Here is a 53,608-nt window from a genome sequence, read left to right as displayed (position 1 = left end):
GGAGAGTGTCTTCGTACATCTCCAAACTGACCTGGACCCCAACGGATGCGGCGTGCTTGCAGAGGTCACGTAGTGCGACGGTCGCTTGTGATCGTGTCTCGACGTCGTCTCTATCGTGCGGTCCGTCAACGGTCCAGAACCACAGATTGCGTCGCTGTCGGGGGAGTAGTGGGCGGTGGAAACCGATGCTGACCAGATCAATGCCTAGGGTGGCGGCGGCATCGATAGTGCGATGCGTGTAGGAGAGATTCTCCGCGCCCGTATCGGGGTCAATTACGCTGTGTCGGATTGACGAGATGGCCACTGGCCGTAAATTCGCCTGAACGAGAGCGTCGGAGAGATCAGTCAATCTGGCCTCGCTCAGGTCTCCCGGCTTCAGCCACGAGTCGGTCAGGTCGATCGCGTCAAATCCCTCGTCTGCGACCTCGCGGAGAGTTTCGAGCCACAGCGCGGGATCTGCATCCTGAACAGCAACTCCGCGCACAGTGTCGCCGAATGGCAGCATCGCTGCGGCGATGTCTGGGATACGTCTTTGCATCATGCTCCGATTTCACGTCCGCCCTACCGGGCTGGAGGGAGTCAAGCACACTGGTTGACCAGTTGACAAGTTAAAGTTTCTGCGTACTCTGGCTGTATCCGGCCACCACGATCGATGTTGACGTCGTGAGCCTTTGCGTCGGAGAAGACGAACAGGAAGAGACACCACATGTCCACGTACTCGATCGCAGTATTGGCCGGCGACGGCATCGGATCCGAGGTCACCGCAGAGGCGCTGCGTGTCGTTGATACCGCAGCATCACTCGTTGGGGGACTCGATATTGAGACTGAAGCGATCGCCGCCAGTGCCGTGCAGTGGCAGCAGACCGGGGTTGCAATCACCGACGACCAGTTCGACCGGTGCGCCGCAGCGTCCGCGATGTACATGGGAGCTATCGGACTCCCGGAGGCTCTGCACGAGGACGGTACCGAAGTTGCCGGCGATGTGATCTTCAAACTGCGGTTCGACCTCGACCTGTACGCCGGCGTGCGACCGGTGAAGTCCTACCCCGGCGTACCCAGCCTCCTGGCTCACGGCGACGACATCGACTACATCGTGGTCCGCGAGAACGTCGAAGGTCTCTACGCCTCGCGAGGCGCCGGGGTTAACGTGCGCGACGAAATTGCGACTGACACCATCGTCATCACTCGAGTCGGCACCGAAAAAGTAGTACGTAAAGCCTTCGCGCTGGCCGCCGAGCGGGCGGGCACGCGAGAATTCTCACGGGTTACCTGCGTCGACAAAGCAAATGTGCTGGCCTCTTACGCGTTCTTCCGGAAAGTGTTTGACGAGATCGGGACCGAGTTTCCCGAGACCGAAAAGGAACGTGTCTACGTGGACGCGATGACGCTCTATCAGGTGCAGCGCCCCCAGAGCTTTGACGTCGTGGTGGCCGAGAACATGTTCGGCGACATCATTTCTGATCTCTCCGCCGGCACCGTCGGCGGACTTGGACTCGCCAGCTCCGGTGACATCGGCGACACACATGGCCTCTTCCAGCCCGCACACGGGTCAGCTCCGACGATCGCGGGGCAGAACATTGCCAACCCGTCCGCTGCGATTCTCTCGGGAAGCCTCATGCTCAGCTGGTTGGGTCAGCAGCACGACGACGACAAAGCCCGTGAAGCTGGTCGGCTCATCGACGTCGCCGTCGCTGACGCGCTCGTCTCCGCCGAAAACCGCACCGTGGATCTTCGCGGCACCGCCTCAACAACCGACGCGGGTGAGGCCGTCATCCGCCGACTCCACGAGTTGTCGGCCCAATGAGCCAGTCGGCCGACGGCCTCCCGAACCCGTCGGCCGCCCACCGGCGCGACGACATCCTCCACCGCCTCAGCTACGCCCGCGCTCAAGAAGCACCTGTGCCGCCGCCGCCGCCGGTCTCGCTGGCCGAGGGCTACCGGATCCAGGACGACTGGGCCGAATCCCGTATTGCGGTCGGCGAAACACTTCTTGGATACAAAATCGGCCTCACCACCATCACCGCACGAACCGGTCTCAACGCGATCGAGCCCGGCCGCGGATACCTCTTCGAGCGCGACGTGCTTCCATCGCCCGCAGTGATCACTGGCGGAGGCTTCCCTCTCCGCTATGAAGTCGAGCTTGCGGTACGCATTGCTGAACCTGTTTCACCTGATGACAGCGTCGAGGAGCTTGCGGGGAAGGTCGAGATCGCTCCCGCACTGGAGGTGATCGCCACACGATGGGATCCCCCAACAAATAACATCGGTCTCTGGGCGGCAGACAACGCTATGGCCCAATCCGCTGTGGTCGGCACCTTTATCCCCGCGTCCCAAGCCCTACGCGAGCAGATACTCGTCGTCGACGACGCAGGCCGAGCCCACTACTTCGCGTCTCGGGACGCCTTCGAATCGCTATCGTGGCTCATCACTCACCTGAACGCATCGGGTCAGCGGCTCACGCCCGGTACCATCGTGTTGACCGGAGCTCTCGTCGGCCCTCACCCAGTTCGCGCGGGCCAGTCAATTGTGGCAACGATAGAAAGCGTCGGAGAGGTTCGGGCCGAGTTCCGCTCGCCGGACTACTAATTCGGTATGAGGAGGGGCACACGGTGAGTGGGGACCTGCAGCCGATCGCACCGATCGAACGCCTATCTGCCACCACCGAAGTTGCGCGACGACTTCTCGATTACATCCGCGAAAATGAACTCGGCTCCGGGAGCAAGCTTCCCTCTGAGCGCATCCTCTCCGATCAACTCCGAGTCACCCGCAGCACCCTCCGAGAGGCCCTCGCAGCCCTCGATCTCCTTGGCGTCATCGTCAGCCGGCAAGGATCGGGAAACTATCTCGCCGACACCCCATCTGAGCTTCTCCCACAGGCCATCGAATGGGGTCTCATGCTCGGGCGGCGACGCACCCTCGATCTCGCCGAAGCCCGCCAACACATCGAAGTCGCCGTCGCTACCCTCGCCGCTCGACGAGCAACTCCAGAACAGCTCACGGCACTCACCGCCCAGCTCGCGGTAATGGACGCGGCCCAAGACCGACCCGACGACCTCATGGAAGCCGACATCGAATTCCATATCCAAATAGCCCGCATCGCCGACAATTCCGTGCTCACCGACATTCTCACCAGCGTCAGATCACTACTCCGCATCTGGATCCGCCGCGGACTCACCGCCGACCAAGACACCGGTCACAACACCATCAGAGAGCACCAGAAAATTCTCGAGGCCATCACAGCCAGAGACGAAGAGCTCGCGCGACAGGTAATGACCGACCATATGCGCAGCGCTTACCTCCGACTTGAAGCATCATTCCAAGAACAACCAGAGAAGTAGCTGCAACCGCCCTCTCAACTATCGAATCACCGCGATAGTGCACGCACCTCCCGAATACCTTCTACTTTCCAAGACACCCGTCTGTTCTAGGTCTAGCGTCATGCGAAGCATCAGTTGATGTCTATGAGCTCCGATCGTTGGGGATACGAGGGAATGCAGAACGGCTTGGTGACGGAGGCGGCGCCGACCTGAACGGCAATTTCACATGCTCGCTGAATGTCGGATCTCGGCGCAATGACGAAATGAGGCGGGTCGAGACGGTGCTCGACACGCCTCATCGCCTCCGACACTTAACCCTAACAACAGGGTTAAGTGTCAGTATGGCTGCCCACCGCCGTCCCCGAGGGACTATGCGAGATCCGATCCGCACAGGGTACGAGATCGAGCGAGCCGCGAAGGAGCGGCTAGATGCACTAGCCGATCATGCTGGCGTTTCATCAGCGCTCTATTTCGAGCGCTTGATCGAGAATGTCGAGCTCAACGACCAAGGCCTGCCTGTTTGGTGGCCCGAAGAACGAGCGCGCGATGGGGAGTTGCCTATCGACTCGGCTTAACGAGAGAGGCCCGCCAGAGGCGGGCCCGAAGCTCTGGCTCCCAACCTCGCTCATTGTTTGGCGACAGTTCGAGGTGAGGAGCAATCCCAGTACAAGAACCCGGTAGAGCCGGGAGGCTCTTCCGCGTCTTCAAGGAGACGTGTCGATCGTACCTCACGTGGGACTTGCTGTCCCGTCTTCGCGCGCTAACACGCCTGTCGGCGTGTCAGATCACTTCGACGACCCGATTTCGGGGCCACAGGCTGCCCCAGGAGCGACGAGTCCGAAGCGGTCGGGCTCATGGAGCCTGGAGGCCCCTCCGGGGGCGTATGCGGCTGTGCCGGCCTGGACGAGCGGCGCCGCATGGTTCGATGCGGTGATGGATGCTCTGCGCACCCCGGAGGGTGAGGAACTGCGCCGACGCGTGTCGATCGCGCCGGACACGCTGCTGCGGATCGCGCACGCGGACATGCTCGCGGCCGACGCCGACACGGGTCGCGGTGTGTCGACGGCGCATGAGACGGTGGCCGAGGTGACGGGGGTGTGTAAGAAGACCGTGCAGCGCGCCCGGGGGCTGCTGGAAGCGCTCGGGTTGGCCGTGACTGTGGTGGAGGGCCGCTACCTGACTGTGGCCGAGCGTGAGGCCGCCCTGGGTGCCCACGGGGGACGTCAGATCAAGGCCGCGTCGGTGCGTGCGCTGACGATGCCGAAACGGTGGGCTGTTGAAAATGTCCATCTACCCCGTAGGGGTGACCTTGGTGTTAAAGCTCTTGATTTAGAAGTTAAACCAACGCGCGCAAGCGCGCGCGAGTCGGCCGCTTCGCGCCCTCCAGCGACGACGAAAGGATCAGCCCGCCGCGATTCCTCGAGGTCGGGCCGGCCGAGACCTCTTGGTGTGCAGCGGTTTGCTGCAGGGTTGGTGGCGCGGATGCGGTGGTTGGCGGATGGGCGGCATATCGGTCAGGTGTGCGCGATGCTCGAGCGCGCAGGGGTCGACCCCGACAGGTGGACAGTCGACGCCTTCATGGACGCTCTCGCCTCGGGTAACAAGCGTGCTGGTTTCACCGTCGCGGAGCCTGGTGGGCAGCGTGATCCGGTGGCGTATTTGGGGTGGCAGATCAAGAATGCGATCGACCCGAACGAGCCGACGCCGGCCGAGGAAGCGCAGCTCCGCGCCATCCAGGCGCGGGCCGAGCTGGAGGCCCGCCGGCGCGAACGCGAGGCCGAAGAAGCTCGGTGGGCGTCGCGCGATCAGGCGGCGATCGACGAGGCGATCGCCGCGATGCACGAGCAGCAGAAAGCGTGGGAACGCGCCCGACGGCACCTGGACGGAGCTGCCGAGTGAGCGCACGAGCTTTCACCCCAGTTGCAAGGTGCTCCGCCGACAGCCTGCGCCGCATGCTGGCGAGCCGACCGGATGGAGTGAGAGGCGGCATGGTGCCTCGACGTCGAGCTGCAGCTGAGGTGCCTGCCTCTCCGGTGTGGCCAGGTGCTCGAGCACGGTGTGGTGAGGGGTTTGCATCCGGCGTCGGGTCGCCTATCGTGCAGGAGACGGCTTCTGAATGCCGAGCCCGCGCCGCATAGCGCCGGCCACACACCCCCAGCAGGTCGGTTCGTAAACCTATTCACCGAGCGCGAATAGTTTGGCGAACGGTTGAGGCCTGTTTTCCCCCACCACCACACCACCCCCGGGCTCCGCCCGCTTCCCAACCTCCCCCAACTCAGCGATGCAGATTTGATGGAGGTTGGGAAGTAAAGGGGTGGTGTGGTGGTGGGGGAAAACAGAAGAGAGAGAAGAAGTAGAAAGTGAAGTGAATAGGTAGGTATGGGGGTGGTGGAGTAGTCAGATTTGTATTGGGGTGAGGGCGAGTGGTGATGACGGATCTGAGTCGATGATGGCTGGTGTCGTCCGAGGATCGGTTGCGGTGTGTGACTTGTGTGGGGGTCATTAGGTCTAGCGGTTTGTCGGGGGTGCAACGTAGGGTCGAATTGAAAGGCTCTAGGGGGTTGTATGCGGTTGACCGAGCGGGACGAGCAGATGTTGGCCTGGCTGGACGTCGTTCGGCTGTGTGACATGGACGCGATCAGGTTCGCGCTCGGAGGGCTCTCCGGGGCGGGTGAGCCGGTGAGTTTGCGGAAGGCTCAGCAATGGGTCGCGCGGCTCGGAGAGGTCGGTCTGGTAGACCGGCAGCGGCTCACGTTCCGGGATGGGTCGATCGTGTGGGCGACGCATCAGGCGACCGGGAAAGCGGCCCCGAATCTGTACAGGCAGACGACGCGGCACGAGATCGTGGTGGCGTCTGCCGCGGCCCGATTCCTGTGTCGCGGCTACAGCTGGGAGCGCGACCGGAAACCTCAGAACAGGAACGACCACCAGGCCGACGGCGTCGCCACCCGGGACGGTGTGCGGGAGCTGGTCGAGGTGGAGCTGACGCCGAAGACGGGCGCACGGTACGGGAAGATCATCGACGATCACGCCCGCCGGCTCGAGCGCGAAGGCTTCGCCCGGGTTATCTACTTCGGCACCCCCGTAGCGCTGCGCGCGGCCGGCGCCGACGAACACACCAGAGCACTCGGATCGCTGCGCACCCGATTCCTGTGGCTGCCCCTCCTGGACGCTCGAGGGCAATGGCCGAAGGACGACGAGGCCGCCTGGCAGACGATCGCGGATCAGGCCGTGGCCGTCGAGCTCGAAGATGCCCGCTCGAGTCGTTGACACCTACGTGTCAACGCAGAAGTGGCGCACCGATGACCCGATGAAGGGGACACGAGGATGAGCAACCCGCAACAGCCCGACCAGCCCCAAAGCGACCCGGGCGGCGACGCTCTCACCGCCGTCGTCGCACTCGCATTCAAGGTGGTGCTGGCGCTTCTGCTGCTGCCGCTGCTGGTGCCGCTGATCGTGGTGGCCGTGTCGGGTGAGATTGTGGCGACCAAGACCCGGTTCTGGATCGTCTCGCCCTGGCGATGGGTACTCAACACCGTCGGCGTGCTCCTGGTCATTGCCCTCCTCACGGTGGAGGTGGTGCTGCTGGCCGGGTGGTTCAGCTCCGGCCAGGCCGAGGCCTTCCGCAACTCCCCCGACTGGGGCGATCAGATTCTCCCGACGTTCCTGCCGTGGGCGATCGCCAACCTCGCCTCCGGCGTATTCCTGATCCCGGTCGCGATGTCGGCACACCGCCGCAGGATCGCCCGCCGGGTGCGTACCCGCCGCATTTCGGACGTGCTGCGGCAGACCCAGATCGAGCAGGCCCGGAAGCGCGCCGCGGACGCGGCCGCGGCGAAGCGCGTTGGTGTGCAGCTCGACGCCGAAACCGGCGCCATCGCCAGCACCTCCGACAAAGCACTCACCGCACCCCTGCCCGGCCCACACGGCCGGCAAGGATTCGGGTTCGTGTCACGGGCGACCGTGAAGAACCTCGCAGAACGCTTCTACGACGTGCGCCGGGTGCGGGACTGGACCGACGAGGAAGGCAAGCTGATGATGCTCCCCGCCGATGCGGCCAGCGTCCGCGCGCTACTGATCGCCGAATCCGGTACGGGCAAGACGGTGCTGTTGTCGGACATGATGCTGTGCGCGCTGATGTACGGGTGGCCAGTGGTGTTCATCGACGCCAAGGGCGACCCCGCCGACGCCGAAAAGCTCCAGACGATCGCCCGATCCTTCGGCCGCACCGCCGAGGTCGGCGGCCCATGGAACCTGTTCACCGGCACCGCCGACCAGGTCACCTCCAAGCTGATGCGGCTCATGCCTCCCCCGGATGGCGCGAACCAGTACTACCTCAACGAGATCCGCGGTGTGCTGCAGGTTGTGCAAGCTGGGTCGCCACTGGCCAGCGTAGACGACCTCCGGGAGCGCCTCACTCGGCCGGAGAACTTCATCGACGACCGCGTCGACCTCGGCATCGTGCTGCACAAGATCGACCGCGACGGCACTACCGCCGGCGAACGCGCCCTCTCCAGCTTGCTCGTGGAGCTTCGCCCGCTGCAGCAGTGGATCGGCCCCGACGGATGGTCCTACGACAACCCCCAGGCCGACATCCGGATCGTGCCCCTCTCCCCCATCAGCGACACCCAGGCGCGCCTGGGTGATCTGCTGCTGCTCGACCTCCGCAACTACCTCGCCACACGCCTCGAGCGCCGCGACAAGACCCCCACCCTCGTCGTCGTCGACGAATTCCCCCAGCTCGTCACCGGCACCACCGACCCCGGCGACACCGCCACGAGCCTGTTCGAAACAGCCCGCAGCGCCGGCATGGGCCTCATCCTCGCCGCCCAGTCCGTCGCCGGCCTCTCCCGCGACGAAATCTCCCGCCGACGCGCCCTCTCCTCCGGCGCCGCTCTGATCTTCGGCCGATCCAAAGACCCCGAAGACGTCGTGCAATACGCCGGCACCATCATGCAGATGGAAGCCTCCGGCGCCGCCACCGGCGAGGAACTGAAATCCGGCCGCGCGCAACACACCTTCCTCGTCCCACCCCAGGACGTCCGAGAGGCCGCCGATGGTGCATTCTGGATCATCCAGGCCGGCGGAATCGCACCCTTCCGAGCGCTCCCCACTCGTCGCATTCGTGAGCGCCACTCGGCGGCTTCAGATGCGCAGACGACCCAGACCCCTGACGAGGCGAATGGGAATGAGTCGACCGAGGTTGCCAGCGGAGTCACCGCACCCGAAGCCATTGAGCAGCCTGATCCTCTGTCACCCGGTAATACATTGCCGGGTCAAGCTGGGGCTCAAGGTGCAACCCCCAGATAGCCGCAAGCGGCCAGTCATTGCCGTCGAAGTGTGCCTTGAGCGCTCGCGAGAGATGGGTCCAGACTCCCTTGAGTGTCGCTCGATCCCAGGTGGTCGCCTCCGCCAACTCGTCGAGGTTGAACCAGACCCCCGGTGTCTTAACTAAAACGTCAATGACGTCCTGAACAATTCGCAGCGTTTTTGACTCTCCGTGGGCGAAACGCTCAAGTGCTTCATCGCTCCAAGTGCTGATCGAGCTCGATACTTCTTCGGAGGTTTGTAGCGTCGAGTCAATTTCTGCGATGAAACGCATCACGGCCACGACGTGCTGCGTGGGAACGGGGACAAGCTGGAATTCAGTACTCACGATATTGCTCGCTTCTTAGTATCAGCTCCACCACTCTGGCGGTAAATAAGACACTAGAGCATTTACAGCACTGTCACAAGTTCTCTAGTGCACCTCTGTGTGTTGCAGAGCGCAGTAAATTTATCCGGAGTGTGCGTTTCACCTTTCGGCCCTAGGCGCTAGGTGTGAAGGCTGTGCAATTCCCGCGCGCTGCTACATTCACGGTCATGGGGAATCGTCTTTACTTCGCTGCGGCTCTTGTCGGCCTCCTTGCGCTCTCGGGTTGTGCCGGCCAACCTGCTGCTACAGCCGAAAGCCTTGCTACCGCCGAGGCGACCACCTCGGCTCCTTCCGACGTTTCGTGGACGTACTGGGGTGTCCAAGGTGTCTCGCTTGACTGGAGCCCAATCCAGGAGGCCCGCGGTTATCAATACCAGTACGCTCCGGCAGGGTCCGACGAGTGGGTCGACGCAAACACAGACTCGTGGTCGCTCGATTACGCAGACCGTCTAGGCGGCTCTGACGTCCTCTGGGGGCCGGACAGCGCTCCGGCAATGGACGTGCACTTTCGCGCGATCCTCTCCGACGGGCAGGTGAGTGACTGGGCGTTGATCCCAGCTATCCCTTCCGCATCGAGCATCACCCCAAGCTGCCTTTCAGCATTTCAAGAATCGTCCGAGGAGTCGACTGCAGGCGGTTGGTCGGAAACGGCACTTGCATCTACGACGACCCGATGCGGAGATCGCGCCGAATGGCTCACAGCTGCAGCGATGCTGCCAAATGTACTCGGGATGACCGAGGCTACAACGGCCGACGTGCAGCAGTTTCTCGGCATCCTTTGCCGCTCATACCCTCAGGGCCTTTGCTTGAGTTAGACGATCCTCCAGGCAAACCCTGCCCCGAGGTCACTGAGCGGCGAAAAAGGCGGGATCGCCGAAGTCCACGGAGAGTGCCCACACGCCCTGTTCAGCGTTGGTAGATGGGATGAGAACAGCGATGTTCCCTGTGGTGGATGTGCCGGCGTAGATTTCGTTTTGGCCGAATAACGCGTTTGGGGTCACCACCGAAACATCAAATTCGTCATAAGTTCGACCCTCCGCAGACACGAACGACATCCGGATCGCATTTCCCGGGTCTCCTGCATCGACCCCGGTATAGGTCGCGTCGATGCTCACCAAGCCGTACTGCATGCCCTCAGGTGGGACATCGTTGTAGGGGTTCTCGGCAAGGATCACGTCGGTAGCGTTTAGCGACACGGACGAGACAGTTACAGTCCAGTTCTCACGTCCGTTCGAAGAGGCAGTCAGAGTTGTCCCAATCGCAAACGGATTGGTGCGCGTGCCTTCTTCTTGAGCCACCGGCGTCGGAGACTTTGTCGGTGTCGGAGACGCAACGGGAGTCTTCACCGGACTGGAAGTCGAAGTGGCTGTCTGCCCCTGGGAAGATGCGATTGTCACCCCCGCTGCAGCGCCTACGCCGCCCCCAATCAACAGGCCAACCAACCCTGTTACGAGTGGGACAAGCCATCGTGACGATCGTCGATTCGTTGCAGGCGGGCCCGCGTGCGGCTGGTACAGATTCGGCTCCGAATTAGGGTCGAACGTCATAGCTGGGTCTTTCGATAGGACGCCTCCGGCTCCTCCCCCATGGAAGACGTCCTCAGCGGCGTTGCGGGTAATCAACAGGCAGCGAAACGACGCGCCTCCCTGAAATGGTAGTCGGCGGTTTCCAAGTCCTCCGATGGGGAGCTCTAACCACACCCGAATGAGGTACGCATTCCCGCTCGCACCAATTAAATCGAACATATGTTCTAATCTGAAAGCATGGGAACGAATCGCCGATACGGGTCAGACCTGACCGATAAGGCGATCAATGCGGTCCTGGTGCGCCCCAAGCCGCTCTCGCTGACTGAGGACGAGAAGAAGTCCACCGGCGAGGCGGTGCAGCCGCCGGCGGAGGAAGCGCCCCAGGTGCTCGCGTGGGTGCGTTACCCCGAGTGGACGGTCCAGGTCGCCGGCCGGGTGGTCGCCTACAACGACCGGATGGTGCTCGTCGAGTGGGAAACCCAAGGCGGCGGCACGCACCAGGCTTGGGTCTGGCGATCCGCGGTGACGATCCCGAAGCCTGGCCGGCCAGGCAAATAGGGCCGGCCTAACGGCCGCTGTTTCCTTCCCGCTGCGCTCGACATCTCCGGCCAAACCCTCGCATTCACGGTAGTTCGCTCCCGGCGCTCCGTTCCGGAGTTCTCGAACGCGCCCCTGGCGGGGCTTATTTCGCCCGAGAACTCCGGCACTGCGCACCTCCCGCTCACTGCCATGCACGTGAGGGTTCGGCCCGAGAAAAAGTTTGGAGAGCACCATGACAATCACCATCACGACGAAGGTCACCGTCTACAGCCGCCCCGGCTGCGTGCAGTGCACGGCCACGTACCGCGCGCTCGACCGCAAAGGCGTCACCTACAAGCCCGTCGACGTCGACCAGACGCCCGGAGCTGACGAGCTGCTGCGCGAACTCGGCTACCTGCAGCTCCCCGTCGTGATCGTCACCGGCACCTGGGACGGCTGGTCCGGATTCCGCCCCGACTGCATCGACGCACTCTGACCCGACCCGATCTGAGAAAGGACGACAGCCATGCTCACACTCACCACCCCCGATGGGACCGCGATCACCGCCGCCACCGATGTTGAACTTGCTTCGAAGTGGCTCGACCACCAATACGGCGAGAACTGGGAATTCGGGCTCATCCCCTTCGACCAGCACGACGCAATGAACTCCACGATTGAAGAACTCGCCCTGATGCGTGATGGCATCCTCTCCGGCTATACCGTGACCGAAAGCACCCCCATCGCCACGACCGTGCTCGAGCGCTTCGTGGCCGCCTTCACCTGGGACACCGCGGGCGACGTCGCCGCAACCCTCAACTGCGGCGAGGTCGACGCCCTCGCCGATCTTCTCCGCGCCGCCGGAGCCACCGACACCGCCGCGCTCTGGATCGAGCGTCACGCCGAGGGCGACGAAGAGGGCGACGCCCACCATCCCGGATCCGCCGACCAGGAGGCAGGACGTTGACCACCACAACCATCACCGTGCCCCTCGTGGCCGCGATCGAAGAAGCCTGGGCCGCGATCCAGGACCGCCACGAAGACGTTCCCGAGGTCGTCGTGACTCTCGCCTCCGGCAACGGCCGCGGCGGCATGGCCTACGGCCACTTCGCCGCCTCACGCTGGGCACGCGGCGATGCCCTCGTGCACGAGCTGCTGGTAGGCGGTGAAGGACTCCAGCGCGGCGGCCGCGCCGTGCTCGGCACCCTCATCCACGAAGCTGCCCACGCCGCCGCCGAGGCCCGCGGGATCAAAGACACCAGCCGACAGGGCCGATTCCACAACACCCGCTTCAAGGCCATCGGCGAAGAATTCGGGCTCACCCTCACCAAAGACCCCTCGATCGGCTGGTCGATCACCGACGTACCCGACGCGACCGCCGACAGCTACCGCCACGCCATCGACGCTCTCGACGCCGCGATCGTCGCCTACCGCCTCACCGACATCGGAGCCGTGAGCAAGAAGACCAACAGCGGCGTGGTGGCCGTCTGTGAATGCGGGCGGAAGCTCCGCGTCAGCCGCTCCACATTCGAGGTCGGCCCCATCGTCTGCGGTGTGTGCAACGCTGAGTTCGAAGCAGAGGACGACGAGGGGTGAACCATGCAGGCGCTACAAGCGGCAGGCTTTGCCGTCTTCGCCTGTGTCGCCGTACTGTTCGTACTCCCCCGCGTGCTCCCGATCCGAGGCCGCGGCCGCCGCGGCCTCGCCCGTGCATCTCTTGCCGCATTCGCGCTCGGGCTGCTACTCATCATCGGCCCGCTCATCGTCGGCCTGATCGGACATGCCATCCTGTACCCAAATAGCTGAAAACATCTAGTCCCCCTTGATCTTTACTATCTAGGGGGACTAGACTAGACTCATGACCAAGCCACAGAAGTACCGGGACGTTACCAAGTTCCTGCGATCGAAGGGCTGGGAGTTCAAACGCCAGAAGGGCAGCCACGAAATCTGGGGGCCGTCCGAATCCGGCATGATCTTCTCACTCGTCGCTCACAAGGGTGAGGTTTCGGTCGGAGTGGTTCGACAGATTCAGCAGATTTTCCCGGATGCGCCTCGTGAATGGAATTGATGTGAAGACCAGCCAGATGCCCCGCACGCTCCACGCACGCGCCTACCGCGACGCCGGCAAGTGGTGGACGATCGAGATTCCCGAACTCACCTCCACCGGCCCCAACGGCTCCACCATCGTCGCAATCGGCGGCGCCGTCGCGTTGAAGGACGTCGACCAGGCCGCCCGCGACCTCGCCGCCGTCTGGCTCGACGTCGACGACGATCAGATCGTCGTCGACGTCACCGTGGAGCTCCCCGAGGCCGCCGCCACAATGTGGGCCGAGGCGAACGAGAACGAAGAGCACTCCCGTGAAGCGGCCGCAGCGGCCGCGCGCCTTCGGCGCGAGGCCGTGCAAACCCTCAAAAAGAGCGGCCTCACACAAGCCGACGTTGCCCGCGCGCTCGGCCTATCCGCTCAACGAATCAGCCAGCTCTCACACTGATCTTCGTTGACACTTAGGTGTCAACCCGGCTCGAGTTACGGCAGGACGAAGGACGCATTTTCGAGCCGCAGCATTTCGAACGGAGTCCTCCAAGCGACGCCGTGTGCGATGCATGCATCCGGAATTTTGACCTTGTTGCGTCGTTGCGGTTCCGACTTCTCCATCGTGACGACGGTGAGACTGTGCGCGTGCGCATACGCAACCAGCTCGTAGTCCGCTGCTCCTAGGAACTCGGTGACAGCGGCAGCGGTGAAATGCCCGGCATTCGCCCACGTGGCAAGGGCTTGCAGGCTGGGAGCACACGCCGCATCCATCGGCACGAACATTGACGAGCGAGCTGCCGCCCAGGTCGTGAGATCGTCATGTCCGGCGGCGATCTCAGTGCCAATGGGTTGAATGCTTTTCAGCAGACCAGCATTGAACGAGCGGTCGAGCCAATCCCAGAAGGCCGGCACGAAGTCCAGCCCGTAATGCGCTTGATTCGACTGAATGAAAATATTGGCGTCGAGCAGATACGTCACGCCACCCCCAACTTGTTGGCCATGCCCTCAAAGGTGGATCGCTTGGCAGCACCCAGGAGACTGAAGGCGTCCCGATACAGCGTGCGACCTTCCAGGGCGTCCACAATCACGGCCCGCGCGAACGACTGACTGATTCGAAGAGGCTGAGTGTTGTAGTAGTCACCGCCGCCACTTCCTTTTCGTGAGGCGATGATCTCTTGCAGTCGTTCCAGCTCGGTCTGATAGCGAGCGCGGTAGTCGTCCCAAGTGAGGAATCCGCTATCGAAAATGCGTTTCAGCACGACGAGAGTGCTGACCTTATAGAGCCGTGCCAGACGCTGCAGTTCGCCGAAATCGCTGTTTTGCCGATAGTCGATCCTGATCGAGCTAGACGGCACTAGAACCTCGGCGGCGACGTTGTTCGCCCACAACTCGTGATCGTTCTGAGTCTGGTTCGCCATTTGCGCGTCCGACAGCGCCGTCTCGCCCAGCCAGATGTGGGCCAGCTCGTGGATAAGAGTGAATATCTGGGCAGACTTCGTATCCGCACCGTTCACAAAGACCAGCGACGACAGGGGGTCGGTGAGCGCAAATCCCCGGAACTCACTGGGATCGAGTATCCGGTGGGTATTGCTCCCAACGATGCCGGACACCATGACTAGTACGCCAAGCTGCTCTACTGAGTCGATTAGCTGCCGCAGAGCCTCTTCCCAGGAGGAGAAGCGCGCACGCCGATCTAATCCGAAGTCGAGCATGCGACGAATCTCGTCAGCCACAATGGCCGGGGAGTCGTCGATCGTGGCCGAGCCCACGAACGAGAACGGCTCGTGGCCCTGGTCGGCTGCATACGAGCGGAACCAGTCTTGGCGTCTCTGCGCTTCATAGATTGTGTCGAGCAGATCGGGGCTCGGCGCACTGATGGCGTTATTGCCGAGAGTCCGAAAGTCCGGGATTGGTACGGGCTCCTCAGGTGGCTCCGGCAGGAACAGGTAGCCAAGGGGGGTATGTGTGGCGTGGGCGAATCCCTCCAACTGTTTGAAGGTCGGCTGCCCGTCGCCGGCCGCCCATTTGGAGAATTGTTCATAGCGCGCGCTGCTCGTGGGCATGCCGGACCGTTGAAGCGCCCACGTCAGCATCGTTGGGCTTACCGGAACACGCACAGCCACGGTGTGACTCCCCCTTTACGCGTTGAACCGAATATACAAGTGCATGTGGGCTGATCGCTCCTACGAACTGAACGGTCGACCCTGGCGGAAGCTTCCTCCATTAGGCGTAAACGCCTCTCCCCCGTTGTATTCGTCTGCAAGACGTTGCAGCTCGCGCTGAATGGCGCCTTCGACAAGTGCGGAGAACGAGGGATAACCGTTTGGAAATCCCGCCGTGCGCAGCACGGCGGTTTCGGCGGTCTTCTTGACCGATCGGTGGATGGTCACTGTTACCGGTGTCTTGACATCGGCGGCGTCTTTTGTGGCAGTTGGAGCGGTTGCGGGTGGTGACTTGAGGGGCTTGCGCCCTGCCGGCTTAGAGGGCTGAGGCGCAACTGCGGACGCTTCCACCGGCGCTTCGGGCGCTGTCACGGTCGGCGTCTGTACCGGCTCGACAGTGGGCACGAGCTTGATCGGACTCGCGCTTCCGGGGCGACGCCGCTGGGGCTGGCTCATGCTCGTGCTCCCGTTCGGATTAGTTCGTCGATGAATCGTGACGCGAGTGCGTCATACAGGGCAACGGTCTTGCGTGAGTTTCGATCGTTGTAAGAGTTCAGAGATGCCGCGGCGGCATCTGCTTCCGTGAACCGCGACCATTCGGAGATGTACGCCGGATTGACCGTCACTCCCCCGTCTGGCCAGTGCACGGGTCCTTTGAGGCTCCACACCAGGTCGCCGAACTGCTCCTCGATGCCCTGAATCTGGAAGTCGTGCTCGGCTGTCGGCTTGCGACGGGTGACGACGACGCCGGCGACGCGAAGATCCGGGTTCACTAGGTCGACAGCGTGGCGCTCGACGAAGTCACGCACGCGGATCGCCGCTTCGATCGAGTCGTAAGCCGGGTCAGTCGGGATGAGGATGGTATCGGCAGCAGCAAACGCCATCTGCACCAGGTGGCCGAGGTCTGGCCGGGTGTCGATGAGCACGACGTCGTAGTCGTCGATCCACCCAGTGAGCGCTCTCCGAAGTCGACGCACTGCACCGAGAACGGCCGCCTCTGATTCGCGATTGATGAGGTCATATCGTGATGGCAGGACATCGATCAGCTCTGACTCCGGGGTGGGCTGGCCCTCGCTGTCAACCCAGCCGCACGCAAGGACGGCGGACTCCCCCGCGCCGTCCTCGCCGGACTTGATGACCTCGGACATGGTGACGATCGCATTTTGCGGATCGATCTCGATTCCGAGCCGTCGAGTTGTATTCGCCTGTGGGTCGAGATCGACCACCAAGACCCGCAACCCTCGTCGCGCAAGGGCCGCGGCGAGCTGCACCGTCAGGTGCGACTTTCCCACTCCGCCCTTGTTGTTCGCGATCGTCGTGATGTGCGGCATGACGCCTCCTCATAATATTGCGTTTATGCTAACGCAATAAACATCAGCAACACAATACTTTAAAGGCTTCTAAATCAATACTTTATTGGAAATATGCGAAGCACATAAACTATTGCATTAATCACGACTGCGTAACGCCACAGCCACGATGAGGTCGGGACGGAAGCCTGACCAGTGGGCCGGCCCGGCGATCACGACGGGGAGCTGCTGGTGACCAAGCGAGCGCAGGTAGTCGCACACATCGGGGAATTGCTCGACGTCGAGGTACACGTGCTCGACTTCTTTGATTTCGAGGGTTCGTTTCGTGGCGGTGCACTGTGCGCAATCGCTTCGGCCGTAGACGGTGACCATGATGATTCCTCCCAGACATTTTGAAGTGCCAAAACCGGCAAGAGCATCGATGGTGAGCGGGAGGCGCGTAGTGCCGGAGATCTCGGGCGAAATAAGCCCCATCAGGGGCGCGTTCGAGAAGTCCGGAACGGAGCGCCGGGAGTGAACTACGATGTGGCGGCCGGTCTTGGTGCTGTAACGCCCGCGGAGCGGGGGAGGGGCGTTGACACCTAGGTGTCAATCAGCTCGAGATGAAGGCGTCAGCGAACCATCCAGGACCACAACAGGCTGAGGTCGTCAACGAACTTTCCGCGATCGGCGGAGTATCGAACGGTGCGGCCGTTGCGTTGGCCCTCGACGTCGGCGGTGACGTAGCCGGCGTCCTCGAGGTCGGTGAGTGAGACGCGCGCTGATGCGGGGCTCACGCCGGTGGCGTCCGCGATCGCGGCGACCGTCGACTTCGGGTGGTCGAGGAGGAAGCGCAGCGTCATCATGCGAGAGCTGCCGGAAATCGAGCGATACGCCACTTCGGCTCGCTCGGGCATGTCGGTCGGGTCTCGACGGCTCGGCATGGCTCCATTGTGCCTCGGTGCCTGGCGGACCGCCGTGTGGCCTGAAAGGTCGGGCGTGACGTCGTCCATAAAGTCGGCTCTCCTACCTTGTAATCGAATAGCAAGCTAAGGAATTCGGGTCTAATGTCCCAAGGTAGGCATAACCTAGTCAGAAGTCACCACTTCGGGGGGTAGGTAAGCATGATCGATCTGAGTCACATTGGCTCAATCCCGCGCTTTGGTGTCGTGCAGGCGGGAGTCAGGAAGCGTCTAGCTGATGGTCGGGCAACGCGCTGTGAGTCGCAAGATTGGCGGTACGTCTAGCCAGCCTTTCCGGTTGGCTACAACTTTCATGCACACGAAATGAGACTGGGAGTCCCAAAGATGAGTTCAGAACCTGTCGGTGAGTCGCGTACATCCCACTTCTCGGGGGCCTACCAGGCCGCCGGTTACGTCGAGGACTCGGCCCCGGCCGCTGGCCTCCGGGCCGTCGGCGGGGGAGTGGCAACTGAGATCGCCCCGGCCTCACTGCCGGCCGAGGTCGTGACGGCAGTCGAGGTCAACGAGGAGCCGGGACGCGCTGTCGGGGCTCACGCGGCGCCGATCACGGATGCCGAGTTCCAGGCGGAGCTCGCGCCCGAACCGCTCGATGATCTTGCTGTCATCAGCACGATCGAGAAGGCGCCCACGGCGACCCAGGGATGGCGCGGGTTGATGAGTCGGCTCGGGTTGAAGATGGAGCCGGGCGAGGCGGAGAAGCAGCAGCTGCAGGCTGCCGCGCAGCTCGGGCAGTGGGAGACGGTCATCCGGCAGTTCGTCGGCACCGAAGCGGTCGGGGTGCTCGTCGCGAATCCGAAGGGCTCGAGCGGCAAGACTCCCACGTCGATCGTGCTGGGCGGGTTGCTCGCGACGATCCGTGGTGGTTCGGTGGCGGTCCTGGAAGTCTCCGACGACCGTGGAACGCTCTCGTTCCGCGCCGAGGGAAATCCCTCCCGCGGGGTCGCCGAATTGGTGCGGGACGCGGATGGCATCCGCAGCGCCGGCCAGCTCGCCGGCTACACCGCACCACAGACCAGCTACGCCTCAATCATCGGCTCCGTTGGGAACCGAGCCCCGCTGACCCACGACGACGTCGTATCGGCAGCGAGGGTCATTGATGAGTTCTACGCCATCAGGGTCATGGACTCCGGGAACCAGCCGACCAGCTCCGCATTCGCCGGCGCGATCGAAACGACGGATGCTCTCGTCGTGCCGGTGCTGAACTCGGCCGACGTCGTGCTCGAGGCCGTCGCAATGCTCGATCGGCTCCGCTCGGAGAGCCCGAGGGGTGCGCAGCTCGCGAACACGGCGATCATCGTGCGCTTGGTCGACGGGCGCCCGGAGAACCCGCAGCTCGTGGCGCGACTCGACAACATCATCGACCGCGCCGGCGTCGGGGGAGTGTTCACCATCCCCTACGACCCCCACATCGCCGAACGAGGCCAGATCATCCTCAGCAAGGTATCCCCGGCCACCCGGGCCGCCTTCACCGCGGCCGCGGCCGCCGTCGTCCACACCATTCAGAAGAACACCAACTAGGCCAGAAGGAGACAATCATGAGCCTCACCACCCGCGTGCTGGCGATCGACAACCCGATCGACGGCATCATCCCGGACTTTGCAATCTTCGGCGCCGAGTTCACCGCCCTCTGGCAGAAGCTCCTCGCTGGCCTCTGGGGCCTCGCGATCGTCGCTGCAGTCGTGTTCCTGATCGTCAACGTTGCGTCGATGGCGACCGCATCCGCCGGCAACAACCCGATGGAGTACAAGACCAGCCGCACCCGCGCACTCGTGTCGGGAATCTCACTCGGCATCCTTGCCGCTCTCGCGGTCATTGTGGGGGCGATCCTGGCTGTCTTCGGGAGCTGATCCATGCGAGTCGAAGCGCGACCGCCGCGCCGCATCTGGCCCTGGTTCCTCGCCGGTGCCGCCGTGATCGCGGCCGCGGTCGTCGTGCTCGTGATCGCCCTCCGGCCGGCACCGGCCAACCAGGTCGACGCCGCACCCGTGTCGACCCCCACGGCCAGCACCACGGTTGTGACAGAGCAGGAACCGACAGGCTGTCTCGGCGGGCCAGGGCGCGACGCGGCGATGCTGCTCGCGGCGCAGGCGGCAGCCCCTCACACGACTAACGGGGCGGTCGAGGTGGCCGCAGCAATGGTTCGGTGGACATTCCGGCATCCGGGGCCGGGTGCGGACGAAGCGAACCAGGTGGCGGACGACGTGATTGCTTCGACCGCTGCGCCCGAGTTCGCGAACCTCGCGGCTGCTGCGGCCGCGAACCCAAACCCGTCAAGGGGAGTCGTGCCCGACGAGACGCCGTTCTATCTCTCGACGGTGCCGGGTGTCTGGCACGTCGAATCAGCCGAGCCGGACAGAGCTGAGGTGTCTGTCGGATCGGGCTATGTGATCGACGGGGAGCTGAGCCCACAACTGCGCTCAGCGTCGACGTTCGTGCTCGTGTGGCAGGACGGTGCGTGGAAGCTCGAGAGCGGGTCTCTTTCGCGGACTACGCAAGACCTCTACTCGATCGGAACGACCTTCACAGGAGGTTGCTGATGGAGCCGGAATGCACGAACCCGTTTGAGTGCGCCTCAGACGGCATCGGAGACATCATCAACGGCGGCGGGCAGGTGCTCGGGTTCTTCCAAGACCCGTGGGGCAAGACGTTCGAGGCGATGAGGGACGCATCGAAGAGTCTCGCCAATGACCTGCTCCCGGCGTTGACCTCGGCGACGCTGCCCGACCTGTCTGTCGACTGGTTCCTGAGCGCTTACGCGATTTCGTTCGCGACGGCGATCCTCGTGATGGTCGTCATCTTGCTAATGCAGCTCGTGCGAACAGCACGCGGCCAGCAGTCGGGCAGGGCTCTGGCTGAATCGCTCGGCCTCTACACACCTCTGTTTCTCGGTGGGGCGATGTTCGGGCCGCTGATCGGCCTGCTGCTGGTGAACTTCTTCCACTCGCTCTCGAGCGTGTTCATGGGCTGGGGCATCACTGGCAGCATCGACGACACCATCAACGGATTCCAGACCATGCTCGACGAGGCGGACCCGGTCGGCATGGCCGGCGGGGTGCCCGTCGCCGCGATCTTGATGATTCTCATGCTCATCGGCCTGCTGCTGGTGCTGTGCATCCTGATCGTGCAGCTCGTCGCCCTGTACTTCATGGGCGTCATCGTGCCGTTGGGCATCGTGTGGATTATCGACGAGAACCACCGCCGATTCGGGCTGCGCGTCATCGGGCTCTGGGTCGGCATTCTCGCCGCTCACCCGCTGCTCTTCCTGCTGCTGGGGGTCGCGTTCCAGATGATGGGTTCGAGCGTGAACACCTTCGGCAACAACGCCTCCCTGCAGTCCCTCGTCGGGCTCATCGTCGCCGTGATCGCGCTGTTCATCGCCGCGTTCTCCCCGTTACTGTTGAAGAGCTTCGCGCCCGTGATTCCGCTGGGCACAGGCGGCAATAACGGTGCCGGAAAGGACCCTGGATCGTGGGGGTCGGACAAGCTCACCTCCGTCACGGAGAAACAGCATCCCGAAGCCACGCAACAGTCGGCTCCGACGAGCGAATCACAGGCAGCCACCGGGGTCATTGATGAGCTGCCCGCCTCGAGCGCAGGCGGTGGAGGGCTCGGCGCCGCAGCCGCCCAGCGAGCCAGCATCGGAACCGCAGGAGTCGGCAGCGTCGCCGCTGGTGGAGCTGGGGCGGCCGTAGGAGTGGGGGCCGGCGCGTCCGGCGCTGCCGGGGGCGTGGCCGGCGCAGGTGAAGACATCGCCGCGGGAACTGCTGCAGCCGGCGCCGGGGAGTCCGCAACGGGCGTCGGCGCCGTGATCGGTGTCCCGACACTGGTGGCGGCCGGTGCGATGGCTGTAGGGGCGAAGGTCGGGGAGAAGGCGGTCGAGTACACGGACGCGGCTGCGCAGCAGTCGCTGGACACGATGGATGACGAAGGAGCCGGCCAGTGACCACGGAACAACTCCACAGTGATGCTGCCCGTCACATCGGCGGCGAGAGCGGGCACCGCTCATTCTTCGGCGGCACCGTTTCCAGGACCCGCATCGTGGGCCTTCTCGGCGCGTTCCTCGCCATGCTCGTCCTCACACCCTTTCTCGGCATCTGGGGCCTTGCGCTCGGCCTCGGCGTGGGCCTGGTGGTGTTCTTCCTGACCCAGCGCACGCACCGCGGGTCGATCCTTGACCGGCGCACCCGCCGGGCCAGGTGGCGAGCCCGGGTAAAGACCGGAACCGACGCATTCGAACCGTTCGACGTCGCAGAGTGGGACCAGCGCGAACAAGCCGCAGCACAAGCTCACGGCCGCACCGAGAAGTGGGAGGCCGCCCGGCAGCTCACGATCATGCGGAGCCACCCGGACGGCGCCGACGGCATGGGCTGGCTGCAATGCGGCCACAACGAGCCCGGCATCGCCTGGCACGCCCCGCTCGGCGAGCAGCCGTACCTGTCGGTCACGTTCACCGCCACCGGGCAGGTATCCGGGTCGGAATCGTCCGCGAAGCTCCGCCGTGCGGCTGAGGCGTTCGGTCTGTTCCTGGCGTCGCGGGCGACGCCGATGAACTTGGTCAGCGACGTGCAGATGACCACCCGCGTGCTGCCGGCGGATTCGGCTATGCAGGAGTTCTGGGTACTCAGCTCCCTCGACCCGGACGCACCCGCCGAGGCCGTGCAGTCCTACGAGAACGTGCTGCGCTTGAACAGCGAGGACGCGATGGTGCAGCGCCATTTCTTCACCGTCTCCTGGCCAATCACGACCGCGTTCCATGACGCGGCCGCGAAGTACGGCGAGGGCCGCGACGGGTGGCGTGGACTGATGCGGCAGGAGATCGCCTCGACGCTCCGCGGCCTCACCGAGGCCCGCGTAGGCCACGTCGACGTACTCACCGCGCGCCGCCTGGCCGCGGTGATGCTGCACCAGCAGAACCCTTCCCGACCAATCGACCTGGTGAAAGGCGTCGACCCGGCACGGCTTGGTGTCGCGTCGCACGATGAGTTCTCGGCGCAGATCGTCGAGGACGTCGACCCGATCATGGGCACACGGGTGCAGTGGTGGCATCGCACGGCCGCGATCCGGTCGGAGAACATGGCGATGGGCGCCCGCGGGCAGCTTTGGGCGCTTGATCTGCTCACTGGGTCCGACATCCGGTTCATCCGCACTCTGTCGTTCCACTTGCACCTCGTGCCCAAGGGCGAAGCGAAGGCCGCGACCGCGAAGGACGTCACGCGCGACCGCGCCGACCGGCTCGACGACGCCCAGAAGGGCCGAGTCGAGAACGACGAAACCGGCGCCAACCTCTCCGCAGCACGCCGCCGGGCACTCGACCTTGCCCACGGTTCGCCTCACCACGGCGGCGCGTGGATCGGCTACGTCACGATCTCCGAGAGGGACCGGGATGCGCTCATGCGGGCCTCCCGCGCGCTCGAGGAGACGTGTGCGACCGGGCTTGGGATCGAGCGGCTGGAGTGGCAGGACTCCTACCAGGCAGCGGCATCCGGCACGACCTGGCCGATCGGCCGCGGCCTCACCCCGGGCCGGTCCTCGTTCGGGTCCAGGTTCATCAACGCCCTCGCGGGCAAGAGCGAGAGGGAAGCGCTGTGAGCGCACACGCCGCAGACACCGACAAGCACCGGAAGACCGAACGTAAAGACGCCGCGAAGGCGTGGCACACGATGCCGGTGCTGCGCGCATTCGCGCCGCCCGTCGAGACGGCGGCCCAGGTCAACGAAGCCACCGGTGAGGCGCGCGAGATCGTGCCGTGGACGATGCCCGGGACGCGGCTCCGCACCAAGCTCAGCGCCGCGCGCCGCGGCCTCTACGCGCCCGCGCTGCCAGGCGCGCCGACATCGACTCGGCAGGCTGAAATCCTCAACACGGCGATCATCGGAGCACCGACCGGCACCAACGGTGTCGTCATCGGCCGCGACGTGCTCTCACGCACGATGATCGCCCACGACCCCGTCACCGCCTACAACGCGTCCCCCCGACTGGTATCGAGTCCGAACGTCGTCGTGATCGGCGACGTCGGCTCCGGGAAGTCGTCGCTGACGAAGACCGTGTACGTGATCCGGCCGTTGCTGCTGAATAAGCGGCGAGCCGTGGTCTTCGACAAGAAGGATCGCGGGGGAGAGGGCGAATACGGCGAGCTGGCACGGGCATATGGGCACGAGCCGATCAAGTTCGCCGTCGACGGCTCCGGCACCCGACTGAACCTTCTCGACCCGCTGATCAGCCGCGGCACGGGCATGGTCGGCCAGATGCAGCTGCTCAACGTCGTCGCCCGCCTCGCCCGCGAAGACCAGGCGCTCAACGAGTGGGAGGAAGAAGCGCTCCGTGCCGCCCTCCGCCGCACCGTCAACCAGTACCAGGACGGCCGAACCCCGACCCTCGCAGATGTGCTGCCGAACCTGTCACGGGTCGCTGACATGGAAGACTATGCCGGCCTGTCATCCCAGGCGATCGATGGCCTGCATCAGGCGGGCCTCTCTGTGCGGTTCACCCTCAACACGCTGCTGCAGGACTACGGCGGCCTGCTCGACGGGGAGACGTCGAAGAACGTCGATCTCCGCGGCAAGCTCACCGCGTTCGACATTTCGCAGCTCCCAGACCAGGGACCGGCCGTGCCGGCAGTCATGGCGATCGGGCACATGTGGCTGCTCGGCCGGCTCCGCGAGGATCGCGGTTGGGCGACGAACTGCGTCTACGAGGAAGGCTGGCACATCGCCGCCGGCCCGTCCGCGCAACTCGCGCGCGCGAACCAGAAGCTCTCCCGCGGCCTGGGCCTGTCGAACGTGTTCGTGTTCCACAAGGGCACCGACATTCCGGCCGGGTCGCCGGGTATGGCCATGATCCAGGAGGCACAGACCGTGCACGTGCACCGGCAGACGCTCCGGGAGGATGCCTTGTGGGCGGCGCGCACGTTCGCGTTCGGGGCCGATACCGCGCAGCAGATTGAGCGGCTGGCTGACGGGCACCACATCTTCAAATACTCCTCCCGGCCGGAGACGCTGGTGCAGCACATCCGGTCGCCGTGGGAGACACAGATCACTGACACCGACGAAGCATTCAAGGCCGCCGCCGGCATCCAGGGCTAACCGGATGGGTTGGAAGCTCCCGGCGATCGCCGCCACCGTCGTCGCCTTCACGGCCACCGCGGTGCTGTTCGGCATGGCCCCGGACGCCCAAGCGGGATGCGGCAGTGGCGTCGTCGATGCGGGTGTCGCCGGCAGCCAATCGATCGCGGGATTCTCGGGAGAACAGCTGGAGAACGCGGCGCAGATCATGAACGCGGCCGCGGAGCTTCAACTCCCCACTGCGGCGCAGACGATCGGGGTTATGACCGCGATCGGCGAATCGACCCTCCGGAACCTCGACCACGGCGACAACGCCATCAACCCCGACGGGACCGTGGCCGATTCCGTCGGCCTCTTCCAGCAGCAGGAACGCGGCTACGGGCCGCTCGCTAACAGGATGGACCCGTTCAAAGCTGCGACCGCATTCTTCACCCGCCTCAAAGGTGTGGACGGTTGGCAGACGATGGCTCCGACCCTTGCCGCGCACGCGGTGCAGATCAACGCCGACCCGAACTACTACACGCCCTTTTACGCCCCGGCCACCGCGATCGTGCAAGGGCTCGTCTCAACCGGGGGAGCGGGCGCGTGCGCCATCAGCGGGAACGCCGTGCAGCTCGCGCAGCAGCTCGTCGACGCAGCCGACGAAGGCCGGCTCATCGGGTCCACCCCGGACCACATCAAAGAGATCCGGTGGATCGCCCAGGGGCAAAGCGTGCCTGACTGCGGTGTCGACGTTCGCATTCTGCAGGTGCTCGTGCTGTCGCTCCAGGTTTTCGACCAGGTCGGTGTCTCCGACATCAACCGCAAATGCACCGGCCAGATCGAGGGCGCCGGCACCGCGTCATCGCACTACGTCGACGGCGGCGGGCTCGCTGTCGACTTCTACCGGCTCAACGGGCAATCACTCACCGGCGCCGACGGGAACTCCATCCGCCTCATCAGCGCCCTCGACCCCGTCATGCCCGACGGTGCCCGCGTCGGCCAAGTCGAATGCCGGGCCGAAGCCGGAACCTCGATAGGGACGACGCACTTCACGCAGTTCGATGACACCTGCACGCACCTCCACATCGACGTCGGATTCACCGACGGCACCCTCACCGCTGGTTGACACCTAGGCGTCAACTAGCTCGAGCAGAAAGAAGCACCCGTGATCTCCAGCGGCTTTAACCTCTCCGGGATACTCATCGCGATCCTCGCCTACGCCGTTCCCGTCGTGATCGTCCTATTCGCCTCGTACTGGGTCATCCGATCGGCGGTGCAAAGTGCTCTACGGCGTCATCAGCTCTGGCTCGAGGCGCGCGACCGCGACAGCCGACGCCGCCCAACGGGCGCCATCGGAAACGACCCCACGAACTAGCCCACATCATCGAGGGCAAGCGCCCCGCGCGCGGCAGCTCTACGACAGGTCGACCTCAGCATCCGCAGCGTTGTTCTTCACGGACTCGATGCCGTTCTTCGCCGAAGCCTTCAAGGTGTAGCCCTCGGAGGTGGCGATGATCTCCGTTGCCGGCTTTCAGACGGAAGCGGAACTCACCGTTCGAGGACTTGTACAGCTCAAACTTGCCGGCCATGATCCGCGCCCTGCTGGCCCACATCGGCGTGAACCTCACGGCGACACAGTATCGCCGCACCCGGCACCAGAGCTAGAGCATGGCCCGCAGCGCCTCGACCGCGGATTCCGGCGTCACGAACGCTCCCAGCGCGTACCCACGAGCCGTCTCGCGGCTGTCATCCGCATGGCTCAACCGGTAGCCGTCCGCTTCACGTTCGATCCGCCACGGCGTCTCCACGAGCGCGCCGTCGAGTTCCTGAACGACCCAGAAGTGGTCGTCCTCGATTCCGCTGGCGAGGAACAGTGTCATCAGAGCCGCGTCTGCCCTTGACTTTCGTGCGGCTCGGAGTCTTCCGTTTCAGGAACCGCGTGGAGCTCGCCGCGCTCCGCCGTTGAGGTAAGGGCCTGCAGCCAGGCGCGATTGATGCGGGGCGGGCGGCCTCCATAGAAGTCGAACTCGAGAGGGATGTGCGGGGACAACCAGATGGTTCCGCGGCCGCTGCCATCGGCGGCGTCGTTCTCCCAGGAGAACGCGAAGCACTCAGTCCGGCGAAGTTTGGTGAGGATCACGATTTTGAGGTGAGCCAGCAGGCGGTCTTCGATTTCGAGTTCGCGCTGATGAGTGCCGTAGAGCAGCTTCCCCATGATGATGTCTTTCTGGTCGGCACAGTGGACGTGCGGTTGTGAACGATTGTCACAGACCAGACGCGTCGCTGGGGCCGATCACGGGGTGTTGCTCGACCGAGACGTACCTGCCCGTGTGTTCGGCGGCATCATTGGCCTGCTGCTCTGATTCGAAGATGCCGACCACCTCGGATTGGTCACCATCAACGCTCATCACCACCCAAAGTGCGGGTCGAGTTTGTGAAAGAGCAACTCGCTTTCACTGGCGACGCCAATGCGATGGCCACTCTCTTGCTGAATGTGATGGGTGCATTCGCGGAGTTTGAGCGATCCTTGATTCGAGAGCGGCAACGAGAAGGTATCGATCTGGCTCAGAAGCGCGGCGCCTACCGCGGTCGCGCCCGTGACCGCGAGTACGGCATCAGCCGAGAAACGGTCTACTCCTATATAAGTGGTCGAGCGCCAGAAGCCGGCGTGCGCGAACCGATCGAATGAAGATCGCAACGCGTCAGCGCTTCCGAACCCCATCGCCTCGTACGCTGGGGGGGGCTATTTGTTAGCAAGGCCGATCAGCTCATCTCAGCATGTCTGGGGTGTGACATACCTCACCGCGGCCGACTGGCTCGGCGTCCGTGCGACGCACAGCGCATTGATATTTCCGCCTGGCACTCCGGTCGAAACTGCACGCCACGCTGTGCGATATCTTTCGCGGCGCGACATCGTCCTGCTGCTCTGCTTTGCTGCTGTCCCACTGCTGTTTGGTGCGATCATGATCCCTGGCGTCATCAGTTCCCCGCTTGTCGCACTCTCACTGAGCGGATGCATCGCAGGAATCGTTGCGGTGTTCCTGATCCTCGCTTTGAGAGGCCGTTCTGTACCGAAGCTTCTTCGCCAGTCGCTCCGACTGCGGCTTTCAGCTCCACGGGCGACAACCGGGAGCATGAGTCTCGAGGCGCTGGTGCGCGAGATTGAACGATTGCGTCAGGTATCCATAATCAGCGCAAGCGGCCCTGTTTCGGATGAGGTGCTGTGGGGACGAGTTTGGGCTGCTTCACACAACGTGGCCTCTAGATGAAGCTGTCCACGACGGACGATCGGGGTGTTTAGGTAGACCAGGTCGCAGACGCGAACGATGACGTCGATGCTCACGTCCACGATCAGTTCCGCCACGGGACGGGTTGCTCCATAGGTGATAAAAAGGAGGCCTATCCTTTTTACTGTGATTGGCGGTCTAATGAATGTCGCAGAAGCCGTGCAGGTGGCGGTCGCGTTCACCTGGCTGGGGATGGTGTTGGGGATCTCATTCCTCGAGGCGCCCCTGAAGTTTCGCGCTCCTGGCATCACAGTTGCTTTGGGCGTCGGGATCGGTCGACTCGTATTCCGCGCACTGAACCTCGCAGAGGCCGCCTTTGCCGCGACTTTGCTGGTCACTGTCATGCTCGTGATGCGGGACACAACCTGGTGGAGCGTCGGCATGATCGTGGCCGTCGTCGTGATCCTCGTGATTGGCGCGCTGGTGCTGCGTCCGCGCATGGACGCTCGAGTACGGCGCGGACAGACCGCGGAGCGTCAGCCCCGCCATGGGCTCCACATCGGCTACGTCGTATTGGAATGCGTGAAGGTGCTACTCCTCCTGGCGATCGGAGTGACCGGACTGATCGACTAAGCGAGTCAGGTGATCGCGGGCGACGCAGGGTGTCGGTCTAAAGTGACCACACACAACTCCGCTTCGACGAAGGGAATGAGCCGGGCTTGCGGCTCGGTGTTGTCGAGAAGCTGCTCGATCAGCCCGCGGTGGACAGCGCATACTACCTCCGGGTGTTCTCGGGCAGCACCGCGGAACGGGCATGCCTGCAACCGTATGGTGTCGTTCTCCGTGTCGGTTTCGGGATCGAAACCAAGCCGCTCGAAGACCTCTATCAAACCCGGCACCGGATCTTCCGGATCGGGCGAAACGAACGTCTCCGCCCAGCGCCGCCCGGCGCGGGAAGCGCGGGCATCGGCATCCTTCCTGCCTGCAAGGGCGGCTGCGAGGACCTCTATCAGCTGCTCGCGGGCATCCTCGTCGCGGACGGGTCCGGCCGTGACGAAGAGCACACGAGGCCTACCGCGGCGGTTCTCGGTCCCAATTCGACGTTGGACGAGCCCCGCGGCAGCGAGCTGATCGAGGTGAAACCGGGCGGTGGTAACGTGCAGCCCTAGCTCTTGGGCGACGGCAGACGCATCGAGCGGCTCCGGGGCAGCGCGGAGGACGCGCAGCACCTGCTGGCGGCTGGCGGATCCCAGCGCCGCGCGATATTTCCCACTCATCCGCTTGAACCTAACATCTTCCGGATTAGTCGAGACCGGAACCCGTGTCCGTCGAGCGGATATATATAGTCCCCGCATGCACGAGGACCTCGCGTACACGCAGCGGTTCACTGGCCGGCAGTGTCAGCGCTGCTCCGGTGGCCAGGTCGAACCGGGCGCCATGAGCCCAGCATTCCACTGTCCGACCCTCGACGAATCCATCAGCGAGTGAGATCTCCGCATGAGTGCAGGTGTCATCGACCGCGCGGATGACTCCGTCCTCGTCGCGGACCACAAGCACTGGCCCCTCGGGAATGAGCGCTCGCACGAGCTGCCCTGACCTGAGATCATCATCGTCACACACGGGGGTGAGTTCTGGTAATTGACTCGACATTGGCACGCTCCTCGTTCTCGCGGTGGGTCAGGTTCTCGAACGCGCTACCGGACCTGCCACTAATGCGTCGCAGCATAGATCCCGCGATCCGGTGCGCCTGAAGTTTCGCGCGCTCGGCTACCGGACCCGCGAACAGGTCATCCAGGGTCGTCGACCACAGAGCAAGCCAACGGTCAAAATGCTCAGCCCCGAGCGGATGTCGAGCATGCAGCACGAAGTGGGCCTGCAACGCGTTGCGTCGGTAAAGATCGGCATTGAAGAGCACCGTTTCCCAAAAGTCGCACATGATCGGCAGATGGTGATTCAAATCGAGCTTAGCGACGTCGGTGAATACAGGACCAATCAGCGAGTCTTCGAACGCGGCCCGGTAAAACGCAACGATCAGCTGCTCCACATCTGCCCGGTCTCTCAGATCCTTCACCCAACCCACCTTATCCGATTAAAAAGGATGATGATACTTTCTAAGCTGCTCGTTCTGTTCGGTGTGCGAGCCTCTTTCTTGCTGGTCTTCGTGCTCTTCGCCTCGCTGACACCGATCTCCCCCTTTTCCCCGTCGGGTAGGCTCGGACGCAACGAGGACAGGGGCACCATGCCGGAAATCGATCGGAGAATTGTCCTTGCGGGGGCCTGGGCGGTGCCCGTGATCGTGGCCACGACTGCAGCGCCGGCTTTCGCGTCGAGTCAAGTTGCCGGGCTCTTGTTCTGGGTTGGTCCGCCTGAGGCGGGCAGGCTGTCGAGGTTTCAGCTCACTGTCGACGAGGGGTCCCAATTGGTGGGGACGAGACCAATGCTCGAGTTGAGCCTTCTGGATGCGAACTCGGAGATCACTGATCGTGGCTCCGATTGGCCGTCCACACGCTTCGGTACCACGATGCTGGCGTTCGATCCCGGAACTGATGTTCAGCCGGGATCGTGGTCGTTCTTGGTCCAGCTGGACCGTGTTTCGGACCAGGGAACAGTGACTGCGCGTCTCTTCAACGAGACCGGCAAGGTGGTTTCGGAGCGGATTGATACCGTACGTACCTGACGCTGCCGTCGCCGAAGGGGCAAACGACAATCCAGCGTGAGGTTTTTCACGCGGAACAGGTTATGTTGACGCCGCGGTGATACTGCTCAGCAGAGACGGCCGTCTTCTTCCGCTGATTGTCCAACTGCCACGCACCAACGGCGCCGGATCAGCGTGCGCGCTGGAAGAGGGGCATAGTAGCTTCCGGGGGCAGCTGTCGGATGGTGTGGATGGTGTCGGTGAGGGCGTTGAGTTGGTCAGTGGCGAGTTCGGCGGTGATGGCGTTCGTGTCGACTTGCCTGATGATCTTGAGCAACTCGAGCCGCTTCAGTGCGAGAGCTCGTTGTGCTGCACCTCCAGCGTCGAGTGATTGTTCCGCGCGTAATCGTGCACGTAGTGCGCATGCCGTCCATCGTGTTTTCTCCATGATCGATTCCTTAATGACTTAGGTGTGGTTTACACGTAGTGGTTTGCGGCGGTGTATCCGATGGGCGCCTGCTCGATCTCTTTCCAGGTGAGGGTGATGGTCGCGTCAATGCCTTGGGGTTGGAGGGCGCGGTGGTGGATACGGTGTTCGAGGAGGGCCGGGTCATCGCAGCCGTTGACGAGCAGGATGGTGAGGATGATGTAGGTGCCGCAGTGTCGTTCGATATTGCTGTGAATGCGGCCCTCGACCGATTCACACATCCGCCGCAGCACCCATTCGGGCACAGCTGCCGGTCCTTCGATGATCAGAAGGAGACGCCGAATAGACGGTGTCTTCGCGCAGATGTTCGCACAGAACGGCACCTGAGCACGCAATCGTGCGCCTAGCTCCGTTCGATCTGCAACGGCCGACAAATCCATTCGGATGACCGCAGCTGTCGGCCGGCCACGTATGAGAGTGCCACGGGGGACAGTCGTGACATCGGGGTGGGCTTGGAAAGTCCGGAGGCTTCCCAGGTCATCTCCGAGGAGAACAATCGGACGCCCTCGTTCAGGGTTCCATGACCCTGGCTGATGTGTTGACTGGTCGTGGTGTTGCGTGATCGTCATGATCGCGCCTGTCAACCGTCGGTCCGGTCATGATGTCCCGTCGGTGTGGCAGGGCACGCAGGTGTCGGCGTAGGGGATGATCTCGAGCCGGGCTGGGGCGATAGGCCCTGCGCAGCGGCTGCAGGTTCCGAATGTGCCAGCGTCGATGCGGAGCAGTGCCGCGTTGATCTGGGCGACGACCTGGAGAGCGGACTGGGTGGACGACCAAGCCACGAGGTCGATGTGAGGGGCCGCTCGTGGGTCGAGGTCGGCGATGAATGCTTCGCGCTCACGGAGTTGTTCTTCCAGCTGCCGGCGGAAGCCGGTGAGCTCGTCATCATCATCGGTGACGTCGATGGGGGCAGGGGTGGGGAGGGTGGTCATGATGGTTCCTTCAACGCGGTTAAATGACAAAACGCGCCGCAACTGCGACGCGCTCCTGATTTCGGACTGATCCGGGTGGTGTGGATGATCAGTGCGGTGGAGCGCGCGTGAGCGAGAGGATGAGGAGAACACGTCCTGCCTGGTCGAACTGGCGGGCAGGAGCGACACCGGTGGCCGGCTGGTTGAGGTACCCGGGCACGGCACGGGTGCGGTGACCGCATCCGGGAGTCGCGCGAGGGGTAGGCATGCCCTCACCATAGCCGTTACCCCAGTAAAGGCAAGCCAGCACCCGGTTGGTCGTCGTGAGGCGCGGCGGGGGCTAGATCACGCCGAGGGCGAGCATGGCGTCGGCGACTCGGGTGAACCCGCCGATGTTGGCGCCGGCGACGTAGTTGCCGGGAGTGCCGTATTCGTCGGCGGTTTCCAGGCATCGGTCGTGGATTCCGCGCATGATCTCGGAGAGCCGATCCTGGGTGTGCTCGAAGGTCCACGAGTCCCGGGACGCGTTCTGCTGCATTTCGAGGGCGCTGGTCGCGACACCTCCGGCGTTCACTGCTTTCCCGGGCGCGAACCGCACCCCCGCGTCCGTCAGGAGCCGGGTTGCGTCCGGTGTGGTGGGCATGTTGGCGCCCTCGGCCACGATCTGGCAGCCGTTCCGGATCAGCGTGGTCGCGCCGGCGGTGTCGAGTTCGTTCTGTGTCGCGCTCGGCAGGGCGATGTCACACGGCACATCCCATATGCTGCCGCCACTGATGAACCGGGCCCGCCCGCCCCGCAGCTCGGCGTAGTCCGAGATGCGGCCGCGGCGCACGCTTTTCACCTCGGTCAGGAGTTCTACATCGATGCCAGACTCATCGATGACGTAACCGGCGGAGTCGGAGCAGGCGATGACGGTTCCGCCGAGCTGACGTGCTTTCTCGATCGCATAGATCGCAACATTGCCGGAGCCGGAGACAACGATTTTTTTGCCCTCGATGCTGTCGCCGTGGGAGCGGAGCATCTCGTCGACGAAGAACACGGTTCCATATCCGGTGGCCTCCGTGCGGACCTGCGATCCACCCCAGCTCAGCCCCTTCCCGGTGAGGGTTCCTGACTCGTACCGGTTGGTGATCCGCTTGTACTGACCGAACATGTAGCCCAGCTCTCGGCCGCCCACTCCGATGTCGCCGGCCGGGACGTCGGTGTATTCACCGAGGTGGCGGTACAGCTCGGTCATGAACGACTGGCAGAACCTCATCACCTCAGCGTCGGAGCGACCCTTTGGGTCGAAGTCGGAGCCGCCCTTGCCGCCACCGATCGGCAGCCCGGTGAGAGCATTCTTGAAGATCTGCTCGAATCCGAGGAACTTCACAATGCCCAGGTAAACGCTGGGGTGGAACCGTAACCCGCCCTTGTAAGGGCCGAGGGTGGAACTGAACTCCACCCGGAAACCACGATTGACCTCGATCTTGCCCGTATCGGTGACCCACGGCACCCGGAAGATGATCTGCCGCTCCGGTTCGCAGAGGCGCCTGATCACCGCCGAGTCGACGTACTGGGGGTGTTTGGCCACCACCGGGCCGAGGGACTCGAGGACCTCGCGCACCGCCTGGTGGAATTCCGTCTCTCCCGGGTTGCGGCTGAGGACTTCCTCGAACATGGGAACAAGCCGCTCGTCTAGACCAGGCACAGGTCAGCCTCCATCGCGATGTGGTGAGCCGAAGACAGGTGGTTCGCTTCGCGACGGAATCCGGCCCCTCCACCGTAGCGGCTCGGCCGGGACAGGACTTCCGCCAAGACGATTGCCGTTACAGAAACTCGTCACCAGAACTCCCGACGGAAGGTCTGCCTCGACGCCGGGGAGTCCCGTGAGGATCGTTCCAGAGCCTCTTCAAAAGGTGCTCTGGTCGGCGTATCCTCAAAACACAGCTCGCCGCCATCCGACGACGTACCGGCAGGAGGAGCATCATGACAGAGCACAGCCCAAAGCGGCACACGGAAGAACCTTTCATCAACGACGGTCCCCGCGATGTCCTTGAAGGGCACTACACGCAGGCCGACGACAACACAGCTGAGACTCGAGCAGTTCACGGTCGATATACGAAAGAAACGAGCGATCCGGCCTCAGACTCTTCACGCCTTGGCTCATCCGAAGGCAGCTACACCGGCGCCCCGCGGACGATCAGCGAGCGTCAAGGTAAGTTCATCCGAACCGAGCCCCGGCGGTAACAAAGCGCCCGAGCCTTATTCGCTGTTGACCGCGGCGAGGAGCCTGATGAGGCGCTGGTCCCAATCGACACGGAGCTGCGGAAGTCTGCCTTCGGGAAGGTTCCAATGGATGATGACGATCCGGCTGCCGCGCTTCTGGGGGCGCACAGTGAGTTCCAGTTTGGACATCGATGGTGCGAGCCGGTCAGGCCAGTTGATCTGCCAGGACATCAGCACCCGTCTCGGTGCGACGACTTCCAGAACTTGGCCGGCGATCAGCCGGCCATCGAGGGGGAGGCGAATGAAACCGCCGGCGGACGGTTCGAAAACGTCGGGAGCACTCAACCAGCAGGTCACTCCCGCCGCGGTGACGAAGTAGGGGAAGAGTTGTTCTGGGGGGACCTCAGTGAAGGTTTCGACACGAATCTCGGCCATCAGCGGCTGAGACCGTGCGCGAGTTCGGTGAAGAGGTTGTCGGCATCGAGGTGATAGGCGAGCTGACCGGCTTGACCGGCCCACAGGGACAGCAAGTCTCCGTCATTACGGCGGGCGGCTTCGGTGCGGAACTGGCCGGTGAGCCAGTTCTGCACGGGGAACGGTGCAATCTGGGCGGCGGCGTGGATCGTTCGGATGGCCGTGTTCGGAATACCCCGTGCGAGTCGACCGCTCATTGCCCGGGTGAGGACTGTGCCCTGCGCGGGGGTTGCCGCGATCGCGTCACGATGGGCGTCGGTCGCGGCGGATTGTCGGGTTCGAAGAAATGCCGTACCGACCTGGACCGCGGATGCGCCGAGCGCGAGGGCCGCGGCCACCCCGCGGCGATCGGCGATTCCGCCGGCGGCGATGACCGGCACGGTCACGGCGTCGACGACTTGAGGAACCAGCGCGAACGTGCCGATGAGGGAGTCTTCGGCTGCGTTGATGAATGACACCCGATGGCCTGCCGCTTCGGCGCCCGACGCGATCACCGCATCGACCCCTCCTTTCTCCAACGCGGCCGCTTCATCCGGAGTGGTTGCCGTGCCTATCACCACGATCCCGGTCTGGTGCGCTGCGGCGACGACCTCCGCCGACGGCACCCCGTACACGAAGCTCACCGCCGCAGGGGCAGCTGCGAGAACCGCGTCGATCTGCTCGGCAAACGGCGGCAGGTAGCGGGGTGGGGGTGCGGGCAGTTCCAGCCCGAGCGAGGCGAAGAGAGGCTCCATGCTCGTTCGCGCGGTCAGGAACTCGGCATCCGAGTCGTCAGGGCCTGGTTCGTCCGGGAGTGGTAACCAGAGGTTTACGGCGAACGGTCGGTCTGTGCGGTGTCGGAGAGCGTCGATGGTGTCCGTGATCCGTTCGGGGGTGTACCCGTAGAGCCCGTACGAGCCCAACCCTCCGCGGTCGCTGACGAGCCCGGTCAGCTCGACGGAGGACAGGCCGCCGAACGCGCCGAGCACGATCGGAACATCGATTCCGAGGAGCGACCTCAGATCACCGGTCACGACATGCCCTCCGGGCCCAGGCCCAGGCCCAGGCCGAGGATGAGGTCAGGGATGACGTGTCCGTCGGCAAGTCGATAGTTCGCCGCCACTATCCCGGTTCGGCCTTCCGCGACTGCGTCCGCGATCAGAGGTGAGCGTCGCAGCAACTCGTGGGCGGTATTTCGCAGATGCTCCCGGCCCACCTCGCTGGCATCCCGTTCTCGACTCACTCCATCGGCTTGGTTCGTGATTTTCACGCGGTGCACGGCCGGCGCGATCGACTGGATCAGGACCTCGATGGCGGGAGAATGCCGCGGCGCTCCGGGAGTTTCGGCAGCAATCGCGGCACCGACCGCACCGCAGGCATCATGGCCGAGGATCAGAATGAGTCTCACCCCTAGGACCTCGACGGCGTATTCCACTGATCCGATGCTGGTGTCCGCGATCACATGTCCGGCGTTCCGGACCACAAAGAGGTCACCCAGGCCGAGATCGAAGATGATCTCGGCGGCCAGACGCGAGTCGCTGCAGCCGAAGACTGCCGCCAGCGGCCGTTGGGATGTCGCCAATTCTGCGCGCCGCTGAGCGTCTTGGTGGGGATGCTCCGGCGTATCGCTGACGAATCGTTCATTTCCAGCCACCAACGCCGACCACACCCCTGCCGGACCCGAGGGAGAAGTATCGAGCGATGGGGCCGAGGCGATCGGTAGGGATGTGTCGGTGTGCATAGATTCAAATTCCGAGTGTGAGGAGAGTGTCGGCCCGGGGCTCTCCTGCGGCGTCAGCGAATCTGCTCAAAATCAACGTCACCTGAGCCTGATCGGCAGGAGTCAACGTGGCCAGGATGTGGCGCAGTTCTTTCCGTCGACGCTCGGCCACCGCGTCGACGAGCTCGGCACCGTGCGGGGTGGCGGTGACGAGGATCTCGCGGCGGCTGTCTTTGTTGGGCTGACGAGTCACCCACCCCTTTGTGACGAGGCGGTCCACCGTCCGGCTGAACGTGGATGGCTGAACAGCAATCCATTCCGCCAGCGCGCTCATCTTCATCGGTCCGGTCGATCGCAGGACGACGAGCACCCGGAACTGCGGCAAAGTGATGTTGTCCAACGTGGGAGCGATCGATCGGGCAACAACCCCGAGCAGTGCTTTCGAGGCCAGAAATGCGGCCTCCACCGTCTCCTCATCGACGGGATAGCTAGGCTGCAACGGAGTCTCCTGGGCCAGGCTGTTCATACTAGTTGTATAGCAGCAACACTTGCTAGAGTACAAGTATCAGGTTCACGTCGGATTGAAGAAGCGAGTGAGAACGATGGCGATTGCTCCTGCGCATCTGGCGCCGCTAGACAGTGACGACATCGAGGTCGTGCAGGACTTCATGGTCACCAAGACGATGCTCTTGGTCGCTCGCGAGGCCGACGTGGTCGAATGGCGATTCGAGTACGAGGCTGCCCGCGCCGCGTCAGAGCAACGGTGGGACCGAAACCACTTTCTCCTCGACTACACCCTCGCCCGATTGTTGGTCGCGATCGGCGTCGAAGCCGTCCTGGTCTCCACCTTTCCGAAGGACTTCCTCGACGAGGTGCGAGCTGAACGGTTCGCCGAGGCGAGAACTCTTTGGCTGTCCCTGCAATCTCAGGTGAACACGACCGTGACGTTGCTCGCCGCGCTCACCGCCGAACGCGGGAGGGCCGAGCAGCTCCGGCGGATCGATTCGATCCCCCGACCGTATGCAGAGACCAGCCCCATGACTCGTGTCAGCATCGACACCCCAAGCGGAGGCGATGCGCCGTCCGGATCGCGGATTTTTCACATCGCGATCGCCGATGACTGGGAAGCATCGCAAGGATTCGGAACTTACGAGGCCTCCACGCGCGGAAAATCTCTCGCCGACGAGGGCTACATCCATGCGGTGACCCGCGACGGGCTTGACTCCGCTCTCGCTCAGTACTGCGACCTTGCTCTCCCCCTGGTCCTGGTGACCCTGGGTGTGGTGGGTCTCCGCGACGAAGGAATCGAGGTGGATCAGAGTGACGTGGAGCAGGCGCGTATCCTGGGCGCCATTCCCACCGGCAACAGCGCCGTCGTCATCGACGTCACGCCGCTGACACGGAACGGTGGGCAATGGTGCGCACCCGACGACGGACGACTGCCGTGACCGATCCAACTGCGTGCGACGAGCCAGACGGGGGTGATCTGGCGTGCTGGCTGGAATGGCTGTGCGAAGGCTGCGGCGCCCTCACTGAAGACTCATCGAAGATGGCGTGCTGGAGATGCGGGACCCGCCTCGAACGCAGACGGGCATGACCGATCCGGTCTTCACGATCGGTCACTCGACGCACCCGATCGAGGAATTCGTCCAGATGCTACAAAGGAACCGAATCGAGCGCGTCCTCGACGTTCGGACCGTCCCCGGGTCCCGACACAACCCGCAATTCGGTGAACACGAACTCGCCGACAGTCTCATGGGTGCGGACATCGGATATCAACGTCTCGCCGAGCTCGGCGGTCTCCGCCACAGCACAGCCGGCACGAACTCGATCAACGGCGCGTGGCGGAACGCCAGCTTCCGGAACTACGCCGACTACATGCAGACACCCGAGTTCGAGCACGGAATCGACACCCTCCTCCGCAGTGCAGCGTCGCAGCGCGTCGTCATCATGTGCGCGGAAGCCGTACCGTGGCGCTGCCACCGCTCACTCATCGGCGACGCCCTCCTCGTCCGTCACATCGACGTCGAAGACATCATGAGTGTCTCGGAGACAAAACCGCACCGGATGACCGAGTTCGCCCGCACACAGGGTCACCGCCTGTGGTACCCGCCAGAAGAGCCCGCGAACGCGTAGCGGAGGTCTCGGCATACCCGCGACCCCATCAGGCGAGGACCGAGACGATGCCGGGCGATCCCCACCTGGTGAGATGGGGATCGCCCGGCGATCCGAGGTACGGCAGATCCGGTGGGATCACTGTCCTGCGCTAGTCACCCGGAGCGAATCACGAATGGAAGCGGATCGACGCACGCCGTTGTGCAGGACACACCCTACGCCGCCGACCTGAGAGGACACAGTCCCTATGGTGTCTGCTGTCCGGTCGTCAGCGGAGGATTCCTTGCCGGCGGGCGGCGGAGACGGCAGCAGTGCGGGAAGTGACGTTGAGTTTGGAGAAGATGTGCGCGAGATGGGATTTCACAGTTGTTTCACTGACGAAGAGTTCTTCGGCGACCTCGGTGTTTGATCGGCCTGCTGCGACGAGTTCGAGGACTTGGATCTCGCGGCCACTGAGACTGATCTTCGGTGCGCGCATCCGGTTCAGGAGCCGGGAGGCGATGACGGGGGCGAGGGCGCTCTCGCCGGCGGCGGCGGCTCGGACGGCGGCGATGAGTTCGTGGGGTGGGGCGTCTTTGAGGAGGTAACCGCTGGCGCCCGCTTCGACGGCGCTGAGAATGTCGGCATCGGAGTCGTAGTTCGTCAGCACGAGAACGTACGGGGGTGCTTCGAGCGCGCGGATTCGGCGAGTCGCGTCCGCTCCGGTTGCTTCCTGCTGGGACCCGAATTGCAGGTCCATCAGCACGACGTCGGGGTTCTCGCGTTCCGCCAAGGCGACCGCCTCATCCGGGGTGCCGGCTTCGGCGACGACCTCGAAGTCGTCCTCGAGGCTGAACAGGGCGGTGAGGCCGGCGCGGACGATGGGGTGATCGTCCGCGATCACGAGTCGGATCATGCATGCTCCGTCAGCTGGAGGTCGACGGCCAGGGTCGTCCCACGTCCTGGTGCAGCGTCGATGGTGAGAGTTCCGCCGAGCTGCTGCACGCGCTCCGACGTGGCCCGGAGCCCGAACGAGTCCGACTTCTCCGCGAGTTCTCTCACCGCTCGGTGGGGGTCGAAGCCGGTTCCGTTGTCGGAGACCGTGAAGCGGAGCTGGTCCTGGTCGGTGGCGATGGTGATGGTCGCGGTGCTGGCGTGGGCGTGCTGGATGACGTTCGCGATCGCTCCTTGCGCGATGCGCAGAAGTGCCGTCTGCAGGTGCATCGGGAGGGTGATGGTGTCGGAGACCCGCACCTGCACGTCGAGTCCCTGGGCCGCCCACTGGGTGCGCGCCAGCCGACGGAGTGCCCCGCCGAGGGTCTGATCATCCAGCTGGGGTGGGGTCAGCTCGCGGATGAAGCGGCGCGCTTCGACGAGGTTCGCGGCAGCGGTTTCGCGGGCGAGGCGGATGTGCTCGATGCCGGGCCGGCCGGGGTCGGCGCGTTCGGCGGCGTGCAGCAGCATTTGGATGCTCGAGAGACCCTGAGCGAGGGTGTCGTGGATCTCTCGGGCGAGCCGGGCCCGTTCGGCGAGAACCCCCGATTCGTGCTCGGTCGCCGCGAGTCGCCCCTGGGTGGCGAGAAGCTCTGTGACGAGCGTTTCACGCTGTTCGGCTTCGCGGGCGAGAGCTTGATAGCCGAGCCCGATCAGGAGCGCGACACCGGCACCGACGAGAGGGCCGACGACACCGCCGACGGTCCAGCCGCTGTGGATGCCGAGGGCGCAGATCGCGATGATCGTAGATACCAGGATCGCAGCCGCCCCCCACCAGCGGCCGAGGAGATGAAGGTAGAGGAAGAACAGCGGGAACACCAGGTAGGCGGCATCCGGGCTCAGCCACAGCAGGACGACCCATTCCACAGTCAGGGCCGCCAACCAGCCCAACCGCAGCACACCCCTCACCCGCGCCGGGCGGGTCAGGGCAGCGCCGAGCGCATACGTGACCCCGAGGATCACTGCCACCACGATTACGGTGATGCTTGTGTCGGTGGGGGCGAGGATCGCGCGGGCGATGACCAGCACGGTGAGGGCGCCGAACAGGACGTGGAGGCCGGTGCGCAGACCCACGAAAACAGGGGTCAATGCGGTGTGCGCCATGGGCTGAACTCTACGCGCCACGCGGTGGCCGGTCATCGTCCAAAAGGACGACTCGCGGCTCCACACTCCGGGCACGGAACGCTGTCCGCACGACCGATGACCCGGCGGCGACGGAGAGCGAGAGTGGAGTGGTCGCCGCATCGGTGGCAGGAAAGGCACACATCATGTTCGTCGCGTTACGCGATCTCCGCTTCGCCCGCGGCCGGTTCATCCTCATCGGCTCCGTCGTCGCCCTCATCACCATCCTCGTGGGATTCCTCAGCGGCCTCACCGGAGGTCTCGCCACCCAGAACATCTCCGCCGTCCTCTCACTCCCAGGCGACCGGGTTGTCTTTTCCGCCCCCACAGCGGGCGACACCGGTGCCAGCTTCTCGGACTCCACCATCACAAAACAGCAAGCAACCGACTGGGCGGCCACCACCGGCGTCACCGCGGCCGAACCGGTGGGGATCAGCCAGACCCGCGGGGAAGCAGGCGACATCCGCGCCGCGATCGCCGTGTTCGGGGCGGAGCCGGGCTTCGACGCCACCGCCCCCACAGGCGATGGACGACTTGGCCTGTCCGATCCCGCCGCCAAAGCCCTCGACGTGACCACCGGAGATGACGTCACCATCGCCGGCACCACCTACACCGTCGAAACGATCGGTGGTGACGGGTGGTACAGCCACACCCCCGTCGTGGAAATGACCCTCCACGACTGGCAGGCGTACTCCGCCGCGACCGGCAACCCCGACGCCTACGCCACCGTTCTCGCCGTCACCGGCAGCCCGGACTGGGATGCCGCCGACACCGCGAACACCACCGTGTCCGAGACCACTCTCGGGACGCTGATGGCACTCAGCGCGTTCCGTTCCGAGATCGGGTCGCTGCTGCTCATGGTCGTCATGCTGTTCGGCATCTCGGGGCTGGTGATCGGCGCGTTCTTCACCGTCTGGACCATGCAACGCAAGGGCGACGTCGCCGTCCTCAAGGCTCTCGGCGCCAGCACCCGCTCTCTTGTCCGTGATGCTCTGGGTCAGGCACTGATCGTGCTGCTGCTGGGAATCGGTATCGGCCTGGGGCTCGTGACCGTGTTCGGCGCCCTCGCCGGCACCGCACTGCCGTTCCTGCTCAGCCCGATCACCACCCTTCTTCCCGGGGCGATCATGATCGTCCTCGGCCTCGCCGGGGCCGCGTTCGCGCTCCGTTCCGTCACCTCCGCCGACCCCCTCACCGCCCTTGGGAGCAACCGATGATCCGCCTGAACAACATCACCCTCAGCTTCCCCGATGGCGACACCCGCGTCACCGCCGTCGACAACGTCTCCCTCACCGCCCACCCGGGAACAGTCACCGGCATCACCGGGCCCAGCGGGTCCGGCAAATCCAGCCTCCTCGCCGTCGCCGCGACCTTGATCCACCCGGACGCCGGGCAGGTTCTCATCGACGACATCGACGCCACCCGCCTCAACCCCGGCGAAGCGACCGAGCTCCGCCGGAACAAGATCGGAATCGTATTCCAGCAGTCCAACCTGATCCCCTCCCTCACCGCCCGTGAACAACTGACCGTCATGAACGAGCTCGGTGCACAGCACAGTCGCCGCCACCGTGCCGATGCTTTGGCACGGGCAGACGTGCTCTTGGACGCTGTCCGTCTCACAGCACACAGCGATAAGAGACCGCATCAGCTCTCCGGTGGTCAGCGTCAACGGATCAACATTGCCCGCGCCCTGATGAACGACCCCAGCGTGCTCCTCATCGATGAACCCACCAGCGCCCTCGACCAGGAACGAGGCGCAAGCATCATCGACCTGATCCTGCGACTCACCGATGAGCTCAACACGTCAACCCTCCTCGTCACCCACGACCTCGTCCACCTCCCCCGCATGCACGGAGTCGTCCACCTCGTCGACGGCCGACTCGTCGACACCGTCGCCACCGCGTAACCGACCGACCAACCGCCGTAAGGAAACCCCCATCATGGAAACTCTCTTCAGCATCCTGCACGTCGTTTCGGCTGTGTTCATCGTCGGCCCCATCGCCATCATGCCGATGGCAGCGCTCCGCTCCCTCCGCACCGGCGACACCCAACGCGCGATGGGGTCAGCGAAAAGCATCCGTCTTCTCAGCTACCTGTCGCTGATCATCGTGATCACCGGATTCGGTGTCATGGGCATGGCCGACCCCAAGTACAACCTGAACATCACCACCCCCTGGGTACTCGCGTCCCTGATCCTTTACGCCGTCGCGCTACTGGCCACCCTCATCGTCACAGTGCCCGCCTTCCAGCACTCCGGCCGACAGCCTTACTCCTCGGCATACGCGCGCGCTGCAGCAAGCTCCGGCATCGCGACCCTGTGCCTCATCGCCGTTGTCATCCTCATGGTGTGGAAGCCCTAACGGCGTCAACTCGCGACCGCGCGTCAGCCATCAGGGCGAAGATCTTCTCACAGCGTTTTTGCTGATCAGCGTAAAGGTGCTTTCCCTGCGGCAATGGGCTATGGTCATCAGACCACGCCAGCTCAAGAAGGGAAGCGTGATCGAAATGTCGGGGAAAGAACCTCGTCGCGGCAATGCGAAAAAGGAACCGAAGCTCACTCTCAAAGAGAGACGAGAAGCCAAGCGAGACCAGGCGCACGAACGCATGGCATTCGTCAAACCGCGTAAAGCAGCCCGGTAACGGTCCAACACACATCCACGGGGGTGTCTCCTCGGAGGCGCCCCCGCTCGACCGCAACACAACAAGGGAAGCACATCGAGAAGATGGCTCCAGTCTCGAGCCGGACCCGACACAGGGACTCTGGGTCGTTGGCGGAACCACGCTTGTTCTCCTGGTCGTTGCAAGCGGATTAAGTACCCATCTTCCCGGCAGCGTGGGCGCGCTAGCGAACACGGGTCCACCCACCCAGACGATGGAAAAGCCCTTAGGTTTCGGGTAGTGGCCGCAACACCAATGCGGTCCGTTGCTGTGCAGGCGTCGTTTCGTAACCCTAACGATCTTGGTCGCGGGCCGCCGTTCTGGGGGCAGCTCGCTGGCAAGTCGAAATGACATCCGCCCTCCGCTCAAGCGGGGAGTAAGGTCGCGAGCACCATGAGCACTAACCCCGCCTCCGCGACTACGCCGAACAAGTCAGCCCGTGGGGTGGTGCTGCTCACGTCGCTCGTCGGCTCGGCACTTGTTCTGTCTGGCTGCGCTTCACTCGCGCCCGACGGAGCGGCGGCCCAACGGGTCACCGAGACGTTTCTGACCGCGATCGCGGATGGGGACGGCGCGACCGCGTGCCAGCAGCTGAACGATTCTGCGCGTGAGACCGTGGAAAACGAGACAGATGCGGGGTGCGCGGAGGGCGTGCTCGCTCTGAACATCGAGACTGAAGCGCCCGCCTCGTCTGGCGAGGTCTATAGTCGCGCTGCATTCGTCGAGACCGGCGAGACCGCGGTCTTCCTCACCCCCGGCGACGACGGTTGGCTCATCCGGGCGGCGGGTTGCACACCTATGGCGGAGGGGCCCTTCGACTGCCTATTGGACGGACGCTGAGATGCGAACCGTCTTCACCTCGTATCTCGTCGTCATCGTCGCCGGTCTGGTGACGTTCTTCGTCATCGGTCTGATAGGGCGGTGAGCGCGTGCGCAGATTCCTCCGCGATAACAGCCTGACCTTGTTCTTCCTGGTCATCTTTGTGGCCGCGCTGCTCGGACAGTCTTTCGCTGGCCTCGTCGCGTACAACGACACCCAAATCGCCGATGGCCTCAAAGAAGTCGGCTACTGGCGGTTCGTCACGTCATCGGACTTTGCCGTGGACGTCGCCGAGAACTGGCAGTCAGAATACCTGCAATTCTTCCTCTACATCGCTGCCACGGTCTGGCTGATCCAACGAGGCTCCCCGGAATCGAAACAGCCCGGCAAAGAAGGACTGGAGTCGGACCAGGAGCAGAAGGTCGGCCGCTTCGCCGAACCCGGATCGCCGCGCTGGGCCAGCGCCGACGGGCTGCGGCGGGTGCTGTTCTCTCATTCCTTACTGATCGTGATGGGAACCATCTTCTTGCTCTCCTGGGCGGCGCAGTCCGTGACCGGAACAATCGCCTACAACGAAGAGCAGCTCAACAATCTCCAGGCCCCGGTCGATTGGCTCGGCTACGTGACCTCGGCCGACTTCTGGAACCGCACCCTGCAGAACTGGCAATCTGAGTTCCTCGCCGTCGGCAGCATGGCCGCACTCTCCATCTATCTCCGCGAACGAGGCTCAAGCGAGTCCAAGAAGGTCGGCGACCCCCACCACGAAACCGGCACCTGACGGCTGAGCGCAGGCCACCAGAAACGATCGCTTTCCACGCGATCGCGAACGCCTATCGCCCCCCCCGGAATCTCGCGGGTGACGATCTGTGGAGTTGATCACTAAATGGCGGTGTTCTGTCGCCGCTTCGCGGCGGGCTGGATGCGCGTAAGCCGATCCCTCAGCGGGCACGTACTGACGCGAGAACCGTCAATCACCCGTTTGAACATCGCCGACTACGCCACCGACTTGGTGGCTACTCGCGATCGAACGGTAGCTGGGTCGTGGAGTCTGGGCGCTTGAACGGATCATGACTCTTGCCGTCCCACATGGTGCGGTCTTGCTTGTCCGACTCGTGCCGGGGATGCTGCACCGATGGTTTTGCCCGAGTCACGACGAGTGCGAGGCCGACGACGAGGAAGCCTGAGAGAGTCCCTGCCGGAACGAGGACGTATGACAGCTGATTCAGGATGTATTCCGGTGATGAGCGGTTGACGCTGGATACCAGCATGACGGATTGACCTGCGGGTGACGCCGACCATATGCCGAGCGCTGCTGACCCTAGAACGAGGATGGCGGCAAGAGTCCACAGTCGCGCCGCGACCACGTGTTGACTGGCTGATCGGGTCTGTTCTTGTGTGCTCATTGTGTCCGTTCGGTCTGCGTCGGTCCCTCTGAGCGCGGAGAGAGTCTGAGATCCGGCAAGGAAGATGGTGCCAGCCACTAGCAACGGCATCGAGATGCGATATCCGAAGGTCATTACGGTGAACAGTACGGGGTGATCGGTGTGGCAGCCGTAGCCGTCGGAGCACGTCATTCCGAGCCCGTCGCCGCTTGCGCTCTGGGCCGCGGCCGCGAGCGTTGCGAGTCCGAGCAGCAGCAGAACGATGCCTATCGTTGTCAGAGGGCGCTGGGCGCCGGTCAGAATCATGGCGTCAGAGTTTCGGGTCCTCGTTTCCGTCGGCGATGAGGAGATCGATGCGGAGCTCCTGCACGCGTCGATAGCTTTGAAGCGCCCTGGTGGCTGTCACCATCAAGCGGCCCAGGAGAACTAGCAGCACCACGGCTCCCACGAAGAGAGCGATCATGAAGGCCGTATACGGAATGGTCGACCAGTCGTTGTAATACATCTGTCGACGCTAGCCTGCAGCCCCTCGGGACCTCCACTCCCAAGACGAGGTGGGTGTTCGTTAGGCGGTCGGTTTGCGAGCGCTTGGTGAGGTCTGATGAGTGGGTGGTGTGCTTGTCTTCGTTTCAGTCGCGGTTGTGGAGATAATGACCCGATGGAGTGCGTGTGAGAGTCGACGGGCGAGCGTTGTATGTGGAGACGTTCATCCGGGCCGATCTTGAGACGGTGTGGCGGCTCACTCAAGATCCTTCGCTTCATCCGCGCTGGGATCTGCGCTTCACCGCGATCACGCCGATGGACACGGATGCTCGCGGACGAATGCGATTCCGGTACGAGCGGTCGCTGCCGTTTCACCGCATCCGCGGCACGGGCATCTCATTAGGCGAGCGCGGCAGAGCCGACGGAACGCGCACGTCCGCTCTCGCATTTGAGACCGGCGATCGGCTGTCGCCGCTTCGCAGTGGTCGAGGCTATTGGCGGTACGTGCCGATGCCGGACGGGGTGCGTTTCATCACTGGGTATGACTATGTTCCGGGATTCGGCCGGCTACCCGATCTTGTGTTGCGCCCCATGGTGCTGTGGATGACGGCATGGAGTTTCGATCGCTTGCGGATCTGGGCGGAAACCGATGTGCCGCCAGAACGCTGGGGACTTCTGACCGTGCTGGCCTGGTGGCGTCCAGAGCGGCCGCGCGCTGCACGGTGCCGCATCCGCCCGCCGCGGGCCGGCGCGATGGCCGACGCCCCGGGGACTCTTGGAGAGTTGACGTGAGCGCGCCGATCTTCCGGACGGCGCTCGGGGAGGAACGCTTCGCGCGACTGCATCCGATGTTGCAGCGCCGCTTCGGCGTCTCACTCGAGGCCGGTTACGCGTGCGTGGGGCGCGGCACGATGGACAGCATCCGGCGGGGACCGTGGTGGACGATGCCCTTCCTGCTGATCGGGAGGCTGCGGAACATCCTGGTCGCCGACACGGGCGCGCAGGTGCCCTTCACGATCGAGAACTACCCCTACCTCGACCCGTTCGGGCGAGAGACGGTCACCTTCGTGCGCGAATACCGCGTGCACCGCCGCCCGGCGCGTTTCGACGCCACCATGGTGCTGGATGAGAGCCGTGGCGTTGTCGTCGATTACTTGGGCACCCACCAGCACCTGGCCGTGGACCTCGATCTCGACGTGGATGAGCGCGGCGGGCTCGTTCTGCGCTCTACCGAGCAGCGGTTCTACGAGGGCCCGCTCGGGTTCCGATTTCCCTTGGCTTTCTCGGGCTCGGCCGAGCTCCACGAGAATTGGGACGAGGAACGTGGACAGTTCCACGTCGTACTCGAGGTGCGGAACCGGCTGCTCGGCTTCCTGTTCGGGTACGAAGGATGGTTCGTCTGCGACTTCCCGCCGACCGTCGACGCGCCATCACGACTCAAGCCGGTCCGTCACGAGCGCCGATTCTAGAGCGTGGCCGTGTCGGCGACGATTCTCAATCGTTCGCCGACTTGATGAGGGCGAGCAGAATGCTCGGCTCAGCAGTACCGAGGATTCGGGATGACACGCGACCCTCTCGATCCAGCACAAGTGTCGTAGGTACGGCGTTCGGAGCGATTTCCCCCGCAAACGCAAACTGAACTGCGCCGTCAGAATCAATCACATTCGGATAGGGCACCCGGTAGCCATCGATGAACGACTGCGCGGTTGCCGCTGTGTCACGCACATTGACGCCCAGAAATGAGGCACCCGATCCCTCCGTTTGGCGGGCGACATCGATCAAGTCGGCAGCTTCTGCGCGACACGGCGCGCACCCCGCATACCAGAAGTTGACCACCGTCACACGCGCGTCAGCCGCAGGGATTTCGACAGCTATCCCACTCATGTCCTCGACATCGGCGAGCACGATAGGTGCAACGCGTTCAGCCTCCGGGACCTCGATCACCGCACCATCGCCGGCGATGAAGCCAGGACTACCCCCATCGCGATACTGCTCGGCCAAAGCATCGTTCGAGCACGCGGTCAGACAGATCCCGATGATCAACAGCGCAATCGCGACCCAGGCTCTGATCCTCACCAGTGCAACATATCAATCACTCGGAACCGAGCTGCGTGCCGAGTTCCCAATCCGCCCGCTGAGGGATCCCTCAATGGGCGTTCGGCTCTATACGGAGGAGCCTGGCACGCCTTGTTAGACGTCTTAAGAAGGCTGGGTCGAGGCCAATGCGCCATGACTGCATTGAACACCTATGTCATCATCACCTGGCTGCCCGCGATCCTGACTGACGCCGGGGCCGACCCGGCCCTCGGAGGCGCGCTGCTCGCACTGTTCTCGATTTTCGGCTTGGCGGCCGCTTTCGTCGTGCCGCCTCTGACTCTCCATCTCCGGAATCCGGTCGTGATCGTGATCGTCTGCGTCGCGCTTCTCGCCGTGGGCTATCTGGGACTTCTCATCGCACCCTTATCGGGTGCGGTGGCGTGGGTCGTGGCTCTCGGCCTGGGTGTGAGCACCTTCCCGATGTGTCTCACCCTCGTGAATGCCCGTACGCGATCGACATCCGGCTCGTCCATGCTCTCCGGTGCGATGCAGGGCATCGGATATGCAATCGCCTGCATCGGGCCAGTGCTCATCGGGGTGCTCCGCGACGCGGAGGAGGGCTGGGGGAGCTCTTACACCGTGGTCTTCGTCAGTCTCACCGTGCTGCTCGTCAGTGGGGCCATCGCGTGCCGGCCGGCCTCCTTGGAGGATGCCGGTCAGCGATCGGTGCGGCGATGACCGGGACGGATCGCAAGACCCGGGGCGCTGGAATTCGCGAAGTCACATCCGTGGAATCCGTCGTCGGTGAGAGACAGCGGTGTCTATCCCTCGGTGAAGGTGATCTTGGATTCACCTGGCCGGGCTGATGAAATCCTGTCCGGGGACAGGGCGTGTTCGATGGCTGATATCACGCCGCCGATCAGAGCGCCGTCTCGTCCGAGCAGGGATTGGCCGAGATAGAGATTGCGGGTCGCGAGGGGGTGTGCTGAGCGGTAGACGATGCTTCGCACCACTGCCAGCGTCTCTTCGTTCGCCTCAATGAGTGCGCCTCCCAGCACGACCCTTGCTGGGTTGTGAAATTGAACCAGTGCGGCCACCACCTCGCCGATGGCGAGCGCCGATTCGTGCATGACCTCTGCCGTGACGAGATCCCCTGATCTGAGTCGTTCTGTCAGGTTCGACTCCGTCGTCGCGGAGGGGTTCTCGCCGGTCCTGGATCGTATCCGCTCGAGGAGTGCGCTTTCTGACGCAATGGCCTGGAGGCAACCGTATTTGCCGCAGCTGCAGCGAATCTCGAGTGCGCTGTGCACCTGGATGTGGCCGATCTCGCCCGCAGCGCCGTCTGCGCCGCGTTGGAGGCGGCCTTCGCGGCCGATGATCCCGCCCCCCACTCCGGTGCCCATCTTGATGTAGATCAGTGGAAGCTGATGGGCCGGAAGGATGCGGGATTCAGCGATGGCACGGAGGTTGGCATCGTTCTCGAGGATGACCGGGCACTCGAAGTGGCGACTCAGGTGGTGGGTGACGGGGAACCCGTCCCAGAGGGAGTTGGTGGGCCGCCGGATGACCGGCGGCAGGGATCTGATGTCGATCGAGGCGGGCAGCCCGACCGCCACACACCTGACCAGAGCGGGGTCACAGTCGGACGAATCGAGCGCGTCGTCGAGAGCTGCTATCACGGCGGCAAGGACTTGGTCGGGAGCGTCCTCAAACCCGATGTCGAGTGAGCGGGCTGCCCGCACCTGCTGGCTCAGATCGCTCACGCAGACGCGTGTCGATCGGTTGCCGATATCGGCCACGAGGACCGTGCCGAACGATGGCGCGATGACGAGCCGTTCGCCCGGCCGCCCCCGGCCCGAGGCCTCCGAGTTGCCCGCTCGCTCGATCAGCCCGCGCTCGAGGAGATCGTCGACGACGACGTTCGCGGTGGATCGCGCTATGTCGAGGGTGCGAGTGATATCGGCTTTGGTGACGGCCGAGCCGTCCGCGACCATGCGGGCCGTGGCGCTCAGGAGGACAGCGTGGTCGGGGCGGGCCGGGAAGTCGGGTTGCTCCAAGCGTAGTGGCAGCTCGCTGAGTTCGGTGGCCGGCAGATTCATGAATTTTCTCTCCACCTCTCACATCATGCCAGAATTACGACATAAATGTTCTTTATTCTGTCGTTGAACAACCAATGCGTCCGATCTAACCTCATAAACATCGTGATGGGCGCCCCGCCGGTCACCATCTTCAAGGCCGAAGCGAGGACGAAGCAATGTCGCAGCCCATCAGCACAAAGGTCCCGCTGAAAGTTGCCCTCGTCGGCCTCGGGTTCGGCGCCGAGTTCATCCCGATCTATCAGGCGCATCCCGATGCCGCCCTCGCGGCGATCTGCCAGCGCGACCGGGTGCGGCTGAATTCCGTGGGCGACGAGTTCGGGATCGAGACCCGCTATGCCGACTTCGAGGATCTGCTCGTCGATCGGGACATCGACGCAGTTCACATCAACACCCCGATTCCGCTGCATGCCGAGCAAGCTATCGCTGCACTGGAGGCGGGCAAACATGTCGCCTGCACGGTGCCGATGGCTACCTCGATCGAGGACTGTCAGCGTGTAGTCGATGCCGCGCGAGCGAGCGGTCGGACGTACATGATGATGGAGACCGCCGTCTACACGCGTGAGTTCCTCTTCGTGCAGCAGCTCGTCGCAGCGGGAAAGCTCGGTCGTATCCAGTTCCTCCGCGGTGCGCACCAGCAGGAGATGGCCGGCTGGCCCGGGTACTGGGAAGGCCTCCCGCCCATGCACTACGCCACTCACGCGGTAGGGCCGCTCCTCACGCTCGCCGGCAGACTCGCTGAAGTCGTGGTCTGCCGAGGTTCTGGTTCCATCGATCCCCAGCTGGCAGAACGCTATGGGTCGCCGTTCGCGGTCGAGACGGCCCTCATCGGTATCGCCGACTCGGACGTGGCGGCCGAGGTCACTCGTTCCCTCTTCGAGACCGCCCGCGAATATGTCGAGAGCTTCGACGTGTACGGATCTCTGGGATCCTTCGAATGGGAGCAGATCGCAGGCGACAACCCGGTGGTCTTCCAGGGGGAGCAGGCCGAACGCGTCACTGTGCCCGATTTCGCCGAGCGGCTTCCCGAAGCCATTCGATCATTCACTCGACACGGCGTGTACGACGAATCGAATGCGCACCTGTCCTTCATTCAGGGGTCTGGACACGGCGGCTCGCATCCACACCTCGTCCATGAGTTCGTCACCAGCGCACGCGAGGGCCGTCCCTCGGCGATCGACGCCGTCACCTCAGCGAACTGGACGAGCGTCGGGATTGCAGCCCATGACTCGGCGATGCAGGGCGGACTACCCGTCGCCGTGCCTCGATTCGCCCCTGTCACTGCCGACTGACCAATCGAATCCTCCGCGTCGCCGCGCCGCCGATCACTGCGGTGCGGCGGGAAACACCCGTTCACCCGCAACCGAGAAAAGGAAGAACATGCCAATCAGGCGTCACAAAGTCGTCATCAGCCTGGTACTCGTCGGAGGACTGTCGGCCGCCCTTGCGGGCTGCGCCCCAGGGTCCAGCGATACCGCAGCCGACTGCACCCCCGCTCCCGACGGCACCCATGTGGTCCTCAAGCACTCTTGGTGGGCTCCGGGCTTCGAGAAGGTAGTCGACCTCTGGAACGACACGCATCCGGATATCGAGGTGCAGTACTCCAGCGTCCCAGCAGGAGCATCCGGCACTTACACCAACTACCTCAACGCGATCCAATCAGGAACCGCTGACGATGTGCTCTCCATCGAGTACGAGCAGCTCCCGACCTTCCGCTCGGCAGGTGGGCTGCGCAACATCTACGACTGCGCCGGCGTCCCGGAGGCGCAGGAGCAGTTCTCCGACAGCATCCGAAGCATCACCAGCTTCGGTGAGAAGGACTCGGTCTACGGCGTCGCCGTCGACACGGCGCCGATGGGGATGTACTACCGCAAAGACCTGTTCGAGCAAGCGGGCATTGCAGTACCGACGACGTGGGACGAATACTACGCGGCCGCCCAGAAGATCAGAGCGACCGGCGGCTACATCGGGAACCTCTCGTCATCGGGTCAGAACTGGTGGGCGGGCATGGCCATCCAGGCCGGCGCGCAGTGGTTCAACCAGTCGGACGGCACCTGGGATGTCTCGTTGACCAGCGAGAAGTCGCTTCAGGTGGCCGACTACTGGCAGCAGTTCCTCGACAATGATCTCGTCGAGACGAACGCTTTCGGGGCGGACACGTGGAACCAGTCCCTCGCCAGTGGACAGCTGTGGACAGTCATCGGCGCCACCTGGACGAACGGGTCGATCAGTGCCGGCGCACCGGACACGTCCGGCAAGTGGGCACTCGCCCCGATGCCGTCGTTCACCGGTGAGCCTGCCGCCGGTACCTGGGGCGGCGTCACGTTCGCCGTCTCGGCTGACAGTGAGCATCCCTACGAGGCCGCGCAGTTCGCGACCTGGGTCGCAACCGACCCTGACGCACTGGCTCTGGATGTCGAGGCGGCCGGGCTCTTCCCGCCGTCAACTAACGCGCTCGAGGAGGTGCCGTCGCTGAGCGAGCCGTCCGAGTTCTTCAGCGGACAGCGGATATTCGAGATCTTCGGCTCGGAGATCGCCCCGACCGTGCCGGCCGGCTGGCAGTGGGGTCCGACCATGGTCGAGACCTACAACAGTCTTCAGAGCGAGATCGGCACGGCATTGACCGGAGAGCAGACACTCGCCGACGCCTTCGCGGCGACCCAGTCCGCCACCATCAGTGCGATGAAAGCGCAGTCCATCCCAGTCAACGGATAGGAAGAGGCGGGGAGGCGGAGCGCGTCTCCACCTCCCCGCCCCGGGCCTGTTCCCATCCGACGTAGAGAGAGACAATGAATCCACCCACACCCACCGTCGCCGTGGTCAGGCGACGCCAGCCCCTCGGCCGCCGTCGATTGCTCGCGGTCATCGGATTCACGGCACCGTTCGTCGTGCTATTCGCCCTTCTCTATGTTGCCCCTGTGCTGTACGCCTTCGTCCAGTCCTTCTTCAAGGTCTATCGGGCTTCGACCTATGAGGCGCCGTCCGTCGTCTTCGCAGGCTTGGAGCAGTATGCGACAGCCCTGTCCAGCGATGTCTTCTGGACAGGCCTCGGCAGGGTGCTGCTGCTGCTCGTGATCCAGGTGCCCATCACCATCGGCCTGGCAACCCTCTTCGCACTGCTCCTCGACTCTCCGGTGGTCAAGGGACGGAAGTTCTTCCGGCTCGCTTTCTTCGCGCCGTACGCGGTGCCAAGCGTGATCGCAGCCATCATGTGGGGGTTCTTCTACGCCCCGACCCTGTCTCCGGTCCCTGCGCTGGCCACGGGAATCGACTTCCTCGGCTCAGCTGTCCTCCTAGCGATCGGCAACATCCTCACCTGGACGGTCGCCGGTTTCAACATGCTCATCATCTATTCGTCGCTCCAGTCCATCCCGCAGGAGGTGTACGAGGCGGCACGGATCGACGGCGCGAGCGAAACGCGCATCGCCTGGTCCATCAAGGTGCCCCTGATCAGCCCCGCGATCGTGCTCGGCACCGTCTTCTCGATCATCGGAGCGTTCCAGCTGTTCAACGAACCGACGGTACTGCGGGCGCTCTCGAACGGCATCACCAGCACGTTCACACCCAACATGCTGATCTTCAACACGTCAGCCACGCCCGACTACAACCTCGCTGCAGCGTACTCGGTCGTGCTCGCACTCATCACCTGCGTGCTGTCCTTCGGCTTCCTGCGCCTCACACGTCTGCGATCGCTCTCATGACCCGGCTCGATTCAC

General features: G+C 63.9%; 67 protein-coding genes and 1 pseudogene (1 of these 68 cut by a window edge). 38 read left to right on the top strand and 30 right to left on the bottom strand.

All coding sequences use genetic code 11. From position 1 onward, the window contains the following. Positions 1 to 538, bottom strand: partial view of a sugar phosphate isomerase/epimerase family protein gene (locus BLW00_RS22350; protein WP_245741748.1) — the 5' portion only. It extends 398 nt beyond the left edge of the window; the window shows 538 of its 936 coding nt (coding positions 1-538); its start codon is at positions 536 to 538; its stop codon lies beyond the left edge, outside the window. 168 nt (positions 539 to 706) lie between these two features. On the opposite strand from BLW00_RS22350, the gene BLW00_RS22345 reads away from it, so the two are divergent. From BLW00_RS22345 to BLW00_RS22315, 6 genes are all read left to right on the top strand, one after another. Further along, positions 707 to 1,804 (top strand): isocitrate/isopropylmalate dehydrogenase family protein, encoded by a 1,098-nt coding sequence (locus BLW00_RS22345; RefSeq protein WP_092558454.1) that lies wholly within the window; start codon positions 707 to 709, stop codon positions 1,802 to 1,804. Beyond that, complete coding sequence (locus BLW00_RS22340) at positions 1,801 to 2,586, top strand: 2-keto-4-pentenoate hydratase (protein WP_092558452.1); 786 nt, start codon at positions 1,801 to 1,803, stop codon at positions 2,584 to 2,586. Before BLW00_RS22345 ends, BLW00_RS22340 begins: the two co-directional genes overlap by 4 nt. 23 nt (positions 2,587 to 2,609) lie before the next feature. After that, positions 2,610 to 3,338: a FadR/GntR family transcriptional regulator gene (locus BLW00_RS22335; RefSeq protein WP_175494563.1), complete on the top strand. Its 729-nt coding sequence runs from the start codon at positions 2,610 to 2,612 to the stop codon at positions 3,336 to 3,338. 870 nt (positions 3,339 to 4,208) lie between these two features. Continuing rightward, positions 4,209 to 5,216, top strand: coding sequence for a hypothetical protein (locus BLW00_RS22325; protein WP_092558447.1), 1,008 nt, complete (start codon positions 4,209 to 4,211; stop codon positions 5,214 to 5,216). Positions 5,217 to 5,882: 666 nt separating this feature from the next. Then, positions 5,883 to 6,587 carry a hypothetical protein gene (locus tag BLW00_RS22320; RefSeq protein WP_092558445.1) on the top strand — a complete coding sequence of 235 codons (705 nt, stop codon included), beginning with the start codon at positions 5,883 to 5,885 and terminating at the stop codon, positions 6,585 to 6,587. Positions 6,588 to 6,644: 57 nt separating this feature from the next. Beyond that, on the top strand, positions 6,645 to 8,627 hold the full coding sequence (locus BLW00_RS22315; RefSeq protein WP_092558443.1) for a type IV secretory system conjugative DNA transfer family protein: 1,983 nt from the start codon (positions 6,645 to 6,647) through the stop codon (positions 8,625 to 8,627). Here the strand turns inward: BLW00_RS22315 and BLW00_RS23190 are convergent. Both BLW00_RS23190 and BLW00_RS22310 read right to left on the bottom strand, forming a co-directional pair. Beyond that, positions 8,533 to 8,973, bottom strand: coding sequence for a hypothetical protein (locus tag BLW00_RS23190; RefSeq protein ID WP_139256856.1), 441 nt, complete (start codon positions 8,971 to 8,973; stop codon positions 8,533 to 8,535). The two genes, BLW00_RS22315 and BLW00_RS23190, sit on opposite strands and share 95 nt — an antisense overlap. 884 nt (positions 8,974 to 9,857) lie before the next feature. After that, positions 9,858 to 10,310: a hypothetical protein gene (locus BLW00_RS22310; RefSeq protein WP_139256855.1), complete on the bottom strand. Its 453-nt coding sequence runs from the start codon at positions 10,308 to 10,310 to the stop codon at positions 9,858 to 9,860. Between the two features lie 465 nt (positions 10,311 to 10,775). On the opposite strand from BLW00_RS22310, the gene BLW00_RS22305 reads away from it, so the two are divergent. The 7 genes from BLW00_RS22305 to BLW00_RS22275 all read left to right on the top strand — a co-directional run bounded on the left by BLW00_RS22305 (position 10,776) and on the right by BLW00_RS22275 (position 13,546). Then, positions 10,776 to 11,096 (top strand): hypothetical protein, encoded by a 321-nt coding sequence (locus BLW00_RS22305; RefSeq protein WP_092558439.1) that lies wholly within the window; start codon positions 10,776 to 10,778, stop codon positions 11,094 to 11,096. A gap of 214 nt (positions 11,097 to 11,310) precedes the next feature. Beyond that, the gene (locus BLW00_RS22300; protein WP_092558437.1) at positions 11,311 to 11,553 is read left to right on the top strand and encodes a glutaredoxin domain-containing protein; all 243 of its coding nucleotides are present in this window, start codon (positions 11,311 to 11,313) and stop codon (positions 11,551 to 11,553) included. A 30-nt stretch (positions 11,554 to 11,583) separates the two neighbouring features. Next, a complete protein-coding gene (locus BLW00_RS23890) occupies positions 11,584 to 12,021 on the top strand; it encodes a hypothetical protein (RefSeq protein WP_217634479.1) in 438 nt (145 codons plus the stop codon). After that, complete coding sequence (locus BLW00_RS22290; RefSeq protein WP_092558435.1) at positions 12,018 to 12,650, top strand: hypothetical protein; 633 nt, start codon at positions 12,018 to 12,020, stop codon at positions 12,648 to 12,650. The genes BLW00_RS23890 and BLW00_RS22290 overlap by 4 nt, the downstream gene beginning before the upstream one ends. Before the next feature lie 3 nt (positions 12,651 to 12,653). After that, complete coding sequence (locus BLW00_RS22285; protein WP_092558433.1) at positions 12,654 to 12,860, top strand: hypothetical protein; 207 nt, start codon at positions 12,654 to 12,656, stop codon at positions 12,858 to 12,860. A gap of 52 nt (positions 12,861 to 12,912) precedes the next feature. Continuing rightward, the gene (locus tag BLW00_RS22280; RefSeq protein ID WP_092558431.1) at positions 12,913 to 13,122 is read left to right on the top strand and encodes a type II toxin-antitoxin system HicA family toxin; all 210 of its coding nucleotides are present in this window, start codon (positions 12,913 to 12,915) and stop codon (positions 13,120 to 13,122) included. Positions 13,123 to 13,138: 16 nt separating this feature from the next. After that, positions 13,139 to 13,546, top strand: coding sequence for a helix-turn-helix domain-containing protein (locus tag BLW00_RS22275; protein ID WP_139256854.1), 408 nt, complete (start codon positions 13,139 to 13,141; stop codon positions 13,544 to 13,546). A 35-nt stretch (positions 13,547 to 13,581) separates the two neighbouring features. Here the strand turns inward: BLW00_RS22275 and BLW00_RS22270 are convergent, their stop codons facing one another. The 6 genes from BLW00_RS22270 to BLW00_RS22250 all read right to left on the bottom strand — a co-directional run bounded on the left by BLW00_RS22270 (position 13,582) and on the right by BLW00_RS22250 (position 17,553). Beyond that, entirely contained in the window at positions 13,582 to 14,067 is a 486-nt protein-coding gene (locus BLW00_RS22270; RefSeq protein ID WP_092558427.1) for a DUF4411 family protein, read from the bottom strand. After that, on the bottom strand, positions 14,064 to 15,152 hold the full coding sequence (locus tag BLW00_RS22265) for an ImmA/IrrE family metallo-endopeptidase (RefSeq protein WP_245741747.1): 1,089 nt from the start codon (positions 15,150 to 15,152) through the stop codon (positions 14,064 to 14,066). The genes BLW00_RS22270 and BLW00_RS22265 overlap by 4 nt, the downstream gene beginning before the upstream one ends. A gap of 120 nt (positions 15,153 to 15,272) precedes the next feature. Beyond that, the gene (locus tag BLW00_RS23885) at positions 15,273 to 15,479 is read right to left on the bottom strand and encodes a hypothetical protein (protein ID WP_139256853.1); all 207 of its coding nucleotides are present in this window, start codon (positions 15,477 to 15,479) and stop codon (positions 15,273 to 15,275) included. Between the two features lie 224 nt (positions 15,480 to 15,703). Next, a complete protein-coding gene (locus BLW00_RS22260; RefSeq protein WP_092558423.1) occupies positions 15,704 to 16,582 on the bottom strand; it encodes a ParA family protein in 879 nt (292 codons plus the stop codon). A gap of 117 nt (positions 16,583 to 16,699) precedes the next feature. After that, positions 16,700 to 16,933, bottom strand: a complete 234-nt coding sequence (locus BLW00_RS22255; RefSeq protein ID WP_245741746.1) for a glutaredoxin domain-containing protein — start codon at positions 16,931 to 16,933, stop codon at positions 16,700 to 16,702. Positions 16,934 to 17,172: 239 nt separating this feature from the next. Continuing rightward, positions 17,173 to 17,553 carry a winged helix-turn-helix domain-containing protein gene (locus BLW00_RS22250; RefSeq protein WP_092558421.1) on the bottom strand — a complete coding sequence of 127 codons (381 nt, stop codon included), beginning with the start codon at positions 17,551 to 17,553 and terminating at the stop codon, positions 17,173 to 17,175. A 294-nt stretch (positions 17,554 to 17,847) separates the two neighbouring features. Between BLW00_RS22250 and BLW00_RS22245 the strand changes: the two genes are divergently transcribed. From BLW00_RS22245 to BLW00_RS22210, 8 genes are read left to right on the top strand one after another with little or no spacing between them, the layout of a single operon-like run. Beyond that, positions 17,848 to 19,041 carry a MinD/ParA family ATP-binding protein gene (locus BLW00_RS22245; protein WP_092558419.1) on the top strand — a complete coding sequence of 398 codons (1,194 nt, stop codon included), beginning with the start codon at positions 17,848 to 17,850 and terminating at the stop codon, positions 19,039 to 19,041. Between the two features lie 17 nt (positions 19,042 to 19,058). Next, positions 19,059 to 19,370, top strand: a complete 312-nt coding sequence (locus BLW00_RS22240; RefSeq protein ID WP_245741745.1) for a hypothetical protein — start codon at positions 19,059 to 19,061, stop codon at positions 19,368 to 19,370. Between the two features lie 3 nt (positions 19,371 to 19,373). After that, entirely contained in the window at positions 19,374 to 20,060 is a 687-nt protein-coding gene (locus tag BLW00_RS22235; RefSeq protein ID WP_092558417.1) for a hypothetical protein, read from the top strand. Then, a complete protein-coding gene (locus tag BLW00_RS22230; protein WP_092558415.1) occupies positions 20,060 to 21,466 on the top strand; it encodes a hypothetical protein in 1,407 nt (468 codons plus the stop codon). Before BLW00_RS22235 ends, BLW00_RS22230 begins: the two co-directional genes overlap by 1 nt. Further along, the gene (locus tag BLW00_RS22225) at positions 21,463 to 23,112 is read left to right on the top strand and encodes a hypothetical protein (RefSeq protein ID WP_092558413.1); all 1,650 of its coding nucleotides are present in this window, start codon (positions 21,463 to 21,465) and stop codon (positions 23,110 to 23,112) included. Before BLW00_RS22230 ends, BLW00_RS22225 begins: the two co-directional genes overlap by 4 nt. Further along, positions 23,109 to 24,605: an ATP/GTP-binding protein gene (locus BLW00_RS22220; RefSeq protein WP_092558411.1), complete on the top strand. Its 1,497-nt coding sequence runs from the start codon at positions 23,109 to 23,111 to the stop codon at positions 24,603 to 24,605. Before BLW00_RS22225 ends, BLW00_RS22220 begins: the two co-directional genes overlap by 4 nt. 4 nt (positions 24,606 to 24,609) lie before the next feature. After that, on the top strand, positions 24,610 to 25,692 hold the full coding sequence (locus BLW00_RS22215) for a hypothetical protein (RefSeq protein WP_092558409.1): 1,083 nt from the start codon (positions 24,610 to 24,612) through the stop codon (positions 25,690 to 25,692). A 39-nt stretch (positions 25,693 to 25,731) separates the two neighbouring features. After that, the gene (locus BLW00_RS22210; RefSeq protein ID WP_092558407.1) at positions 25,732 to 25,941 is read left to right on the top strand and encodes a hypothetical protein; all 210 of its coding nucleotides are present in this window, start codon (positions 25,732 to 25,734) and stop codon (positions 25,939 to 25,941) included. 39 nt (positions 25,942 to 25,980) lie between these two features. Here BLW00_RS22210 and BLW00_RS24335 read toward each other — a convergent pair whose 3' ends face one another. The 4 genes from BLW00_RS24335 to BLW00_RS24155 form a co-directional block, all read right to left on the bottom strand. Then, on the bottom strand, positions 25,981 to 26,055 hold the full coding sequence (locus BLW00_RS24335) for a DUF1508 domain-containing protein (protein ID WP_322788356.1): 75 nt from the start codon (positions 26,053 to 26,055) through the stop codon (positions 25,981 to 25,983). Between the two features lie 172 nt (positions 26,056 to 26,227). Next, entirely contained in the window at positions 26,228 to 26,446 is a 219-nt protein-coding gene (locus BLW00_RS22200; RefSeq protein WP_092558405.1) for a hypothetical protein, read from the bottom strand. Beyond that, positions 26,446 to 26,781 carry a DUF7882 family protein gene (locus BLW00_RS22195; RefSeq protein WP_092558403.1) on the bottom strand — a complete coding sequence of 112 codons (336 nt, stop codon included), beginning with the start codon at positions 26,779 to 26,781 and terminating at the stop codon, positions 26,446 to 26,448. Before BLW00_RS22195 ends, BLW00_RS22200 begins: the two co-directional genes overlap by 1 nt. Positions 26,782 to 26,830: 49 nt before the next feature. Then, positions 26,831 to 26,974, bottom strand: a complete 144-nt coding sequence (locus BLW00_RS24155) for a hypothetical protein (protein WP_245741744.1) — start codon at positions 26,972 to 26,974, stop codon at positions 26,831 to 26,833. Positions 26,975 to 26,985: 11 nt separating this feature from the next. On the opposite strand from BLW00_RS24155, the pseudogene BLW00_RS24150 reads away from it, so the two are divergent. The 3 genes and pseudogenes from BLW00_RS24150 to BLW00_RS22185 form a co-directional block, all read left to right on the top strand. Then, positions 26,986 to 27,255 (top strand): annotated as a pseudogene (locus BLW00_RS24150) (recombinase family protein); the annotation flags it as partial. A 100-nt stretch (positions 27,256 to 27,355) separates the two neighbouring features. Then, the gene (locus BLW00_RS23175) at positions 27,356 to 27,835 is read left to right on the top strand and encodes a hypothetical protein (RefSeq protein WP_139256851.1); all 480 of its coding nucleotides are present in this window, start codon (positions 27,356 to 27,358) and stop codon (positions 27,833 to 27,835) included. A gap of 159 nt (positions 27,836 to 27,994) precedes the next feature. Further along, positions 27,995 to 28,426, top strand: coding sequence for a hypothetical protein (locus tag BLW00_RS22185; protein WP_092558401.1), 432 nt, complete (start codon positions 27,995 to 27,997; stop codon positions 28,424 to 28,426). 5 nt (positions 28,427 to 28,431) lie between these two features. On the opposite strand, the gene BLW00_RS22180 is transcribed toward BLW00_RS22185, so the two are convergent. After that, on the bottom strand, positions 28,432 to 29,070 hold the full coding sequence (locus BLW00_RS22180; protein WP_175494558.1) for a helix-turn-helix transcriptional regulator: 639 nt from the start codon (positions 29,068 to 29,070) through the stop codon (positions 28,432 to 28,434). Between the two features lie 25 nt (positions 29,071 to 29,095). Continuing rightward, positions 29,096 to 29,443, bottom strand: a complete 348-nt coding sequence (locus BLW00_RS22175) for a non-heme iron oxygenase ferredoxin subunit (protein ID WP_092558397.1) — start codon at positions 29,441 to 29,443, stop codon at positions 29,096 to 29,098. A 22-nt stretch (positions 29,444 to 29,465) separates the two neighbouring features. Here BLW00_RS22175 and BLW00_RS23685 point away from each other — a divergent pair, with 22 nt between their 5' ends. Beyond that, positions 29,466 to 30,470, top strand: coding sequence for a hypothetical protein (locus BLW00_RS23685; RefSeq protein ID WP_175494556.1), 1,005 nt, complete (start codon positions 29,466 to 29,468; stop codon positions 30,468 to 30,470). A gap of 148 nt (positions 30,471 to 30,618) precedes the next feature. Here the strand turns inward: BLW00_RS23685 and BLW00_RS23170 are convergent, their stop codons facing one another. The 9 genes from BLW00_RS23170 to BLW00_RS22130 form a co-directional block, all read right to left on the bottom strand. Next, positions 30,619 to 30,876 (bottom strand): hypothetical protein, encoded by a 258-nt coding sequence (locus tag BLW00_RS23170; protein ID WP_139256849.1) that lies wholly within the window; start codon positions 30,874 to 30,876, stop codon positions 30,619 to 30,621. A gap of 29 nt (positions 30,877 to 30,905) precedes the next feature. After that, a complete protein-coding gene (locus BLW00_RS22160) occupies positions 30,906 to 31,160 on the bottom strand; it encodes a hypothetical protein (protein WP_092558394.1) in 255 nt (84 codons plus the stop codon). Between the two features lie 351 nt (positions 31,161 to 31,511). Further along, a complete protein-coding gene (locus BLW00_RS23680; RefSeq protein WP_175494554.1) occupies positions 31,512 to 31,847 on the bottom strand; it encodes a TraR/DksA family transcriptional regulator in 336 nt (111 codons plus the stop codon). Positions 31,848 to 31,935: 88 nt separating this feature from the next. After that, complete coding sequence (locus BLW00_RS23675) at positions 31,936 to 32,094, bottom strand: hypothetical protein (protein ID WP_175494552.1); 159 nt, start codon at positions 32,092 to 32,094, stop codon at positions 31,936 to 31,938. A 72-nt stretch (positions 32,095 to 32,166) separates the two neighbouring features. Continuing rightward, positions 32,167 to 33,486 carry an NADP-specific glutamate dehydrogenase gene (gene gdhA / locus BLW00_RS22150; protein WP_217634478.1) on the bottom strand — a complete coding sequence of 440 codons (1,320 nt, stop codon included), beginning with the start codon at positions 33,484 to 33,486 and terminating at the stop codon, positions 32,167 to 32,169. A 584-nt stretch (positions 33,487 to 34,070) separates the two neighbouring features. Then, positions 34,071 to 34,469 (bottom strand): SRPBCC domain-containing protein, encoded by a 399-nt coding sequence (locus BLW00_RS22145; RefSeq protein WP_092558388.1) that lies wholly within the window; start codon positions 34,467 to 34,469, stop codon positions 34,071 to 34,073. Next, entirely contained in the window at positions 34,469 to 35,521 is a 1,053-nt protein-coding gene (locus BLW00_RS22140; protein ID WP_092558386.1) for an NAD(P)H-dependent flavin oxidoreductase, read from the bottom strand. Before BLW00_RS22140 ends, BLW00_RS22145 begins: the two co-directional genes overlap by 1 nt. After that, positions 35,518 to 36,228: a carbonic anhydrase gene (locus BLW00_RS22135; protein WP_092558384.1), complete on the bottom strand. Its 711-nt coding sequence runs from the start codon at positions 36,226 to 36,228 to the stop codon at positions 35,518 to 35,520. The genes BLW00_RS22140 and BLW00_RS22135 overlap by 4 nt, the downstream gene beginning before the upstream one ends. A gap of 4 nt (positions 36,229 to 36,232) precedes the next feature. Next, complete coding sequence (locus tag BLW00_RS22130; RefSeq protein ID WP_092558382.1) at positions 36,233 to 36,733, bottom strand: MarR family winged helix-turn-helix transcriptional regulator; 501 nt, start codon at positions 36,731 to 36,733, stop codon at positions 36,233 to 36,235. A 76-nt stretch (positions 36,734 to 36,809) separates the two neighbouring features. On the opposite strand from BLW00_RS22130, the gene BLW00_RS22125 reads away from it, so the two are divergent. Together BLW00_RS22125 and BLW00_RS22120 are read left to right on the top strand one after the other, a co-directional pair. Further along, positions 36,810 to 37,655 carry a DUF952 domain-containing protein gene (locus BLW00_RS22125; RefSeq protein WP_092558380.1) on the top strand — a complete coding sequence of 282 codons (846 nt, stop codon included), beginning with the start codon at positions 36,810 to 36,812 and terminating at the stop codon, positions 37,653 to 37,655. Between the two features lie 115 nt (positions 37,656 to 37,770). Next, positions 37,771 to 38,343 carry a DUF488 domain-containing protein gene (locus tag BLW00_RS22120; RefSeq protein ID WP_322788355.1) on the top strand — a complete coding sequence of 191 codons (573 nt, stop codon included), beginning with the start codon at positions 37,771 to 37,773 and terminating at the stop codon, positions 38,341 to 38,343. A 247-nt stretch (positions 38,344 to 38,590) separates the two neighbouring features. Here BLW00_RS22120 and BLW00_RS22115 read toward each other — a convergent pair whose 3' ends face one another. After that, positions 38,591 to 39,217 (bottom strand): response regulator transcription factor, encoded by a 627-nt coding sequence (locus BLW00_RS22115; RefSeq protein WP_092558376.1) that lies wholly within the window; start codon positions 39,215 to 39,217, stop codon positions 38,591 to 38,593. Further along, positions 39,214 to 40,398 carry a sensor histidine kinase gene (locus BLW00_RS22110; RefSeq protein ID WP_092558374.1) on the bottom strand — a complete coding sequence of 395 codons (1,185 nt, stop codon included), beginning with the start codon at positions 40,396 to 40,398 and terminating at the stop codon, positions 39,214 to 39,216. Before BLW00_RS22110 ends, BLW00_RS22115 begins: the two co-directional genes overlap by 4 nt. 164 nt (positions 40,399 to 40,562) lie before the next feature. On the opposite strand from BLW00_RS22110, the gene BLW00_RS22105 reads away from it, so the two are divergent. The 5 genes from BLW00_RS22105 to BLW00_RS22085 all read left to right on the top strand — a co-directional run bounded on the left by BLW00_RS22105 (position 40,563) and on the right by BLW00_RS22085 (position 44,672). Continuing rightward, on the top strand, positions 40,563 to 41,633 hold the full coding sequence (locus BLW00_RS22105; protein WP_092558478.1) for an FtsX-like permease family protein: 1,071 nt from the start codon (positions 40,563 to 40,565) through the stop codon (positions 41,631 to 41,633). Beyond that, complete coding sequence (locus BLW00_RS22100; RefSeq protein WP_092558372.1) at positions 41,630 to 42,322, top strand: ABC transporter ATP-binding protein; 693 nt, start codon at positions 41,630 to 41,632, stop codon at positions 42,320 to 42,322. The genes BLW00_RS22105 and BLW00_RS22100 overlap by 4 nt, the downstream gene beginning before the upstream one ends. 34 nt (positions 42,323 to 42,356) lie before the next feature. Next, entirely contained in the window at positions 42,357 to 42,776 is a 420-nt protein-coding gene (locus BLW00_RS22095) for a DUF2269 family protein (RefSeq protein WP_092558370.1), read from the top strand. A gap of 691 nt (positions 42,777 to 43,467) precedes the next feature. Then, on the top strand, positions 43,468 to 43,914 hold the full coding sequence (locus BLW00_RS22090; protein ID WP_139256848.1) for a hypothetical protein: 447 nt from the start codon (positions 43,468 to 43,470) through the stop codon (positions 43,912 to 43,914). Positions 43,915 to 44,003: 89 nt separating this feature from the next. Next, on the top strand, positions 44,004 to 44,672 hold the full coding sequence (locus tag BLW00_RS22085; protein ID WP_092558366.1) for a DUF6766 family protein: 669 nt from the start codon (positions 44,004 to 44,006) through the stop codon (positions 44,670 to 44,672). Positions 44,673 to 44,907: 235 nt separating this feature from the next. On the opposite strand, the gene BLW00_RS22080 is transcribed toward BLW00_RS22085, so the two are convergent. Then, complete coding sequence (locus BLW00_RS22080; RefSeq protein WP_092558364.1) at positions 44,908 to 45,582, bottom strand: hypothetical protein; 675 nt, start codon at positions 45,580 to 45,582, stop codon at positions 44,908 to 44,910. A 4-nt stretch (positions 45,583 to 45,586) separates the two neighbouring features. Further along, complete coding sequence (locus BLW00_RS22075) at positions 45,587 to 45,781, bottom strand: hypothetical protein (RefSeq protein ID WP_092558362.1); 195 nt, start codon at positions 45,779 to 45,781, stop codon at positions 45,587 to 45,589. 191 nt (positions 45,782 to 45,972) lie between these two features. Here BLW00_RS22075 and BLW00_RS22070 point away from each other — a divergent pair, with 191 nt between their 5' ends. Together BLW00_RS22070 and BLW00_RS22065 are read left to right on the top strand one after the other, a co-directional pair. Continuing rightward, the gene (locus BLW00_RS22070) at positions 45,973 to 46,551 is read left to right on the top strand and encodes an SRPBCC family protein (RefSeq protein ID WP_245741743.1); all 579 of its coding nucleotides are present in this window, start codon (positions 45,973 to 45,975) and stop codon (positions 46,549 to 46,551) included. After that, complete coding sequence (locus BLW00_RS22065) at positions 46,548 to 47,228, top strand: DUF4166 domain-containing protein (protein ID WP_245741742.1); 681 nt, start codon at positions 46,548 to 46,550, stop codon at positions 47,226 to 47,228. The genes BLW00_RS22070 and BLW00_RS22065 overlap by 4 nt, the downstream gene beginning before the upstream one ends. A 25-nt stretch (positions 47,229 to 47,253) precedes the next feature. Here the strand turns inward: BLW00_RS22065 and BLW00_RS22060 are convergent, their stop codons facing one another. Continuing rightward, entirely contained in the window at positions 47,254 to 47,835 is a 582-nt protein-coding gene (locus BLW00_RS22060) for a TlpA family protein disulfide reductase (RefSeq protein ID WP_245741741.1), read from the bottom strand. Between the two features lie 153 nt (positions 47,836 to 47,988). Between BLW00_RS22060 and BLW00_RS22055 the strand changes: the two genes are divergently transcribed. Further along, positions 47,989 to 48,534: an MFS transporter gene (locus BLW00_RS22055; RefSeq protein ID WP_092558360.1), complete on the top strand. Its 546-nt coding sequence runs from the start codon at positions 47,989 to 47,991 to the stop codon at positions 48,532 to 48,534. Positions 48,535 to 48,617: 83 nt separating this feature from the next. On the opposite strand, the gene BLW00_RS22050 is transcribed toward BLW00_RS22055, so the two are convergent. Then, positions 48,618 to 49,895, bottom strand: coding sequence for an ROK family transcriptional regulator (locus BLW00_RS22050; RefSeq protein ID WP_092558358.1), 1,278 nt, complete (start codon positions 49,893 to 49,895; stop codon positions 48,618 to 48,620). A gap of 155 nt (positions 49,896 to 50,050) precedes the next feature. On the opposite strand from BLW00_RS22050, the gene BLW00_RS22045 reads away from it, so the two are divergent. The 3 genes from BLW00_RS22045 (at position 50,051) to BLW00_RS22035 (ending at position 53,593) form a co-directional block, all read left to right on the top strand. Further along, positions 50,051 to 51,184: a Gfo/Idh/MocA family protein gene (locus BLW00_RS22045; RefSeq protein ID WP_092558356.1), complete on the top strand. Its 1,134-nt coding sequence runs from the start codon at positions 50,051 to 50,053 to the stop codon at positions 51,182 to 51,184. 88 nt (positions 51,185 to 51,272) lie between these two features. Continuing rightward, complete coding sequence (locus tag BLW00_RS22040; protein ID WP_175494550.1) at positions 51,273 to 52,607, top strand: ABC transporter substrate-binding protein; 1,335 nt, start codon at positions 51,273 to 51,275, stop codon at positions 52,605 to 52,607. 74 nt (positions 52,608 to 52,681) lie between these two features. Beyond that, on the top strand, positions 52,682 to 53,593 hold the full coding sequence (locus BLW00_RS22035; protein ID WP_092558352.1) for a carbohydrate ABC transporter permease: 912 nt from the start codon (positions 52,682 to 52,684) through the stop codon (positions 53,591 to 53,593). Positions 53,594 to 53,608: the final 15 nt, after the last annotated feature.

The sequence above is a fragment of the Herbiconiux ginsengi genome (assembly GCF_900107435.1).
GTDB classification, from domain to species: Bacteria; Actinomycetota; Actinomycetes; order Actinomycetales; family Microbacteriaceae; genus Herbiconiux; species Herbiconiux ginsengi.
The sequence above is the reverse complement of the archived record's forward strand: the minus strand, read 5'-3'. Positions and strand labels throughout refer to the sequence as shown.

Excerpts from the sequence above, each read along its gene's own strand:
- BLW00_RS22230 (WP_092558415.1), top strand. The coding sequence starts at position 20,060 with ATGGAGCCGGAATGCACGAACCCGTTTGAGTGCGCCTCAGACGGCATC.
- gdhA (WP_217634478.1), bottom strand. The coding sequence starts at position 33,486 with ATGTTCGAGGAAGTCCTCAGCCGCAACCCGGGAGAGACGGAATTCCAC.
- BLW00_RS22095 (WP_092558370.1), top strand. The coding sequence starts at position 42,357 with ATGGAAACTCTCTTCAGCATCCTGCACGTCGTTTCGGCTGTGTTCATC.
- BLW00_RS22040 (WP_175494550.1), top strand. The coding sequence starts at position 51,273 with ATGCCAATCAGGCGTCACAAAGTCGTCATCAGCCTGGTACTCGTCGGA.
- BLW00_RS22315 (WP_092558443.1), top strand. The coding sequence starts at position 6,645 with ATGAGCAACCCGCAACAGCCCGACCAGCCCCAAAGCGACCCGGGCGGC.
- BLW00_RS22265 (WP_245741747.1), bottom strand. The coding sequence starts at position 15,152 with ATGCCCACGAGCAGCGCGCGCTATGAACAATTCTCCAAATGGGCGGCC.
- BLW00_RS22195 (WP_092558403.1), bottom strand. The coding sequence starts at position 26,781 with ATGGGGAAGCTGCTCTACGGCACTCATCAGCGCGAACTCGAAATCGAA.
- BLW00_RS22130 (WP_092558382.1), bottom strand. The coding sequence starts at position 36,733 with ATGAACAGCCTGGCCCAGGAGACTCCGTTGCAGCCTAGCTATCCCGTC.
- BLW00_RS22250 (WP_092558421.1), bottom strand. The coding sequence starts at position 17,553 with ATGGACGACGTCACGCCCGACCTTTCAGGCCACACGGCGGTCCGCCAG.
- BLW00_RS22340 (WP_092558452.1), top strand. The coding sequence starts at position 1,801 with ATGAGCCAGTCGGCCGACGGCCTCCCGAACCCGTCGGCCGCCCACCGG.
- BLW00_RS22260 (WP_092558423.1), bottom strand. The coding sequence starts at position 16,582 with ATGCCGCACATCACGACGATCGCGAACAACAAGGGCGGAGTGGGAAAG.
- BLW00_RS22090 (WP_139256848.1), top strand. The coding sequence starts at position 43,468 with ATGAGCACTAACCCCGCCTCCGCGACTACGCCGAACAAGTCAGCCCGT.
- BLW00_RS22235 (WP_092558417.1), top strand. The coding sequence starts at position 19,374 with ATGCGAGTCGAAGCGCGACCGCCGCGCCGCATCTGGCCCTGGTTCCTC.
- BLW00_RS22185 (WP_092558401.1), top strand. The coding sequence starts at position 27,995 with ATGAATGTCGCAGAAGCCGTGCAGGTGGCGGTCGCGTTCACCTGGCTG.
- BLW00_RS22050 (WP_092558358.1), bottom strand. The coding sequence starts at position 49,895 with ATGAATCTGCCGGCCACCGAACTCAGCGAGCTGCCACTACGCTTGGAG.
- BLW00_RS23680 (WP_175494554.1), bottom strand. The coding sequence starts at position 31,847 with ATGACCACCCTCCCCACCCCTGCCCCCATCGACGTCACCGATGATGAT.
- BLW00_RS22080 (WP_092558364.1), bottom strand. The coding sequence starts at position 45,582 with ATGATTCTGACCGGCGCCCAGCGCCCTCTGACAACGATAGGCATCGTT.
- BLW00_RS22115 (WP_092558376.1), bottom strand. The coding sequence starts at position 39,217 with ATGATCCGACTCGTGATCGCGGACGATCACCCCATCGTCCGCGCCGGC.
- BLW00_RS22145 (WP_092558388.1), bottom strand. The coding sequence starts at position 34,469 with ATGGCCGAGATTCGTGTCGAAACCTTCACTGAGGTCCCCCCAGAACAA.
- BLW00_RS22180 (WP_175494558.1), bottom strand. The coding sequence starts at position 29,070 with ATGAGTGGGAAATATCGCGCGGCGCTGGGATCCGCCAGCCGCCAGCAG.
- BLW00_RS22100 (WP_092558372.1), top strand. The coding sequence starts at position 41,630 with ATGATCCGCCTGAACAACATCACCCTCAGCTTCCCCGATGGCGACACC.
- BLW00_RS22055 (WP_092558360.1), top strand. The coding sequence starts at position 47,989 with ATGACTGCATTGAACACCTATGTCATCATCACCTGGCTGCCCGCGATC.
- BLW00_RS22135 (WP_092558384.1), bottom strand. The coding sequence starts at position 36,228 with ATGCACACCGACACATCCCTACCGATCGCCTCGGCCCCATCGCTCGAT.
- BLW00_RS22200 (WP_092558405.1), bottom strand. The coding sequence starts at position 26,446 with ATGACACTGTTCCTCGCCAGCGGAATCGAGGACGACCACTTCTGGGTC.
- BLW00_RS24155 (WP_245741744.1), bottom strand. The coding sequence starts at position 26,974 with ATGAGCGTTGATGGTGACCAATCCGAGGTGGTCGGCATCTTCGAATCA.
- BLW00_RS22280 (WP_092558431.1), top strand. The coding sequence starts at position 12,913 with ATGACCAAGCCACAGAAGTACCGGGACGTTACCAAGTTCCTGCGATCG.
- BLW00_RS23170 (WP_139256849.1), bottom strand. The coding sequence starts at position 30,876 with ATGGAGAAAACACGATGGACGGCATGCGCACTACGTGCACGATTACGC.
- BLW00_RS23675 (WP_175494552.1), bottom strand. The coding sequence starts at position 32,094 with ATGCCTACCCCTCGCGCGACTCCCGGATGCGGTCACCGCACCCGTGCC.
- BLW00_RS22320 (WP_092558445.1), top strand. The coding sequence starts at position 5,883 with ATGCGGTTGACCGAGCGGGACGAGCAGATGTTGGCCTGGCTGGACGTC.
- BLW00_RS22245 (WP_092558419.1), top strand. The coding sequence starts at position 17,848 with ATGAGTTCAGAACCTGTCGGTGAGTCGCGTACATCCCACTTCTCGGGG.
- BLW00_RS22175 (WP_092558397.1), bottom strand. The coding sequence starts at position 29,443 with ATGTCGAGTCAATTACCAGAACTCACCCCCGTGTGTGACGATGATGAT.
- BLW00_RS22215 (WP_092558409.1), top strand. The coding sequence starts at position 24,610 with ATGGGTTGGAAGCTCCCGGCGATCGCCGCCACCGTCGTCGCCTTCACG.
- BLW00_RS23890 (WP_217634479.1), top strand. The coding sequence starts at position 11,584 with ATGCTCACACTCACCACCCCCGATGGGACCGCGATCACCGCCGCCACC.
- BLW00_RS22255 (WP_245741746.1), bottom strand. The coding sequence starts at position 16,933 with ATGGTCACCGTCTACGGCCGAAGCGATTGCGCACAGTGCACCGCCACG.
- BLW00_RS22075 (WP_092558362.1), bottom strand. The coding sequence starts at position 45,781 with ATGTATTACAACGACTGGTCGACCATTCCGTATACGGCCTTCATGATC.
- BLW00_RS22275 (WP_139256854.1), top strand. The coding sequence starts at position 13,139 with ATGCCCCGCACGCTCCACGCACGCGCCTACCGCGACGCCGGCAAGTGG.
- BLW00_RS22120 (WP_322788355.1), top strand. The coding sequence starts at position 37,771 with ATGCGGGACCCGCCTCGAACGCAGACGGGCATGACCGATCCGGTCTTC.
- BLW00_RS22345 (WP_092558454.1), top strand. The coding sequence starts at position 707 with ATGTCCACGTACTCGATCGCAGTATTGGCCGGCGACGGCATCGGATCC.
- BLW00_RS22110 (WP_092558374.1), bottom strand. The coding sequence starts at position 40,398 with ATGGCGCACACCGCATTGACCCCTGTTTTCGTGGGTCTGCGCACCGGC.
- BLW00_RS22045 (WP_092558356.1), top strand. The coding sequence starts at position 50,051 with ATGTCGCAGCCCATCAGCACAAAGGTCCCGCTGAAAGTTGCCCTCGTC.
- BLW00_RS22285 (WP_092558433.1), top strand. The coding sequence starts at position 12,654 with ATGCAGGCGCTACAAGCGGCAGGCTTTGCCGTCTTCGCCTGTGTCGCC.
- BLW00_RS22035 (WP_092558352.1), top strand. The coding sequence starts at position 52,682 with ATGAATCCACCCACACCCACCGTCGCCGTGGTCAGGCGACGCCAGCCC.
- BLW00_RS22240 (WP_245741745.1), top strand. The coding sequence starts at position 19,059 with ATGAGCCTCACCACCCGCGTGCTGGCGATCGACAACCCGATCGACGGC.
- BLW00_RS22300 (WP_092558437.1), top strand. The coding sequence starts at position 11,311 with ATGACAATCACCATCACGACGAAGGTCACCGTCTACAGCCGCCCCGGC.
- BLW00_RS22305 (WP_092558439.1), top strand. The coding sequence starts at position 10,776 with ATGGGAACGAATCGCCGATACGGGTCAGACCTGACCGATAAGGCGATC.
- BLW00_RS22105 (WP_092558478.1), top strand. The coding sequence starts at position 40,563 with ATGTTCGTCGCGTTACGCGATCTCCGCTTCGCCCGCGGCCGGTTCATC.
- BLW00_RS22125 (WP_092558380.1), top strand. The coding sequence starts at position 36,810 with ATGGCGATTGCTCCTGCGCATCTGGCGCCGCTAGACAGTGACGACATC.